Below are 57,671 nucleotides of genomic sequence, written 5' to 3' on the forward strand. Positions count from 1 at the left end.
GAGCTGCCGGAGGACGTGGGTCGGTTCCTGCTTAAACGCCTGGACAGGGAAATGCGCACGCTGTTTGACACGCTCGATCAGCTCGATCGCGCGTCTATTACCGCGCAGCGCAAGCTAACCATTCCGTTTGTGAAAGATATTCTCAAGCTCTAGTTTTGCCGGGTGGCGGCTGCGCCTTACCCGGCCTACGAAAACCCGTCACGCTTTGTAGGCCCGGTAAGCGCAGCGCCACCGGGCTTAACAATCTTCCATCAGATGCTCAACCAGCAGCGGAATCGGTCTTCCCGACGCCACGCTCCGTCCGTTTTCTCGCCACAGCGCCGTCCCGCTGATATCCAGATGCGCCCACGGAATGGTCGACGGGCAGAAGTGATGCAGCAGCCACGCCGCCGATGCGCTGATCGCCGCGTTATTGGTCGGCGTGTTGCACAGATCGGCAATCGCGCTATCGGTTTGCTTTCTCAGCCGCGCATCCAGCGGCAGGGACCACACCTCGTCGCCGCTTCGTTTGCCCGCGAGCGTCAGTGCCTGACGCAACGGCTCATCCTGGGTCATCAGCCCGCTCAGCTCATACCCCAGCGCTTTCACCACCGCTCCGGTTAAGGTCGCCATATCAATGATATAGTGCGCCTGCGGATGGCGCTGACTCGCCCAGGCGATAGCGTCTGCCAGTACCAGCCGGCCCTCGGCATCGGTATTGTTGATTTCAACGGTGGTGCCGTTGCAGGCCGTCGCCACCGTGCCGGGCTGCATGGCGTCGGGGCCGATGGCGTTTTCCGCCAGCGCCAGCACGCCCATGATGCGCACGGGTAATTTCAGCTCCGCAACGGTCAGCATCAGCCCGAGCACGTTAGCCGCGCCGCACATGTCATATTTCATGGTGTACATGCCCGCGCCTTCCTTCAGCCACAGGCCGCCGGTGTCAAAGGTAATGCCTTTTCCCACGTAGCAGCGCACCGGGCCATCAGACACGCCGTTATAGTGAATAGCCAGCAGGCTCGGTGGGCAGGTCGCCCCTTTGCCGACGGCGTGCAGCAACCCAAGCCCTTGCTCAACGATTTGCGTTTCATCCAGTACGTCACACCGCAGGGCAGGGCTGGCGGCACACAGTTTTTGCGCCTCATCCACCACAAACTGCGGCGTGCAGCGGTCGGACGGCATATCCGCCAGACGTCGCGCCGCAACCATGCCGAGCGCAATGGCCTGCTGCTGGCGGAAGGTCGTCTCCAGCTTCGCCTGCTGTTCCGGCAGGCAGAGGGCAGTGATGCAGGTAAGACGCAGCGCTACGTCCGTCTTCTTCAGCTTCAGGTCACTGAGCCTGTGCGCCTGATTAAAGAGAAAACGCAGTACCTGCGCCAGCACCACATCGTCAATATCCGTCACGTCCAGCACGAGTTCGGCGCTGGCGGGGGCGGCAAGCAGCGGTCGCAGGGCGGTGAGCAACCCTTCGGTCAGGGCGTCATGCCAGAGCGCATCCGGAAACAGGGTGATGCGGGCAAACGGCGCGCAGCCAAAGCGCGCGTCCGCGACGGTGCTCTGCTGGCGCATTTCAGCGATAAGAGCGCTATCCGGTAACAGGGAACTGTCAGCGCGCGCAATCAAATGGCTTTGCGGCTTCGCGTCTGAAAGCGCGTTGATAAACTGGTATGTGATCATCATGACTCCTCAATCGGTGCGCGGATCCGCGCGGCATAGGCCTGCATCCACTCCTCATCTACCGCGTGATAGTGCGTTTTCTCCCGCAGGCGTTCAGTACGGAAAACGGTGAGGGGCTGGCGAGCCGTCGCCACCACAAACGAGAAGGTTTTGATGTTGGTCGCGGCGCCAAATTCTCCTTTGCTGTTCATGCACACCACGGAGAGATCGCCCGCGCGACCGAAGCGCGACATCAGCTTGTCTTCCAGTTCGAACACCACCGAATCCGCCGCCTGCTGCGGCGTCATCCCTTGCGCCATCCGGCGAACGATTTCGTAGCTGGTACAGCCCTTCATCAGGTCTTCACCGACGCCCGTGGCGGTGGCCGCGCCGGTTTCGCTGTCGCAGTAAAAGCCGGAGCCGATGATGGGGGAGTCACCGAGGCGACCGCGTTTTTTCATAAACAGGCCGCTGGTGGAAGTGGCGACGCTCATCGAGCCCTGTTTATCGAGGCCGATGATGCCGACGGTGTCATGTCCGTCGTAGGGGCTTAACCCCTTATCCAGCGTTTCGCGGCAGCGCTTACGGTAGTGTTGCATGGCGCGATCCGTGAGCATGGTTTTGTCGGCAAAACCCTGGCTCAGCGCCCATTCGCGCGCGCCCTGGCCGACCAGCAGGCTGTTATAGCGCTGGCGGCTGAGCGCGTGCGCCACGCGCACCGGGTTGGCGATATCCACCAGATTGCCCACGGCGCCGAACGCCAGCGTGTCGCCGTCCATATAGGCAGCGTCCAGCTCTACCTCGCCGTTCTCCGTCGGCAGCCCGCCGTAGCCGACGGATTTATACAGCGGAAAGTCCTCGACGGCGGCGACGGCATCCACCACCGCCGGAGCGACAGGTTTGCCCGCAGCCAGCGCAGACGCAGACTCCGTGACCCCTTCGAGTGCCATTCGCCAGGTTGCGATAATTCCCCACATGCTTTACTCCTGTTTTGCAAGGGTGGTGTCGGGTTGCGTTGCGGTAGTCAGCTCCGCGGCGCGGTACTGTTTATCCACGATACGCATGAAAGGCAGGTACAGCATGGCGCCAATCAGCAGGTTGATCAGCTGCATCACGCTGCCGCTCAGGTGCCCGGTGACGATAAATCCGCTAATAACCGGCGGCAGCGTCCAGGGGATAAACACTCCGGTGGTGACGGCGACGGCACCAATTTTCATCGCCGCATACTGCACGGTGACCAGCACCAGCGGTACCAGATTGAACGGGATGAGCATGATTGGGTTCATGATCACCGGCAGGCCAAAGAGAATCGGTTCGTTGATGTTAAACACCGACGCGCCCGCACCGAGGCGCGCCACTTCGCGCATGTTTTTGCTGCGGGCGAAAATCAGCATCGCAATCACCAGCGACAGCGTGGCGCCCGCGCCGCCCATCCAGATCATGTCAAAAAACTGTTCGGTGATGATGTGCGGCGGCGTCGTTCCCGCCTGGATCGCGGCGATGTTGTCGGTCTGGTTTTCCATCCACAACGGACGAATAATGCCGTTGATCATCGAACCGGAGTTAATGCCCACTGACCACAAAATGGTGATGCTGAATACGGTCATCAGCGCCCCGAAATAAGAGGTGCCGTAGTGGCGCACTGGGGTGGCAACCACTTCATAAATAAACTGGTGGATGGTGTGGTAGTGGGTGTTTTCAAAGATGATGCGGATAAGCAGCACCAGAATCATCACCAGCAGGGCCGGGATCAGGGCCGCGAACGACTCCTGCACCGCCGGAGGCACGCCGTCCGGCATTTTGATGACCAGCTTTTTGCGCTTCAGCCAGCAGAACAGTTCCGTCCACAGCAGGGAACCGATCATCGCCACGAACAGCCCTTTGCTGCCAATCCACTCCACCGGCATCACGGTAATGCCGCCGTTTTCCGCCACTTTGATAAAGGGCGTCAGGATCAGAAACGCGACCAGCGCCAGAATGCCGCAGGAGATGCGGTCCTCGCCATAATGCTCAGCCAGGCGGTAGGCCACCAGGAAGCTGATAAACAGCGACATGGTTGAGAACACCGCGTTAAACGGGATCTCTATAATTGCACTCCAGCTCTCACCAAAGACCTGAGACATAAACTGCTGATAGGCCTGATTCGGGAAGGAGGAGATCACCAGCAGAATGGAGCCGACGATGATAAACGGCATGAATGAAACGTAGGCCCCACGAATGGCCCCAAGATGACGCTGCTGGGCCGTTTTCGCCGCCAGAGGCATCAGTTTTGCTTCAAGAAATCCCAGAACATTGTTCATTGTGAACTCCGTACAAGATTGAGGGGTGTTGTTTATGTTATGTCTGTGGATTATCAGTGAAGCGCGGCGAGCGAAAGGTGAAATCGGTCACAAAGCATTCGCTGCTCTGATATAAATCTCATAAGATTAGTTGCGGAGAGAGACGCGATGGAAATCAAACTGCATGCCAACGCCACCACCACGCCGCGTATCCGTCGCTATCTTCAGCAGTCAGATAAAAGCGACAGAGAGCTTGCCGTTGAGCTGGGGATCTCGGTCACCACCGTCAGGCGCTGGCGCAACCGCGACCAGGTTTCGGATAACCACACAACGCCAAAAGTGATACACAAAGCGCTGAGACAAGAGCAGGCGGCACTGATAAATGCCCTGCGGGATATCACAGGGGCACCGCTGGATGAACTGCTGCTGCTGGTGAATGACGGACTCGGGATCGCCGTTTCCCGCGCGACCCTGAACCGCTACCTCAAACCAGCCTCGCTAAAACAAAAGGGGGCGTCGTTGCAGGGCAAAAAGGCGCTGAAGGCCGGGATCATGCCGCAGAAGCTACTCCTGCATCATCAGCCGCTGTCGCTGCATATGGACGACGGTGGCGAGCAACACCTGCTCTGGGCGCGTGAACCCGTCAGCGGCTGGTGTTACGCCCGGCTTTATGCTGGCGTATCGCCGCAGTTGCTGACCCGCTGGACGAACGAGGTGCTGGCTGCCTGTCCGGCTGATATTCAATCTGTTGAGACTTTTGGGCTAGAAGTGAACTTGCCAGAGCATAACGTCACCGTAAAAGTGCATTTACAGTATTATCTCGCTCTTCAGGTCACCGTGCCGTTACGCGAAATCATTCCGCGGGTGAACAGTGAACCGATGGGAGAGCTGTTGATCCAACTGTGTGAGTTTTACAACCGGGGAAAAGCGCAGAAAAAGCTGGGAGAGCGTACGCCGCAGGCGTTTCTGGAAGCGCTGCGGCGTAACGATTAGACGATCTCGAGCACGTCTTCCGGCGGACGGCCGATACGCGCCTTGCCGTTCGCCACCACAATCGGGCGCTCAATCAGCTTTGGATTGTCGACCATCGCCTGAATCAGCCGTTCTTCAGTGAGACTGGTATCGTTCAGATTGAGCGACTTATACAGATCTTCTTTCTGACGCATCAGGTCGCGTGCGCTGCCCATGTTCAGCATCTTCAGAAGCTGGCGGATAGTCTGCGCGTCCGGCGGCGTCTCCAGATACAGCACCACTTCCGGTTCGATGCCGTTAGACTTCAGCAGGCTGAGGGTGTCTCGGCTCTTGGAGCAGCGAGGGTTATGGTAAATTTTTACCGCGTCTGTCATGACTTCTCCTTTATTACATCTTCTCGTACGGCTTAAAGCGTTGTTGCAGGCCGCGCAGCTGGTCGATTCGCGCATCGTAGCGGGCCTGTTGCAGGCTGCCAAGCTTCACCTGCGAGCTGGCGCTGCTCAGCAGGGAGATGGCCTGATCGAGACGACCCGCCAGCGCCAGACCTTCCGCACGCGCGGCCAGCTCCTGATCGCGGTTACCCAGTTGCCCCTGGGCCTGGGCGAGCAGCTCCCAGCCGTTCTGGTCGTCTTTATTGTTAAAGGTGTAGCGGTTCAGAATGGTCACCGCCTCGCCGGGCTGGCCGCCCTGTAGGTAGGCGTTCGCCAGGTTAAGCTGCAATACTGGATTATTACGAAGATCTTTCGCCCCTTTCAGGCGATTAATCGCATCGGTCGCTTTTTTCTGCCCCAGATCGATATCGGTGGCGAGGTCGAGATACCACGGATTGTCAGGCGCCGCCGCCAGCAGCGGCTGTAGCGCTTTTCGCGCTTCATCGTATTTGCTGGCCTCCATCGCCTGGAGCGCCTGACCATACTGCGCCGCGTTTTTCTCGCGCACGTTGCCTTTCGCCAGCGCGTCCAGCAGATCGCTGGTGAGCTGATTACGTCCGGAGTTGTACATGCCAAGCGTTCTCACTTTGGCCATGTAGAAATCCTGCGAAGACTGCACCACGACCGGACGCATCTGGTTGGCTCGGTTACGCGCATCCGAGAGGCGGCTTTCCGGCAGCGGGTGGGTCAACAGAATTTCAGGCGGGCGCGACGAGTAGCGTGCCTGGTCGAGCAGCTTTTCCAGGAAGCTCGGCATGGCCTGCGGGTCAAAGCCGGAACGCTGTAAAACCTGAATGCCGATGCGGTCTGCTTCCTGCTCATTCTGCTGGGTAAAGCTGATCATCCCCTGACGCGTCCCCGCCAGCGTCCCGGTAAGCGCCGCCATCCCGGCCTGCGGGCTGGCCATCGCCAGCAGAATAGAGCCCAGCGCGCCCACCCAGGTTAGCGGGGCGTTACGCTTCTGATCTTCCATCGCACGCGCCAGATGGCGCTGGGTGACGTGCGAAATTTCGTGCGCCATGACGGACGCCAGCTGGCTTTCGTTATCGGAATAACGGAACAACGCCGAATGCAGTACCACGTTCCCGCCAAAGAAGGCGAAGGCGTTGATTTCGTCGTTATTGATTAAATAGAAGTGGAAGGGCGTTTTTACCGAGTCGGCGTGCGCCACCAGACGCATCCCCAGGCCGTTAATGTATTGCACCAGCAAAGGGTCGTTAATCAGCGGAGCACTGCCGCGCAGCTGGCGTACGTAATAATCACCCATCTGCATCTCCTGCCCGATGGAGAGCGTGCTTCCTGCCGTGGTGCCCATGTCCGGCAATGAATCGGACGAGTCAGCGAAAGCGGGCAACACCTGACCCACCGTCACGGCGGCAATCAGTGTCGCAACCAGTGTTTTTCTCAACTGCCTGAACATAACCACTGTCCTGTATGTTGGATGTGCTAATTTGACCGATGAACCCGCATAACGTTCATCTCCGCTGCTCTGCGAGTGTAGCCGTGTTAAGAGATGAAGAAAATCCCATTCATCAGGGTTTTGCGAAACCTGACAGTGAAACAAAAAGGAAAGTCTTTTTTGTGACAGTTAGATACAATTCACCGTCTCACTCCCGCCATTCGATTCAGGGAAGGGTTGTATGCTCGAAATGTTAATGCAGTGGTATCGGCGTCGGTTTAGCGACCCGGAAGCCATTGCTTTGCTGGTCATTCTGGTTGCCGGATTCGGTATCCTGTTCTTCTTTAGTGGCCTGCTGGCACCGCTACTGGTGGCGATTGTGCTGGCGTATCTGCTGGAGTGGCCCACCGCGCGTCTGGAACATATCGGCTGTTCCCGCCGCTGGGCGACCAGCATTGTTCTGGTGCTGTTTGTCGGCATTCTGCTGCTGATGTCCTTCGTGGTGATGCCCATCGCCTGGCAACAGGGGATCTACCTGATCCGCGATATGCCCGGCATGCTGAATAAACTGTCTGATTTTGCCGCCACGCTGCCGCGCCGCTATCCTGCGCTGATGGACGCCGGGATCATCGATGCGATGGCCGAAAACATGCGCGCCCGCATCATGACCATGGGTGACTCGGTGGTGAAATACTCTCTGGCCTCGCTGGTAGGCCTGCTGACGCTGGCGGTTTACCTTGTTCTCGTGCCGCTAATGGTATTCTTCCTGGTCAAAGATAAAGAGCAGATGCTGAACGCGGTGCGCCGCGTGCTGCCGCGCAATCGCGGTCTCGCCGGTCAGGTCTGGCAGGAGATGAACCAGCAGATCACCAACTACATTCGCGGCAAAGTGCTGGAGATGATTGTGGTGGGCGTGGCGACCTGGATTGGCTTCGTGATCTTCGGACTGAACTACTCGCTGCTGCTGGCGGTGCTGGTCGGATTCTCGGTTCTGATCCCGTATATCGGCGCGTTTGTGGTGACCATTCCGGTAGTCGGTGTGGCGCTGTTCCAGTTTGGTCTGGGTACGGAGTTCTGGAGCTGTTTCGCCGTATACCTGATTATTCAGGGACTGGACGGGAACCTGCTGGTACCGGTGCTGTTCTCAGAAGCAGTTAACCTGCATCCGCTGGTCATTATCCTGTCAGTGGTGATTTTCGGCGGGCTGTGGGGATTCTGGGGGGTATTCTTCGCCATTCCGCTGGCGACGCTGATTAAAGCCGTGGTCCACGCGTGGCCGGATGTGCCAGCGGTGGAAGAGAAGTAGATTTAGTGCGGGCTGATGCCCTCATCCCAACCCTCTCCCGCGGGGAGAGGGGGCAAACACTAAAAACGGTAGCGCATGCTACCGTTTTGCATTTACCTTGTAGCCCGGGTAAGCGCAGCGCCACCCGGCACTAAAATGATCACGCGTTCTCTTTCAGCCACTTCAACACCACGTCGTGGTGGTTGCTGGTTTTGAAATCATCAAACACGTGCTCAACTTTACCGTCAGCGTCAATCAGAAAACTGATGCGGTGAATACCGTCGTACGTTTTGCCCATAAAGGACTTCTCACCCCAGACGCCAAACTGCTCGCAAACCTGGTGGTCTTCATCGGAAAGCAGCGTGAAGTTCAGCAGCTCTTTTTCCGCAAAGCGTGACAGCTTCTCTGGCTTATCGGTGCTGATGCCCAGCACTTCCACACCGACCTTCTTCAACTCATCCATGTTGTCGCGTAGACCGCAGGCCTGTACGGTACAGCCCGGGGTCATGGCTTTCGGGTAGAAATAGACCAGAACACGCTGTCCCTGGAAGTCGGTCAAATTTACTTGCTCGCCGTCTTGATCCGGTAAGCTAAATTTCGGTGCGATATCACCGGCTTTCAGTGGGTTCATTACTCAACTCCATCCTGTTCGTGCTGCGAATAATCGACGACGCTTATACTGCCTTGCGCATGTAATTCTGTACAGAGGGCTTTGAACGCTTGCTCGATATTTGACGCATCCTGCGAGGCAGGGCTGTGTGCGGTAATTTGAATAAACAGCGTCGGGATTGCGTTTTCATCGCCCGGCTGCGTGCGGGAAACCAGTTCGGCAATGTTCATCTGATGGCTGTCAAACAGCGCCGTGAAACGTTCAATCAGATGAGGCGAATCAGGCACTTCAACCTGTACCCAGACCGTGGCAGGCAGAGCCGGACGCGGGCGCGCGGTGGTGCGCTTCATCACAATCAGTAAATCCAGCTCTGCGCCTTTCAGCGGCAGGGTAGATTCAATGAGGGTAATGGCATTCCATGTTCCGGAAAGCAGCATGATGAACGTGAACTCTTCGCCAAGCATAGCCAGCCGGCTATCTTCGATGTTGCAGCCGCAGCTGCTCACGTGGCGAGTGATGGTATTCACGATACCCGGCCTGTCAGCACCCAGCGCAGTGATAACCAGGTAATGTTGTGATGAGGTTGTCAAACCTGTTCTTCCTTTGCGTGGTTAAGTCTTCCTAAGGAAAGCATAAAAAAAACATGCATACAACCGCCTGAGAGCCTCAGGTCGCTTGCTTTTATTACAGTTCCAAACGTAACATTGAGGCTCTTGTTCGCACAGAGGATGGCTCATGTTCACGGGAAGTATTGTCGCGCTTGTTACACCGATGGATGAAAAAGGTAATGTCTGCCGGTCAAGCATGAAGAAGCTCATTGATTACCATGTCGCCAATGGAACCTCGGCGATCGTTTCGGTAGGGACTACCGGTGAATCCGCTACGCTGAGCCACGAAGAGCACGGCGACGTTGTGATGCTGACCCTGGAACTGGCGGACGGGCGTATTCCGGTCATCGCGGGGACGGGCGCAAACGCAACGGCAGAAGCGATTAGCCTGACTCAGCGTTTTAACGACAGCGGCATTGTCGGCTGCCTGACGGTGACCCCTTATTACAACCGTCCTACTCAGGAAGGTTTGTTCCAGCATTTCAAAGCCATCGCTGAACATACTGACTTGCCACAAATTCTGTATAATGTGCCGTCCCGTACCGGTTGCGATATGCTGCCGGAAACCGTTGGCCGTCTCTCGAAAGTAAAAAATATTATCGGGATTAAAGAGGCGACAGGGAACTTAAGCCGCGTTCATCAGATCAAAGAGCTGGTTTCAGACGACTTTATCCTGTTGAGCGGTGATGATGCGACCGCGCTGGACTTTATGCAGCTCGGTGGTAATGGCGTGATTTCCGTTACGGCGAACGTGGCGGCGCGTGATATGGCTGACATGTGCAAACTGGCCGCAGCCGGTCACTTTGATGAAGCTCGCGTGATTAATCAGCGTCTGATGCCGTTGCACAATAAATTATTTGTCGAACCCAATCCGATCCCAGTGAAATGGGCATGTAAGGAGTTGGGGCTTGTAGCAACCGACACGCTGCGTCTGCCAATGACACCGATTACCGACCACGGTCGTGAAATTGTCGCTGGCGCGCTGAAGCATGCCGGTTTGCTGTAAAGTTTAGGGAGATTTGATGGCTTATTCAGTACAGAAGTCGCGCCTGGCGAAGGTTGCGGGTGTTTCGCTTGTTATGCTCCTCGCTGCCTGTAGTTCAGACTCGCGCTACAAGCGCCAGGTGAGCGGTGATGAATCCTATCTGGATGCGCCGCCGCTTGCTGAACTTCACGCGCCTGCCGGCATGATCCTGCCGATCCAGAACGGTGATTATAATATTCCGGTTACCAACGGCAGTGGCCTGGTGGGTAAAGCGCTTGATATTCGTCCGCCGGCTCAGCCTCTGGCGCTGGTGAGTGGCGCGCGCACGCAGTTTACCGGTGATACGGCCTCTCTGCTGGTGGAAAGCGCACGCGGTGCCACGCTGTGGCCGCAGGTTGTGAGCGTTATTCAGTCGAAAAACTATACGATTGATAAACGCGACGACGCCAGCCAGACCTTAACCACCGACTGGATTGAGTGGAACCGTCTCGATGAAGACCAGCAGTATCGTGGTCGTTATCAAGTCTCCGTTAAGCCGCAGGGTTATCAGCAGGCGGTTACCGTTAAGCTGTTGAATCTTGAGCAGGCAGGTAAACCGGTTGCCGATCCGGCCGCCATGCAGCGCTACAGCACTGAAATGCTGAACGTGATTGCCGCTGGTCTGGATAAGAACGCTACCGATGCCGCAAACGCCGCGCAGAACCGTAACGGTTCAACGTTTGATGTGCAGAGCGGTGCAGACGATACCGGCCTGCCAATGCTGGTGGTGCGTGCGCCGTTTAATCAGACCTGGCAGCGCCTGCCAGCAACGCTTGAAAAAGTGGGCATGAAGGTGACCGACAGCACCCGTTCAACGGGCAGCATCACAGCGACCTATAAGCCGCTGTCTGATAGCGCCTGGCAGGAGCTGGGGGCAAGCGATCCACAGCTGCCTTCCGGTGACTACAAAATCCAGGTTGGCGACCTCGATAACCGCAGCAGCCTGCAATTTATCGATCCGAAAGGACACACGCTGACCCAGGCGCAGAACGATGCGCTGGTCGCTGCCTTCCAGGCCGCATTCAGCAAATAATAGTGAGGGCTGGTTAATCCAGCCCTTTTTATTTTCGTGCTACGCAAACGTGTGCGTGGCATAATATGGCCAGTTTTGAATACAAATCATCACACCAGGAGTAATGAAGATGCAGAAGCAAGCTGAGTTGTATCGTGGCAAAGCGAAAACCGTATACAGCACGGAAAACCCGGATCTGTTGGTGCTCGAATTCCGCAATGATACGTCAGCAGGAGACGGCGCACGCATTGAGCAGTTCGATCGTAAGGGCATGGTGAACAACAAGTTCAACCACTTCATTATGACCAAACTGGCCGAAGCCGGTATCCCGACTCAGATGGAAGCGTTGCTGTCCGATACGGAATGTCTGGTAAAAAAACTGGATATGGTGCCGGTTGAGTGCGTGATCCGTAACCGTGCCGCAGGCTCCCTGGTGAAGCGTCTGGGCATTGAAGAGGGTATCGAACTGAATCCACCGCTGTTCGATCTGTTCCTGAAAAACGACGCCATGCACGACCCGATGGTCAACGAATCCTACTGCGAAACCTTCGGCTGGGTAAGCAAAGAGAACCTGGCGCGCATGCAGGAACTGACCTACAAAGCCAATGACGTGCTGAAAAAGCTGTTTGATGACGCGGGCCTGATCCTGGTCGACTTCAAGCTGGAGTTCGGTCTGTACAAGGGTGAAGTGGTGCTGGGCGACGAATTCTCGCCGGACGGCAGCCGCCTGTGGGACAAAGAGACGCTGGATAAAATGGACAAAGACCGTTTCCGCCAGAGTCTGGGTGGCGTGGTCGAAGCGTACGAAGCGGTTGCTCACCGTTTAGGCGTTAAGCTCGACTAAACTGCGCATTTGCCAAAGGATGTTGGCATCCTTTGGCGTCTTATCCTTGTTTACTATGGTAATCCTTTCATTAACCGCCTACGATCATAGCTATTATAAATGGAATAGTTCGAGGTGTTTATGCGCTGGCAAGGGCGTCGTGAAAGTGACAACGTAGAAGACAGACGCAGCAGTGGTGGCGGTGGTCCGTCTATGGGCGGGCCAGGTTTCCGGTTACCCAGCGGCAAGGGCGGCATTATTCTGCTGGTCGTCGTGCTGGTGGCGGGCTACTACGGCGTCGACCTGACCGGTTTGATGACCGGTGAAACCGGGCAACAGCAGCAGTATTCTCAGCGCTCCATCAGCCCGAATGAAGATGAAGCGGCGAAATTTACTTCCGTTATTCTCGCGACGACCGAAGATACCTGGGGTCAGCAGTTCGAGAAAATGGGGCGGACTTATCAGCCGCCAAAACTGGTGATGTACCGGGGCGCAACCCGCACCGGCTGCGGCACCGGGCAGTCCGTTATGGGGCCGTTCTACTGCCCGGCGGACAGCACCGTCTATATCGATCTCTCCTTCTATGACGACATGAAAAGCAAGCTGGGCGCCGACGGCGATTTTGCCCAGGGCTACGTGATCGCGCATGAAGTCGGCCACCACGTGCAGAAGCTCCTCGGCATTGAGCCTAAAGTGCGTCAGATGCAGCAGAATGCTTCTCAGGCGGAGGTGAATCGTCTGTCCGTACGCATGGAGCTTCAGGCCGACTGCTTCGCTGGCGTCTGGGGACACAGCATGCAGCAGCAGGGCGTGCTGGAAACAGGCGATCTGGAAGAGGCCCTGAATGCCGCACAGGCGATTGGTGACGATCGCTTGCAGCAGCAGAGCCAGGGGCGCGTTGTGCCGGACAGCTTTACCCATGGCACCTCAGAGCAGCGCTACAGTTGGTTTAAGCGTGGCTTCGACAGCGGCAACCCGTCGCAGTGTAATACCTTCGGCAAAGCTATGTGATGTTGGGGTTTGAACAGCTGGTCAACCAGCTTCAGCGTACCGGGCACCGCCGGCTGGTGGTGCTCAGCGGCGATGAAGCGTGGACGTTGAGCCAGGCGACCATCCTGCGCGATACGTTACCAGGAGACTGGCTGTGGCTGGAGGAAAACCCCTCTAAGGCCATCAGCGGCCTGCTGGGACGTGAATACCTTCACGCCGTTTTTGACGCGCGTCGCGGGTTTGACGTCTCGGCCTTCGCCGCCCTCAGCGGGACCCTGCGCGCCGGAAGCCTTCTGATGCTGCTGGTGCCGCCGTTCTCCGTCTGGGCTAACAGGCCCGACGCGGATTCTCTACGCTGGAGCGACAGCGCCGAGCCGATCGCCACCCCGCACTTTGTTCACCACTTTTGCCGGACGCTTGACGCCGATTCAGATGCCATCGTCTGGCATCAACATCGTCCTCTGTGCCTTCCCGTTGCGCCAGTTTTACCCGCCTGGCAGCCCGCCAGCGGTGAACCGCAGCGCGAGCAAGCTGAGATCCTCGACGCTCTTCTGACCATGCCTGCGGGCGTGGCCGCCGTGACGGCACCGCGCGGACGCGGAAAGTCCGCCCTGGCGGGCATGTTGCTCAACGGCATTCAGGGGAGTGCAGTAGTGACGGCACCGGCAAAAGGGGCGACGGATGTCATCGCGCGTTTCGCCGGGGAACATTTTCACTTTATGGCCCCGGATGCGCTGCTGGCCTCCACAACAGAAGCTGACTGGCTGATTGTCGATGAGGCGGCCGCCATCCCCGGCCCGCTGCTGGAGAAGCTGGCGTCGCGCTTTCCCCGCGTGTTGCTGACCACCACGGTGCAGGGTTATGAAGGCACGGGCAGGGGATTCCTGCTGAAGTTCTGCGCCCGGTTCAGCGGGCTGCGGCGTTATACCTTATCCACGCCTGTTCGCTGGGCTGCCGGATGTCCCCTTGAGCGGATAGTGGCGAACGCGCTGCTGTTCGACGATGCGCTTATCGATCGCAAACCGGAAGGCGAGGTACGTTTAACGTCGCTGGAGCCCGGGATGTGGGAGAGCGATCCGACGCGCGGGGCAGGCGTGTATGAACTGCTTTGCGCCGCGCACTACCGGACGTCACCCCTCGATTTACGCCGGATGATGGACGCCCCCGGCCAGCACTTTGCTGTTGCTCAGGCGGGCGCGGAGATCGCGGGCGCGCTCTGGCTGGTGGAGGAGGGGGGATTACCCCCTGAACTTAGCCGCGCAGTCTGGGCGGGCTTTCGTCGGCCGCGTGGAAATCTGGTGGCGCAGTCGCTGGCAGCGCACGGCGGCTCGCCGCTCGCGGCGACGCTGAAAGGCCGACGCGTCAGCCGCATTGCGGTTCATCCCCATCGCCAGCGGGAAGGCATCGGCCAGCGGCTGATCCGCAGTGCCAGCGGAGAAGATTATCTCTCGGTCAGCTTTGGCTATACCGACGAGCTGTGGCGTTTCTGGCGGCAGTGCGGGTTTGTGCTGGTGCGAATGGGCAGCCACCGGGAAGCCAGCAGCGGGTGCTATACGGCGATGGCGTTGCTGCCGCTGAGCGAGGCGGGGCATCAGCTCTGCGAACAGGCGCATCAGCGGTTATGTCGTGATATGCGCGTCCTGTCGGCCTGGAATGGCGAAAAGATCCCGGTGACGGATGCATGGGAAGCTACCCTTAATAGTGACGACTGGCTGGAGCTGGCGGGGTTTGCCTTTGCTCACCGGGCGTTTTCAACTTCGGTTGCGGCGCTGACGCGGTTGTTGTTAGCCGTGGACATGCCGCTCCCGGCACTGCGGGGGAAAATGGAAGGGAATACGCACGATTTCGGGCGCAAAGCGTTGCTGGCGAAGCTACGCGAGGAAACCGCTCACGCGCTTGAAAGGCTTGATTACTCCCGTAGCCAGCAGCTGAAAGCCGACATTTTGCAATGGCAATTTTTTCAATGAGTTCTTCAGTAAAGTGGCATGGTCATTACCCCGCAGAGGCGTAAAATCCTGCTTATCAATTAAGGAGATCGCCATGAAACATGACCATTTTGTTGTGCAAAGCCCGGATACCCCTGCTAAACAGCTCCTGCTTCTGTTTCATGGCGTGGGCGACAATGCCGTCAATATGGGACAGATTGGCAGCTGGTTTGCACCCGTTTTCCCACACGCGCTGATCGTCAGCATCGGCGGCGTGGAGCCGTGCGGTCCGGACGGGCGGCAGTGGTTTTCCGTCGAGGGCGTGACGGAGGAGAATCGTCAGGCGCGTATTGATGCCGTTATGCCAGCCTTTATCGATACCGTGCGTTACTGGCAGCAGCAGAGCGACGTAGGCGCCGACGCAACGGCGCTGATTGGCTTCTCTCAGGGCTCAATCATGTCGCTGGAAAGCGTAAAAGCGCAGCCCGGACTGGTGTCCCGCGTGATTGCCTTTAACGGGCGTTTTGCGACGTTACCGCAAAGCGCGACCACGCAGACCACGATCCATCTCATTCATGGGGGGGAAGACCGGGTAATTGAGCTTTCGCATGCGGTAGCTGCCCAGGAGACGCTGATGCGCGAGGGCGGAGATGTGACGCTGGATATCGTGGACGATCTGGGGCATGCCATTGACGATCGCAGCATGCAGTTCGCGCTCGATCATCTGCGTTATACCGTACCGAAGCACTACTTTGATGAAGCGCTCAGCGGCGGTAAGCCGAATGACGATGATATCGTCGAGTTTATGTGAGGTGTCCCCCTCTCTTTAGGGAGAGGGGAAACAGAGCGATTACTTCTTCTGGTCCTTCTTCGGCCAGTCGTCTTCATCGTCCCACTTGTCGTTAAAATCACGGTGCGGCGGAAGATCCGGTTTGTTGGCAAGGAACTTTTTATGGTCAACGCGCTTGAGATCTTTAATCACGTTAAGCAGCACGCCTACCAGAAATACCAACACCAGAATCCACCAGTACTTTGAAAGCCAGTCCATTCGCTAATCCTCTTTAAGCACCCGTCAGGCGACGAGCTGCTCCATAATACGTTGATACATGCGGGCCAGCAGTTGTAAATCGGCAGCGTTCACGCATTCATTGATTTTGTGAATCGTCGCGTTAACCGGACCCAGTTCGACAACCTGTGCGCCCATGCGGGCGATAAAGCGTCCGTCAGACGTGCCGCCCGTTGTCAGCAGCTGTGGCTTAATTTCATTATAGTGCGCAATGGCGTTCACCACCGCATCCACCAGTTTACCGCGCTGCGTCAGGAACGGCTGGCCAGACAGCCACCAGTCGAGGGTATAGCGCAGCTGATATTTCTCGAGCAGCGCAATCACGCGCGCTTTGATCATCTCGTCGGTCAGTTCGGTGCTGAAGCGGAAGTTAAACTGGACGAAGAGATCGCCGGGAATGACGTTGTTGCTGCCGGTGCCGGCCTTGATGTTGGCTATCTGCATGCTGGTAGGCGGGAAAAATTCATTGCCTTTATCCCATTCAATGCCTACCAGTTCGTTCAGCATCGGCGCGGCGCGGTGTACCGGGTTATCCGCCAGGTGCGGATAGGCAACGTGGCCCTGCACGCCATGAATAGTCAAATTACAGGTCAGGGAGCCACGGCGGCCATTTTTCACCACATCGCCCACCACTTCGGTGCTGGACGGTTCGCCCACCAGACAGTAGTCCAGACGTTCATTGCGCGCCATCAGGGCCTCAACGACCTTCACGGTGCCGTTGTGGGCGCTGGCTTCTTCATCGGAGGTAATCAAAAACGCAAGACGGTTTTTATGGTTCGGATGCTGGGCGACGAAACGCTCTGCCGCCACGACCATCGCAGCCAGAGAACCTTTCATGTCCGCAGCGCCGCGTCCGAAAAGCATGCCGTCGCGGATGGTCGGCTCAAAAGGCGGGTTGATCCAGCGGTCTGCGTCGCCTGCGGGAACTACGTCAGTATGTCCGGCAAATGCCAGCGTCTCTCCCTGACCACGCCATGCCCAGAAGTTCTGCGTATCGCCAAAATCCATGTGCTCCACGGTAAAACCGATGGCACGCAGGCGCTCAATCATTAATGCCTGACAACCTGCGTCGTCCGGGCTAAGGGAAGGACGGCGAATAAGCTGCTGAGTCAGCTCAATGACCGGGCATGACATAGACTACACCTCAACGAATAAATCTGAATAAAGGGTTTCACTGAAACCCAGCAGCATAGGCTGACCTGGCTTGCAGAGCAATGGGCGTTTGATGATTGCCGGCATTTCAAGCATCAGTTTGGCTGCGCTGTCGGCGTCGTTGATCGTGGCCCGGAGAGATTCATCCAGTTTTCGCCAGGTGGTCCCGCGTGTATTCAGTAGCGCTTCCCATCCCAGTTCGTTGATGGCGGAATGGAGAAACGCGGGGTCAAGCCCGTCGGCACGGTAATCGTGGAAGCGATAGTCGATGTTGTGTGCTTCCAGCCAGCGGCGGGCTTTTTTAATCGTGTCGCAATTCTTAATGCCGTACATCACAACCATAGTGAATCCTTTTGTTCTTTTGTGGATTAAATGTTCAATATTTTCGAAGATATATCCTTAAGTGGAATATAACACATTCGGAATTTTTCGGGATTTACAATTCTCCATAATTCAACGAACAGCTGTAAGCTGAATAGTCTTTCATCTTTTAAGCATAGTTGTCCACCCTGTTTAAATTGCCAATAAACTCAGGGGGAAATTAAAAATGCTGTCATTTTTCCGACTATTTCAAAATATTGCTGTAGGTCACATAAAATTTACCCGGCAACGCTCATAGTGATCCTAAACCTACCAGCACAGCGGGGCTCAATCACAGCAATCGGTTAAAGTGGCTTCACAATGATGATACGTTTTCGTAGAATGCGCATAATAATAAGAGAGGTTGTTATGATTGAACGTGAACTGGGGAACTGGAAAGATTTTATCGAAGGCATGCTTCGTAAATGAATTTCCGGTAAGAAATGCAAGAGCACTTAATTAACTAAAATAACCATAGTGTGAACGAATCACACAATAAAAAGGCGGCCTGTAAAGCCGCCTTTTTTATTTCAACGTGTTATTCCGGCTTATCCTTCAGCGGGAAACGACGGCGTACCAGCACAAAGAACAGCGGTACGAAATAGATAGCCAGAATCGTCGCCGAAATCATTCCCCCCATAACGCCCGTTCCCACCGCGTGCTGGCTGCTGGAGCCTGCGCCGGAGCTGGTGGCCATCGGCAGGACGCCAAACACAAACGCCAGAGAAGTCATCAGGATCGGGCGCAGGCGCTGACGACAGGCGTGCAGCGTGGCGGCCATCAGTTCGTGACCTTTGGCATTCATCTCATTGGCAAATTCGACGATCAGAATGGCGTTTTTCGCCGACAATCCGATTACGGTGAGGAGTCCGACCTGGAAATAGACATCATTTTCCAGGCCGCGCATCCAGGTTGCCAGCAGCGCTCCGATGACCCCGAGAGGCACCACCAGCATCACCGAGAACGGCACTGACCAGCTTTCATACAGCGCCGCCAGACAGAGGAACACTACCAGCAGCGAAAGGGCATACAGGGCAGGCGCCTGAGCGCCGGAAAGCCGTTCCTGGTAGGACATCGCTGTCCACTCCAGGCCAAAGCCGGTCGGTAACTGCTGAACCAGTTTTTCCATAATGTCCATTGCGGTACCGGTACTGACGCCCGGCGCGGCTTCACCAACAATCTCCAGCGCCGAATAGCCGTTGTAACGCTCCAGACGCGGTGAACCGGTCTCCCAGCGTGACGTCGCAAATGCCGAGAACGGCACCATGCCGCCGGTGTTATTGCGCACATACCAGCGGTTGATATCGTCCGGCAGCATGCGGTATTTGGCGGCAGACTGAACATAGACCTTCTTCACGCGGCCGCGATCCATAAAGTCATTCACGTAGCTTGAGCCCCATGCCGTTTGCAGGGTGTCGTTAATGTCGTCGATGGAGACGCCCAGCGCCTGCGATTTACGCTGGTCAATATCCACCTGTAGCTGAGGGCTGTCATCCAGACCGTTATGACGAACGCGGGTAAGCTGCGGATCTTTCCCGGCCAGCTCCAGCAGCTTGTCGCGAGCAGCCATCAACGCGTCATGCCCGGCACCCGCGTGATCCTGAAGCTCCATATCAAACCCGGCTGAGCTGCCCAGGCCGCTGATGGCGGGCGGGCTGCTGGCGAAAACGCGCGCTTCCTTGATTTTGTTGAACGCTTTGGTTGCACGCTCAATGATGGCAAAGGAGGAGCCGGTATCGCTGTCGCGCTGGTCCCAGTCTTTCAGGCGCACAAACATACGCGCCACGTTCTGCCCGTTACCGCCAGGGCCAGAGCCGACGGTGGAGAAGACGGAGACCACGTTATCTTTCTCCTGAGTATGGAAGTAGTTCTCAACCTTCTGCACCACTTTCAGGGTCTGCTGCTGGGTCGAGCCGCTGGGTAACTGTACGGAGGTGATAAACATGCCGCGATCTTCCAGCGGCAGGAACGAGGTTGGCAGCCGCAGGAACAGAAAGACCATGCCGCCGAGCAGCAGGACATAAACCACCATCCAGCGCACGCTGCGGTGCAGTACTTTACCCACGCCCGCTTCATAGCGCGCCGCATTGCGGTTAAACATGCGGTTAAACCAGCCGAAGAAGCCTTTTTGACCGTGGTGTTCGCCCTTATGCAGCGGTTTCAGCAGCGTCGCGCACAGGGCAGGGGTAAGGATCATCGCCACCAGTACGGAGAGCACCATTGCAGAGACGATGGTGATCGAGAACTGGCGATAAATCGCGCCCGTGGTGCCGCCAAAAAACGCCATCGGGATAAATACCGCCGACAGCACCATGGCGATACCGACCAGCGCGCCCTGAATCTGTCCCATCGATTTGCGCGTGGCCTCGCGGGGCGAAAGCCCTTCCTCGCTCATGATGCGCTCAACGTTTTCCACCACCACGATGGCATCATCCACCAGCAGACCGATGGCCAGCACCATGGCGAACATGGTCAGGGTGTTGATGCTGTAACCGAAGGCATACAGCACCGCAAAGGTACCCAGCAGCACCACCGGCACCGCAATAGTGGGGATCAGCGTAGCGCGGAAGTTTTGCAGGAACAGGTACATCACAAGGAACACCAGCGCGATAGCTTCGAGCAGGGTTTTCACCACATCTTCGATGGAGGCTTTTACGAACGAGGTGGTTTCGTAGGCGACTTTGTACTCCAGTCCGTGCGGGAAGAAATGCGACAGCTCATCCAGACGCTCTAGCACCCGCTGCGCGGTCGCCATTTCGTTGGCGCCGGAGGCCAGTTTCACCCCCAGCCCGGACGCGGCATTGCCGTTGAAGCGGCTCAGGTAGTCATATTTTTCCGCCCCCATCTCCACGGTGGCGACATCCCCCAGACGCACTTCCGAACCGTCCTGATTCACGCGTAGCGTGATATTGCGGAACTGTTCAGGTGTCTGGAGCAGCGACTGGGAGTTGATGGTGGCGTTAAGCGCCTGGTTGTCCACGGACGGCGTACCGCCGAGCTGCCCCACGGCAATCTGGGCGTTCTGCGATTCGATAGCGTCGGTGACATCTTTGGCGGTCATCTGCACGCTGTTCAGCTTGTTGGGATCCAGCCAGATACGCATGGAGTACTGCGAGCCGTAGGCGTCGATATCACCCACGCCGTTGATACGGCTGAGCGGGTCCTGAATATTACTGGCGACGTAGTCCGCTATGTCCTGCTTATCCATTGAGCCATCGGTTGAAACAAACGCGATGGTCAAAATATTGGTGTCACCGGTTTTACGCACGGTCACCCCCTGGTTCTGCACCGCCTGAGGCAGTTTACGCAGGGCCGATTGCAGCTGGTTTTGCACCTGCTGCACCGCTTCATCCGGATCCGTGCCCGCCGTAAAGCTCAGGGTTACCGTCGCCTGGCCCGTGGCGCTGCTCTGTGAGGACATGTACATCAGGTTATCGAGACCCGTCATGTTCTGCTCGATAACCTGGGTGACGGTATTTTCCAGCGTCTGTGCCGAGGCGCCAGGGTAGTTCGCCGTGATACGCACGTTGGGGGGCGCGAGGTCAGGGTATTGCTCAACAGGAAGGGACGTAATCGCCAGGACACCCGTCAGACACAACAGGATTGCAAGCACCCAGGCAAAAATGGGGCGATCGATGAAAAAATTCGCCATTAAAGTGTGACCTCGTTTTGCTGCACGTCATTATTGTTTATTGCCCGCCTAACTTTAGCGGTAAGGCCCAGGTCAAACGTGGAGAAATAAAGGAGATAATGTAAATTATCATGCGCTTTTTTCAGCGCGCCTTCTTTCTCGCTATTTTTCAGCCTGGGCCGCAGGCGTCTGGAACGTTACGCTGACCTGTGTCCCGCCCTGTGGCGGCTGAGAAAAGTGTAATGTCCCGCCGAGCCGTCCCGCGCGTTCGCGCATGATATTCAGCCCGTAATGCCCCGGCGGTTCGCTGGCGTCGCCGATACCAATGCCGTTGTCGCGGATCGTGACCGTGTGAGTGCCGTCCGCGGTGGTGACGCAGCTGACCACAATCTCGCTCGCGTCGGCATGTTTAATCGCATTCAGCACTGCCTCACGCACAATCTGTAAGAGGTGCACCTGTTTTTGTGCGTCCAGCGCCAGCGATGAGAGACGGCAGTCGAGCACCAGCTTCGCGCGGGTCTGGCTTTGCAACCCGTCGAGAGACTCCTGTAGCGCGGCAGGAAGATTGGCGTGATTGAGCGTCAGGCGGAAGGTGGTGAGCAGCTCACGTAGCTGATGCCAGGCGTTATTCAGCTCGCGGGAGAAGTCCGTAATGATGGTCTGCGCCGGGGCATTGTCGCCCGGCACGGCATGCTTCAGCAGCGTAAGCTGAATACGCAAATAGGAGAGCACCTGCGCCAGCGAATCATGCAGCTCGCGCGCGATGGTGGCGCGCTCCTCCATCAGCAGCAGCTGCTGATAATGTTTCTGCGCCTGATTGAAATAGAGCCCCCGGCCCAGCATCGTCGCCACGCTTTCCATGAGCGGCAGCGGAACATCCCCGGTCGCGCTTTGCCAGCGCAGTTCGCCGTACAGGGTGTCCTGCATTAACACCGGTAAATTGTGCATTTTCTCGCCCGGGGACTCCTGTCCTTCGTAAAGCTGCCAGTCGTCACTGGTGCGCAATTGCAGGTAATTCATCTGCGTATAGTCATGCACAATCTGCAAAATATGCCGGAAGCAGTGGCTGTCTATCTGCCCGGTATTCAACGCCTGTGAGCATTTGAACAGCATTTCGAGCTGCTGATGCGCTTCATTCAGGTGGCGGGTTTTTTCAGCAACGGAGCGCTCAAGTGAACGGTACAGGGTGTGTAATTCCGCCGACATATGGTTGAAGGCGCGGGAAAGCTGGCCCAGCTCGTTGGGAAGCGTAGTATCCGGCGCGGGAGTGTCGAATTGCCCCTGTTCGATACGCTCGCTCGCCGCCACCAGATTATTCAGCGGCAGCACAACCTGACGGCGGATGCGCCGCAGGGTCACCACCGCCAGCAGCAGGATGCCCAGGCCGCCCGTCAGCGACATGAAAATCACCAGCTGAATTTTATGTTCGGTGTAGTGCTGTAGCGCCAGCACAAAGGCATCTATCCGGCCCACGAAATCCTCTATGTGGTTCTGATACCATCCGGTATCGCCGCTGGCGATGCGCGTGTCCATCTCCTGCCAGCCAAGGTGCAACTGCTGGTAACGCTGTTTGACGTCCTCTGGCACATACCAGCGGTTTAGCTTCTGCAACGCAGGCGCGCTCAGCGTTTTTTGCCAGACCGCGCGGTGCTCTGCCAGCGATGGGCCGGCGCGCTGCATTTCGTAGCCCAGGCGGTAGCTCTGCATACGCAGCGAGCCGGCGATGTTAATCGCCTCGGCGTCGCGCTGGCTGCTGGCGAGTGTGACCAGCGCAATGGCGCTGATCAGAACGGACAAGACAATCATCGAAAAGAAAGCCCGAGCCAGGCTTCCCGATACGGGGCGTTTAACGGTCACTCATCAGCTTCCTGAATTAAATTGATCTGCCACAGGTTCACTGGAAATAGTTCGGCTTCCTGGGCATTTGAACATTGCGTCGCCATGCCGCTGTGGGTAAATACGATAACAATAGAAAGAATAAGGTTATTGAACCAAAAACAGGTGTTGTTATGAATCGTTTTATTATGGCCAATGCTCAGCAGTGTATCGGTTGTCGCGCCTGCGAAGTCGCCTGTGTGATGGCGCACAACGGGGAACAGCACGCGCTGAGCGAGCGCCATTTTCATCCCCGCATTACGGTCCTTACTACTGGCTTGCGAAAAAGTCCCGTCACCTGCCACCACTGTGAAAATGCGCCCTGCGCGCAAAGCTGCCCGAACGGAGCCATCACGCAACACAACGACAGCGTACAGGTCAATCAACAAAAATGCATTGGCTGTAAAGCCTGCGTGGTGGCCTGTCCGTTTGGCACGATGGACATGCTGATCGCCCCGCTGGAAAACGACAGCGTAAAGGCCTCGGCGCACAAATGCGACCTCTGCCTGGAAAGGCCGCAAGGCCCGGCCTGCGTGGAAAACTGCCCGGCGGCGGTGCTTACGCTCGCCACCCCAGCCGTACTGGATAAGCTGGTTAAGCAGCGCCGACAGCGCAGCGCAAGGCTGGACGCGCTGCCGTGGCACAGCGAGGCGGTTCAGTCAGCCCCTCCGCAAACCAAACGGCAACAGATGCAAAACACCCCGGCGCGCGGTGAGCCGGATAAGCTCAGCCCCGAAGCACGCGCATACCATTTTAACGAGATCTACCTGCCGTTTCGCCCGGAACAGGCGCAGCGTGAGGCATCCCGGTGCCTGAAATGTGGCGAGCATAGCATTTGCGAGTGGACCTGCCCGCTGCATAACCACATTCCCCAGTGGATTGAGCGGATCGGGGCGGGGGATATCGTCGGTGCGGCTGAGCTTTCTCACCAGACTAACTGTTTACCGGAAATTACCGGCCGCGTCTGCCCACAGGATCGATTATGTGAAGGCGCCTGCACCCTGCGGGATGCGTCAGGGGCAGTAACCATCGGTAATATCGAACGGTATATCTCGGATCGGGCGCTGGCGATGGGCTGGACGCCGGACGTCAGCCACGTTAAGCCGGTCGGTAAGCGCGTCGCCATCATCGGCGCCGGTCCGGCAGGGCTGGCCTGCGCCGACGTGCTGGTGCGCAGCGGCGTCGGCGTGACGGTCTACGACCGCCATCCGGAAATCGGCGGATTGCTGACCTTTGGTATTCCGGCCTTCAAGCTGGATAAATCCCTGTTAGCGCGGCGCAGAGAGATATTCAGCGCGATGGGCATCCGCTTCGAGCTGAACTGCGAGGTGGGAAAAGAAGTGTCGATGGCCCAACTGCAAAACGACTACGATGCCCTGTTCATCGGCGTAGGGACCTATCGTTCCATGAAAGCGGGTATCCCTCACGAAGACGCGCCGGGCGTGTACGACGCGCTGCCGTTTTTAGTGGCAAACACGCGGAACGTGATGGGCCTTGATCCTGCCGCAGACGAACCGTTTATCGACACACAGGGTTTAAACGTGGTGGTGCTCGGCGGGGGCGATACGGCGATGGACTGCGTGCGCACCGCGCTGCGGCATGGCGCGGCGAAAGTCACCTGCGCCTATCGGCGGGACGAGGCCAACATGCCGGGCTCAAAGAAAGAGGTTAAAAACGCGAAAGAAGAGGGCGCAGCGTTTGAATTTAATGTCCAGCCGGTTGAGCTCACGCTGGATACCGACGGGAAGGTTAACGGTATCCGGATGCTGCGCACCAGGCTGGGCGAGCCGGATGCGCAGGGGCGGCGTCGTCCAGTCCCGGTGGCGGGCAGTGAGTTTGTCATGCCAGCGGATGCGGTGATCATGGCGTTTGGTTTTAATCCGCACGCCATGCCGTGGCTTCAGGCGCAGGGCGTCGACACCGACGACTGGGGGCGCATCAGGGCCTCCGTGGAGAGCCGTTATCGCTACCAGACCTCGAATCCGCAGATTTTTGCTGGCGGTGATGCGGTACGCGGTGCGGATTTGGTGGTCACCGCGATGGCGGAAGGGCGCCATGCCGCGCAGGGGATCATGGACTGGCTTGGCGTGCCGCCGCGCAACATGCATTAATGCAGACGGGCGACAAAGCGGGCTTCACGGCGTAGTATAAACAGACTCATTTTGCCGTGGAGCCCGTATGTCCCTGAACATTACCGTTATTAAAGACAAAATCCTTTCTGAAAATTACTTTGTCCTGCGTAACATCACTTACGATCTCACCCGTAAGAACGGGGACGTCATTCGCCATAAACGCGAAGTCTACGACCGGGGCAATGGTGCAACCATCCTGCTGTATAACCGTGAAAAGCAAAGCGTGGTGCTGATCCGCCAGTTTCGCATCGCGACATGGGTCAATGGCAACGCGGACGGACGTCTGATTGAAACCTGTGCAGGTCTGCTTGATGACGATGAGCCGGAAGTGTGTATCCGCAAAGAAGCCATTGAGGAGACGGGTTTTGAAGTGGGTGCGGTGCAGAAAGTCTTTGAGCTGTTTATGTCCCCTGGCGGGGTTACCGAGCTGGTTCACTTCTTCATTGCGGAATATACCGATGCTCAGCGCACGCACCGGGGCGGTGGCGTGGACGATGAAGACATTGAAGTGCTGGAAATGCCTTTCGCTCAGGCTGTCGACATGGTGAAACGCGGCGAGATCCGCGACGGTAAAGCGGTGATCCTGTTGCAGTATCTGCAAACCAGCGGGCTGATGAATGCGGCGGCGGAAGCGCGATAAGTTGTATTTCAGATAAATCTATCCGATAAATCCGATTGAGCCAGCCCGCCCAGGGCACGAAGATACGCCCCAGATTGACCTATTCGTTTCCGGGGCTGTGCCGTTCATGCGCTACTGCGTTTATCTTCTCTTCTTCATTTGCGTGCTTCCCGCGCCTTTGGTGTGGGCTGCGCCTGCGCAGCAGTCTTTTTCAGACTGGCAGGTGACCTGCAATAACCAGAACTTCTGCGTAGCGCGCAATACCGGCGAGCATCGCGGTCTGGTCATGACGCTGAGCCGCAGTGCGGGGGCAAAAACGGACGCCAGCCTGCGCATCGATCTCGGCGGGCTTTCGGCGCCTCCGGTGAAAGAGCCTGACATCGCCCCGCGCCTGCTGCTCGACAATGTGTCGCTTAAACTCACGTCGCAACACTGGCAGTTAGCCCCCTGGCATCTTAAAACAGACGATACGGCCACCATCACCACGTTTCTGAAAACCATTCAGGAAGGGCAGGCGCTGACCCTGCGCGGGGGGAAGCAGACAATTTCTCTGGCCGGTCTGAAAGCGGCGCTGCTGTTTATCGATGCCCAGCAAAAACGCGTCGGAAGTGAAACGGCGTGGATTAAAAAAGGGGATAGTCCACCGCTAAGCGTGCCGCCTGCGCCGGCATTAAAAAAGGTGGCGGTGGTGAACCCCACGCCAACGCCGCTGACGCATAACGAACTCAACGATCTGCTGGATTACGGTACCTGGCGCATGAACCACAGCCAGTGCTCTCTCGATCCGAACCGGCGTGAAGTGCGCGTGACCGCGCTGACCGATGACAAAGCGCTGATGATCATCAGCTGTGAGGCGGGGGCGTACAACACCGTCGACCTGGCGTGGCTGGTGTCGCGTAAAAAACCATTTTCGGCCAGGAGCGTGAGATTGCGTCTGCCGTTTACCCCTTCCAGCCAGAGTAGTGACATGGAGCTGATGAATGCCAGCTTCGACGAAAAAACGCGCGAGCTGACCACGCTGGCGCTGGGACGCGGGATTGGCGACTGTGGGATCCAGACCCGCTGGCGTTTTAACGGCCAGCGCTTCCGCCTGGTACGCTACGCGGAAGAGCCAAGCTGTGATAACTGGAATGGGCCAGATGCCTGGCCCACGCTGTGGATCACAAGGTAGGGTTTTGCCGGGTGGCGCTGTCGCTTACCCGGCCTACTTTTTAGAACCGTAGACCCGGTAAGGCGTAGCCGCCACCGGGCACGAGGGCATCACCGATCGATCTTACGGAAAAAGTCGTTATACAGCATATACAAATGCGCCGCGCTCCAGGAGAAGTTAGGTGCGCCCTGCTGTGCTCCGGTCAGGGGGTTATAGTTCTCCTGAATCGGGCCGTCCGAGGTTAACCCTTTCGCATGCTTAAAGAAGGTTTCGGCGAGGGTTTGCGCCTGCTCACGATAGCCGTAACGTTCCATGCCTTTTAGTCCAAACCAGAACTGATCGACCCAGACCCGGCCGCGCCAGTATATGTCTGCGCCGAACGCCGGGTTTGTCAGCGCGGCGGTACCGAGTGGTACCCAGGTATTGAACTCCTTCGGATCCAGCATCACCTTGACCACGGCATCCGCATGTTCCTGCGTCGCGGCACCGTTAAACAGCGGAGACCAGCCTTCCGGCCCTTTACCACGCTCGACGATAGGTTTGCCCGCACAGCCGTTCGCCAGCGGCTTATCCTCGATACGAATGTCATAGTAAAACCCGCTTTTCGCATCGAACATGCAGGTGTTGATATAGGTTGCGAGCTTATCTGCCAGCTGGCGATAGTGGCTGGCCTCCTGCTCTTTACCCAGCAGGCTCGCCATCTGCGCCAGATAGTGATTGTCGCTGTACATATAGCTTGCCTGGTCAACGGACTCCTGTAATAAGGAATACCCTAACAGATCGCCTTTTTTACTCCTGTTTTCGGCAAATTTAACCGTCCAGTCGCTGCGTTTCCCGCCGTTTTCAACGTACTTATCCAGCTGCGCTTTATCGATAAATCCGAATACGGCGGCATCATCGCGCCCGGACTCCCACGAGGCGGCCACCTGCGCGGGGATCTCCAGGCTGTCGTACTGGCCGTTATCGATTATCCGTGCGTAATTATTCAGGCCGGAAAGCGACTCTTCTTTATCACCTTTTTTCACCGTGAACAGCATCTCGCCGGTAGCGGTGTTATGGGCCTTATCACGCGTCGCACCGTACTCCGGCACGCCGTTGCCGTTATGATCGCGGTTACGCAGCCACCAGTCGTGATAGGCAACCAGTTTTGGATACATCTCGGCAAGCCAGGCTTTATCCTGCGTGGTGTTATACACCTCCATCACCGACCATGCCGCCAGGCTCGGCTTGGTGTTACGCTCGTTCCAGTTACCGCCGTCGCCGCCTCGTTCCGGGCTCAGGTTCCAGGCGATTAAATCCGGCACAAATCCGGTATCCTGCGGGCGCACCGGATCGTCGGGTTTGATCTGCCAGGAGAAGACCGCGCGGATGTTCTCTTTGGCGATCTCCGGGTTGAAATGCGCCATGGCAAATGCCTGTTTCCAGGTGTCCCACGGCCAGGTCTGGTTGCCGGAGAACCAGCGTCCGGTTACGGAGGGCGTCACCGTGTTAAAACGCACCGCGCCGCCTGGCGAACGCCAGTTACCGTTCAACGTCTCGATGGCTTTCACCGCCACGCGCGTTTGTTCTGGAGTCGCGTGCGGGTTGGTTAACCCTTGTTGTAAATACCTCTCCCAGCGCGCTTGCGAGGCGGCCATAAAGTAGGCCGGACGCGCCAGAATGTCGCGGATCTGCGGCTGTTCACGCGCGACGTCATCGGCGTTCAGCAGATGGGAGTAGGTAGTGTACAGCGTGGTGCTGCCGGAAATCTGTGCCCGGCTGGTAAAGCGATGTCCGTCAACGGTGGTCTCGGCAGGAAGAGAGCGGTGTAACTGATATTCGGAACTGCCGGAGGTGAGCAGATCCCAGGTGGAGCGTACCTTGCCGAAGGTTACCTTCAGGCCGTCGCGCGTGGCTACAATTTTACGCTGATAATCAGGATATGCGCTGTCGATGGTTTTATCCGAACGCGGCTTGCCCTCTTTGGCCTCCAGTTTTTCCAGCAGCTCGCCGTCCCACACCAGCTCCAGCGGCGTTTTGCTGGTAATACGGGTTTCAAGCAGCGAAGTACGCGCAGAAGCAAAGCGCAGCGTCATCACGATCTGAACATCCCTGGCGCTCAGTTTCTGCACCAACGCGCCAGGGAGGCTGTAGGCTTCAAGGGTGAAATCCACTTTTTTACCGTTCTGGTAAACGGACAGGCGATCAAAATTCGTCGCCATAAAGTTGATATACTCTTCGGTGAGCAGCGCTACGCCGGGAAATCCGCCCTGGGTCTGCGGCCCGTCCGGCAGCAAATGCCCATGCCAGGCACCCATATCAAAAAAGGGATTAAACCGCTGGTGGTCGTCGTAGTCGAAATCCTGCATGAAGAGCGGCGCGCCGGTACGGTTGATGACGTTTTTGAAGTCAGTTGCGGTGGCGGCGTGAGCCGAAAAACTGAGCGCCAGCGCGCAGGCCAGCGGCGTGAGGACGTATTTCATGGTGGTAGATCCTTTTTACCAGTAGAAGTATTGCATCAGGAAGACCTGATCGCTCGGGTCGCCGGAGGCATTTTTCATATAGAAGCGGCTGTCGGCAGCGGTGGCAAAACGCCCGCCGCCGTACTCGTACCAGATCCCGAACTGCATAAACGAGGTAGTTTTTTCAGCCGCATCGTCCGGACGATGTTTCGCGTAGCTGTAAGCAGTGGAGAGATAAACGCCTTTCAGGGCTTCCACCATGGCGCTGACCATAAATCCGCTCTCCGTGCCGGAGACGTTCTGTCCATCTGCCCGTCCGGTATGATGCCACGCGCGTGCCGCCAGGTTGGGTGTCAAAACGCCTGTTAAAAAGAGCTGGCCTGTACCGTCGGTAATTTCAAGACCGTTCATCCAGGTGACATCTTTCATGATGTCGTACTGAATATAGCCATTCGCCATTGCCGGATAGGTATATTTGTCGTCATAACGATCGTATTTGCCGAAGTGCAGCCAGGCCTTGCTTTCGTCATGGTGACCCGCTGGCGTGGCGGTGACGCTATAGCGCAGGTTGCCGGAGAGGTTTTGCACCTTTAGTGCGTACAAGATGTCGCGGGTGTTGGGGATCACATAACCCAGATCCGGCGTAAAATCGCCCCACCATTGCAGGTCATCGAGAGACGAGTCCTGGCGCAGGCTGAGCATGATCTCGGTGCTGTTATCGGTTTTGTAACCGCCGTAGAAGCGGTTAATCCCACCTTCAAACCCGCCCCAGCTGTGATCGGGCACCCAGGCGTTGCCCTGATGATCCGCCTGTACGGTCCAGCCTTCGCCGTAAATCAGGCCGAACCAGTTCCCCTGTTTTATCTCCAGACCGCCCTCAATATAAGTGCCGTCGCTGTATTTATGTTTATCCTGACCTTCTAAATCCATATACCCACCGACGCCCATCTCGCCATAAAAACGAAATGATGGGGAGGTTATTGCCGGTGTTTTGGTATCGTCATGTTCAGCGGGCCGGGCATCTTCTGCGGCAATAGCAGGGCAGCAGAAAGAGAGGGCAGCGAGTGCCCAAAATGTTTTTTGTTTAATTTTCATAAACTCATCCCAATGAGATAAAATCCATGCCTTTTATTTCAGTTAATATTCGAGGCAGGTGATGCTTCAATTTTTTGTTGTTCTTTTGATAATCCGTTTACGTATTTGCTGTATTTCCACCAGGCAAATCCGAGGAATAAAACAATGCCACCGACGTTATAGAAAATAATCGTCAGAATATTGGCACCGGTAGGGAAAGTGGATGCCACAAAACCAATGGCGAAAATAACAATCAGCATCGACACTATGGTTATACCCGTGGTTCGTGAACCCATCCTGAAATCGCGCGGCAGGTGATCGAGCTTACGACGCAGGTTGAGGTAGGCCAGCATAATAAACAGCGGCGGTAACATGGAGGCCGCAGCGGTCATATTGATGACGGTGTTCATCAGCTCCTGCGCGGTACTGGAGCCCATGGTCGGGATAATCATCAGTGGGATCACAATCAAATACTGGATCCAGGCCGCGCGCGCCGGTACGCCGTTTTCGTTCAGCGCCACGGTTTTCGGACCAAAAATGCCGGTCGGGATCTCCGAGAAAAAGATTTTGACCGGCGTCGCCGTCCACATCAGCAGGGAACCGAACATGGCGGTAAAGGAAACCAGACCGACGAAACGGTTCATCAACACTTCCGGCAGGCCAAACCACACCGCCAGACCGTGGAACACCTGCACCGAACCCCCGGTAAACTTCAACGCTTTGCTGCTGATAAAGACGTTGATCAGTACCGAGGAGATGGAGTACAGCACGCCGATAAAGATCCCCGCCAGGATGATCACTTTAACGAAAGATTTCGAACCGCCTTTCACATCGTTTACGTACACCGCGACGGATTCCGCGCCCCCGGCAGCCATAAATATCCAGGTGGTAATGCCGAGGAATGCCCAGTTAAAATGCGGGATCATCGCGTCGACGGTAATCGGATCAGCGGGCTGCACCCCACCCATTAGCGCCGCGCCCGCCAGCAGAATGTAAGAGAGCGTCAGCAGCAGCATCAGCGTGGAGGTTACAGACGTAATTGGCCCCAGCATCTTCGCCCCGTTGGTGGAGACCCACGTTGAGAAGGCGAACAGCACCATACTTAGCACCGTTGTGGCAAATGGTGTGAGAATGTACTCATAGCCAAGAAAGGCATAAGAGGCATAGGCAATGACGCGCGGTAATAACGAGGTGAAGAAGAATAAATTCACGAACCAGTATGTATAAGCGGTAATAAATGCCCAGCGCCCGCCGAGTGAACTTTTTACCCAGGCATAAACTCCAGCTTCTGAGTTTTTATTCAACGAGACAAACTCAGCGATAATTAAGCAGAACGGGATAAAATAGAACAGGGTTGCTAAAAAGAACATCGGCGCGGAGGCAAGTCCGAGTTCGATATTATTATTGATCACGTTGTTAAAACTAAACACGGCGGCAAAGGTCAGCGACAGCAGGCCGAATTTGCCGATGGTATTGCGTTTGGTGGTTTCAGACATAACGTTTCTCCGGGTAAGAGGCTAGCGGTGCTTCATTGGCACCGCTCGTTTTTTTATTTGTTATGGAAATAACCGTCTTCGATGGTCACATTGAGAATGACTTTTTTGACCGGCTCCTCGCTGATAAAGCGATACGCCTCATGGTTCTCACAAATTACGATCTGCCCCTCGCGCACCTGTTCGGTGGTACCCATGCCTTTCAGGTATTCTCGATCGGTCTCATCGCGGTAACACTCCACTGTCTGAAGCGCATCTTTGGCGGCATATTCAATTTTCTGCGCGCCCTGAAGGTAGTAATGCACCTCGAAATAGCGGCGATGCCCGACAAACAGCGCGTCGGTGCTGGCATCATTGGTCACACGGTAGGCCAGCGAATCGCCAATCGAATGGGCTACGCCGGGCGAGATATTATCGATATTGTTAATGGCTTCTGAGCAGCGCTGCCATTTGCGACCCGTGCGGTAATGCTGTTGAAACTGTTCCAGGCTCTCAAGAACGATCATTTGTCTGCCTCGCTGTGCAAATCCATGGAGAAGAAACCGGTGCCGAATTGCTGGCGTGCCAGCGCCATCGAGGCGATGCGGCCGCCATTGAGCGGGAGCAATGTGAAGCCGTAGCGGAACGGACTGAACCAGACGCGCCAGCTCTCCAGTACCTCACTTCCCCAGGAATTGGAGCCTAAGCCCAGCACCTGGTGGTCAAGATTAAGCGTAATGTCATCGCAGCGGCGCAGTTCGTTGCAGTGCTGTGCGGCGTGAATGTTCTCAGCCGTGTAGTGCCAGGCGCTGAAGTGGAGAGGCTGTTGCGGTACGACCAGCACGCCGCTGCCATGACGATCCGCGAGGGAGGCCCAGCGCACCTGCTGACGGTTGCCGTTGTTTTGCGGGAACGGATAATTTTCAAACATCTCATCAACCGTGGTGTGCCACAGGTCGATGGTGCTGGCCTGCTGGCTGTCCGGATAGTTTTCACCCGGCCCTCGCCCGTAGTAGCTCACCTGATCGAAACCGCCGTTGATGCCAAGCGTAAAGCCGATGCACGGAATGATGTGTGGGTACTCGCCGTAGCGCTCACCGCATAGCTCAACGTTGATCTGCCCGTCGGCGGCGATGCGCCAGCGATAGGTACAGCGCATGCCAAAATCAAACACTGGCGGGGCAATCAGGGTACGGGTGGTGACGATGATCGCATCGTTATGCTGCTCAACCTCGAAACCGCGCAGATGCTCCTGCATGATCTGGAAATGATACGGCTGCCACAGCCCTTCATACTCCTGCTTATGGTTATCAATCATGGGCTTGAAGAAGTTAATCTTCGGCTCACGGGTAAGGTATTCCTCACCGTTCACCTGCCAGGCGCTGAGTTTTCCCGATACTTTAGAGAAGGTCGCGCGGAAGTTATGCCCGGTCACGGTGCAGCTCAGGCGATCTTCCTCCAGACGCAGCGGAGTGGCACTGGTGTTGATAAACGGTGTCGGGCGTGCCGTGCGGCCTTTTAACGGGAACTGATACACCGCGATCTCGTGCCCGACCTCGCTGTAGCGCGTGGGACTGTTTTTGATAATACGTACAGTCAGGAATGCTTCGCGCTCGTCCAGTTCCGGCACGTGCAGGCTGACGCTGCGGGAGCTGTTGGGGGCCAACCCGGTGATGTTCAGTGGCTCGCTGTGCAGCGTTTCACCTTCCGCACGCACCTCCGTGAGCAGGGTGTAATCATCCAGGCTGGTGAACCATAAGCGGTTATCAACGTGCAGCTCACCGTTTTGCCAGCGCAGTTTGACCGGGGCGATCACCTGCTTGTACTCACGCAAACCTTGCCCGGGCGTTTGATCGGAGTAGATCAGCCCGTCGAGGCAGAAGTTGTAATTATTGGGGTAATCACCGAAGTCGCCGCCATAGGCGTACCAGATATTGCCGCTGGCGTCTGTTTTCTGAATACCGTGGTCGCACCACTCCCAGACATAATGCCCCTGAATGCAGTCGTGCCGATCGAACACGTTCTGATACTCGGTCAACCCGCCGGGACCGTTGCCCATCGCATGGGCGTATTCGCAGATAATGCGCGGTTTGGCGTGCGGGTATTCGCCAAACAGATTCATCAGCGGTACGCGGGTATACATGGTGGAGATAATGTCCACCACCTCGGCGTCGCGATCTTCTTCGTAGTGAAGCAGGCGAGTATCATCCAGCGCTTTTGCCGCACGGGCCATCGCGCGGATGTTACAGCCGTAGCCGGACTCGTTTCCGAGCGACCAGATGATGATCGACGGATGATTTTTCTGCGCGTGAATATGGCGTTCGATGCGCTCAACGTAGACCGGCTCCCACACCGGATCGTCCGTAATGCGGCTCAGGTCGCCGACGTTGGCGAAGCCGTGAGACTCCACATCCGTTTCAGCCATTACAAACAGGCCGTACAGGTCGCAAAGCTCGTAAAAGCGCGGGTCGTTCGGGTAGTGGGCGGTACGTACCGAGTTGATATTGTGCTGCTTCATCAGGATCAGGTCGCGCTCCACGCGATCCATCCCCACCGCGCGGCCCCTCAGATGATCGTTGTCATGACGATTGACGCCGTGCAGCTTCAGATAACGGTTGTTAACGTAGAACAGGCCGTCTTTCACCTTGATATCCCGAAACCCGATGCGCTGCGGGATGATTTCCAGCGTCTGGCCATGGTTATCTTTTAAAGTCATGACCAGATGATAAAGATCCGGCGATTCAGCGGACCACTGGCGGGGTTGCCTCACCTCAATGCTGAAGGCGGTTTCCGCACGCTCGCTGACGGTCAGGTTGTCGGTTGTTCCCTTGTGCAGCACTGTCTCGCCGTCGTACAGGGTATAATCCAGTTGAACACAGCCAGGGCGTGCAGCAAGGTTTTCCAGCTCAAGCTGACAGAAGAGGGTGGCGTCCCGGTATGCCTCGTCGAAGGTGGTTTTAACCGTGAAATCGCGGACATGCGTGAGTGATTTTCCCAGCAGGTAGACGTCGCGGAATATCCCCGCCGTCCACCACATGTCCTGATCCTCAATGTAGGTGGAATCTGCCCACTGCATAACCCGCACGCACAAAAGGTTTTGCCCGCTGTGTACCGCATCGCTGATATCAAACTCGGCAGACAGTCGGCTGCCTTTGCTAAAGCCTATATAGCGGCCATTCACGTAGACTTCGAAATAGGTTTCGACGCCGTCAAACTTGATAAGGGTCTGTTTCTCTTGCCAGCTTTCAGAAAGCGTAAACCAGCGCTGGTATGCCCCGGTCGGGTTGTCTGACGGCACCCATGGTACGTCCACCGGGAAAGGAAAGCCTTCGTCGGTGTACTGCAACTGACCGTGACCTTCCATCTGCCACATGCCCGGCACGGTAATATCGCCCCAGTCGGCCATGTATTCTGAGGTAAAGTTTTCCGGGACAAGCAGCGGGTTCGTGAAGAAGCGAAAGTTCCACTTTCCGCTTAGCGACAGAAAGTGGCTGCTGGCTTCACGCGCAAACGTGCGCGCCCGGGAAACGGTGTCATAAGAGAAGAAGTACGCACGCGGCGGGAGCCGGTTTTCATGCGTGAGTTGAATATTTTCCCAGCGATTCATGTGATCTCCCTGTAGGGGTAAAACATCATTGCTGGAGATTTTAGTAAATATTTTACTAAATAAAATCAGTAAAACCGATTTGCTTTAACTCGATCACGAAATTAAAAAAGCCGGGCGTGCCCGGCGGGAGAGTTTACAGGTGGAAATCAGCGGGTGGTGCCGCGCAGCTTCAGTACGCTCGGGACGAAGACCTGAAGCGGTAGTGCGCGGCCATCGCGGGCCTTTTCCAGCAGCAGATTAACGCCCTGGCTGCCCATCATTTCAGAGTGAATGCGCACGGTGGAAAGAGGCGGGAAGGTAAAGCGGGCGGTTGGAATGTCGTTCACGCTGATCAGTGAAATATCTTCCGGGATCGCCAGCCCTTTTTCGTGGATGGCGCGTAACACCCCGATGGCGATGGAATCGGAGGCCACGAACAAGGCGGAAGGCCAGCACTGTTGTGCCAGCATGATTTTTGCCAGTTCATAACCGGACGAGCTGGAAAAACCGCCGCGCCAGATGTCCTGTTCCGATACCACCCCTTTCAGGAGCCCGTACTCCACGAAGGCGGCTTCCCGAATATCAGCCTTGCCTGGCTCATCTTCGCCGCCGATAAAGCCAATCCGCTTAACTCCCTGAGCAATAAAGAAATCCACGATCTGCTTGCTGATGCGCGAAAGGTCAATATCGACAGAATCGTACTCGCTGCCTGGCTCGTGAAAGTCGATAAAACAGACGTTGTCGGTCAACGACATTGCCGCACGTCGAAGCGCAGGGGAGGGTTTGCCTACAATCAACACCCCGGTGAGCTTTTTCAGCTCCGGCAGGGTGGCATTAGCGTAGCAGTTACTCAGTTCGACCCCCAGTTTTTCGCACTGCGTCTCAATGCCGTGGCGAATGGCAAGATAGTAAGGGTCGTTGATCTCCAGTTCCTGCTGGTAGCTGTAGAGCGCCAGAATATGTTGCTGACCGGCAGCGACAGACTGCATTTTACGGGAGGTCGTGCTTTTGTATTCCAGCTTCTCGGCAATCTCGAGAATGCGGTGTTTCGTTTCTTCTTTCACATTCAGCGTCGGGTCATCGTTTAAAACCCGGGATACCGTTGCCAGCGAGACGCCAGCTTCCGTCGCGATGTCTTTCAGCGTTGCCATGTTTGTCCTTATTCCCCACGAGATAGCTTATTGTAAAGGATGCGTTCGGACATGCATTAATTTTTAGTAAATAACATCCCTGTTGCCCTCGCCAGTTACCGTGCTAGTATTTAGTAAAATTTTACCAGGGAGGCAAAAGTGGAAACGGTAGCGTACGATGATTTTGCAAAGCTCGAGATCCGCGTGGGAAAGATTGTTGACGTTAAACGTCACGCCAATGCGGACAAGCTCTATATTGCGCAGATAGAGGTGGGAGGCAGAATGCTGCAAACCGTCACCAGCCTGGTGCCGTATTACCGGGAAGAGGAGCTGATGGGCAAAACGGTGGTGGTGTTGTGTAACCTGGCAAAGGCTAACATGCGCGGTGAAACGTCTGAATGCATGTTGCTCTGCGCGGAAACCGATGACGCCCGAGAAAGTGTGTTATTAACGCCGGAGCGGGTGATGGCGGCAGGGGTAAGAGTGGTGTGAAAAAGCCGGGTGGCGGCTACGCCTTACCCGGCCTACAAAGCCTCGAACCGCAGGCCGGGTAAACGACAGCGTCACCCGGCAAAAGCACTACAGCACGCTTAGCGCCTTCTCCACCACGTTCTCAACGGTAAAGCCGAAATATGGGAACAGCTTGTCGGCCGGGGCGGATTCACCGTAACCATGCATCCCGACAATTGCCCCTTTCAGGCCCACGTATTTGTACCAGTAGTCGGCAATGCCAGCTTCAACCGCCACGCGCGCCGCGACGTTTGAAGGCAGCACCGATTCGCGGTACGCCTCATCCTGAGCATCAAAGATATCCGTTGAAGGGAGTGAAACCACGCGCACCGCGTGACCCTCGGCGGTCAGTTTCTCCGCCGCTTTTACCGTGATTTCCACCTCGGAACCGGTGGCGATCAGGATCACGTCTGGCTTGCCGCCGCTGTCTTTCAGGATGTACCCGCCGCGGGCGATATTTTTCACCTGCTCCGGCGTGCGCTCGATCTGCGCCAGGTTCTGGCGCGACAGGATCAGCGCCGTGGGTCCGTTATGACGCTCTACGGCCAGCTTCCAGCCCACTGCCGCTTCCACCTGATCGCAAGGACGCCAGGTGCTGAAGTTTGGCGTTAAGCGCAGGCTCGCCAGCTGCTCTACCGCCTGGTGCGTCGGCCCATCTTCACCTAGCCCGATGGAATCGTGGGTGTACACCATGATTTGCCGCGCCTTCATCAGGGCCGCCATACGCGCCGCGTTACGGGCATATTCGACAAACATCAGGAAGGTGGCGGTGTACGGCACGAAGCCGCCATGGTGGGCGATGCCGTTGGCAATGGCGGTCATCCCGAACTCGCGCACGCCGTAGTGGATGTAGTTCCCGGCAATGTCCTCCTTCAGGGATTTAGAGCCGGACCAGATGGTAAGGTTACTTGGCGCCAGATCCGCCGAGCCGCCCAGCAGTTCGGGCAGGATTGGGCCAATCGCGTTCAGGGTGTTTTGTGATGCCTTACGGGTGGCAATTTTCGCCGGGTTGGATTGCAGGTTCTCAATCAGCGCATGAGTTTTCTCTTCCCAGTCTTCCGGCAGGCCGCCGCTCATGCGGCGGGTAAACTCAGCCGCCAGCTCCGGATACGCTTTTTTGTAAGCGGCAAACTTCTCGTTCCAGGCCTGCTGCGCTTTTTCACCTGTTTCGCGAGCATCCCAGGCCTTGTAGATCTCTTTTGGGATCTCAAAGGCCGGGTGTTTCCAGCCCAGTTTCTGGCGGGTCAGCGCCACTTCCTCTTCACCCAGCGCCGCGCCGTGCGCCTCCTCTTTGCCCGCTTTGTTCGGCGAGCCGAAGCCGATGGTGGTGCGGCAGATGATCAGGGACGGTTTGTCCTTCACGCTCTGCGCTTCCTGAATCGCTTTTTTCACCGCCTCAGGATTGTGACCGTCGATCTCGTGCACCACGTGCCAGTGATAGGCTTCAAAGCGTTTCGCCGTGTCGTCGGTAAACCAGCCCTCGGTTTCCCCGTCAATGGAGATGCCGTTGTGATCGTAGAAGCCAATCAGCTTGCCCAGCCCCAGGGTGCCCGCCAGAGAACAGACCTCGTGAGAGATCCCCTCCATCAGACAGCCGTCGCCCATAAAGACATAGGTATAGTGATCGACAATCTCGTGGTCGGGCTGGTTGAACTGCGCGGCCAGCGTACGTTCGGCAATCGCCAGGCCAACCGCATTCGCCAGCCCCTGGCCCAGCGGGCCGGTAGTGGTTTCAACGCCCGGCGTATAGCCGATCTCCGGGTGGCCCGGCGTTTTGGAGTGCAGCTGGCGGAAGTTTTTTAATTCCTCAAGCGGCAGATCGTAGCCGGAAAGGTGCAGCAGGCTGTAGAGCAGCATCGAGGCGTGCCCGTTGGAAAGAATAAAACGGTCGCGGTCGTACCAGGTCGGATCGGTAGGGTTGTGCTTCAGGAAGTCGTTCCACAGCACTTCGGCGATATCAGCCATACCCATGGGGGCGCCAGGGTGGCCGGAATTGGCTTTTTGTACGGCATCCATGCTGAGGGCGCGAATGGCGTTGGCGAGCTCTTTACGGGACATAGTTCACTCCGTGGCAAGGTTAAAGTTTGGCGGCGAGAAGATCTTCGAGTTTGCGCTGGTCGACGGCGAACTGACGGATGCCGTCCGCCAGTTTTTCCACGGCCATTGGGTCCTGATTGTGCTCCCAGCGGAATTCCGCTTCGGTCATGGGTTTTGGTTTTGGCAGAACGGTGGAGGTTGGCACCAGCTTGCGGATCACCGTCTCTTCACTCTCCTGAAGCTTTTTCAGCAGGTCAGGGGAGATGGTCAGCCGGTCGCAGCCCGCGAGCGCGAGGATCTGCTCGGTGCGGCGGAAGCTGGCCCCCATCACGATGGTCTCGTAGCGGTGCTGCTTGTAATAATCGTAGATATTACGCACCGATTTCACGCCGGGATCTTCGTCCACCACATACGGATCCATCGGCTGTTTCGCCTGATACCAGTCGTAGATACGTCCGACAAACGGTGAAATCAGGAACACGCCCGCTTCGGCGCAGGCACGAGCCTGGGCAAAGGAGAACAGCAGCGTCAGGTTACAGTTGATCCCCTCTTTCTCCAGCACTTCCGCCGCGCGGATGCCTTCCCAGGTGGAGGCAAGCTTGATCAGGATGCGTGATTTATCGATCCCCTGCTCCTGGTAGAGTTCCACCAGGCGGCGAGCCTTGCTAATGCTCTTTTCCTGGTCGAATGAGAGGCGGGCATCCACTTCGGTGGAGACGCGTCCCGGTATGCTTTTAAGAATTTCCGCACCGATATTGACCGCCAGCTTGTCACTGGCTTCGGCGACCTGCTGCTCCTGCGTTTTCCCGCGCTTTTTGCCGTAGGCAAGGGCGTCATCAATCAGATGACTAAAGTGCGCAAGACCGGCCGCCTTGAGCAGCAGCGAGGGGTTGGTGGTCGCGTCTTCCGGCTGGTAGTGACGAATTGATTCGATGTCGCCGCTGTCTGCAACCACGGTGGTAAATTGTTTAATGCCGTCTAGCTGGTTCATAATTACTCCTTGAAAATAAAAGAGTTAGTCGAGTGCGTCAGGTCACACTTCTGAGAAAATCATGATGGACTTAACAAAAAAGCATAGCAGACGGGGGAGGCATTGCTGTCTGAGACGGGTAACATGGCTGTTATAAATTGATAACAATTTTTATTCTGCAATGGTGAGAGTTTGGCAGCCTTCAAAGTTTAGGAGCCTGCCTGCGGCGATACTATGCGGCACACCAGGGTGTGCATAGGAACGTCAACATCACCCTTTTTGACCGAAACGTGAAAGGAATAACAAGATGGATGATCAGTTAAAACAAAGCGCTCTCGATTTTCACGAGTTTCCTGTTCCGGGTAAAATCCAGGTATCCCCGACCAAACCGCTGGCGACCCAGCGCGATCTGGCGCTGGCCTACTCGCCAGGCGTAGCTGCCCCGTGCCTTGAAATCGAAAAAGATCCGCTGGCATCGTACAAATACACCGCCCGTGGCAACCTGGTGGCCGTTATCTCTAACGGTACGGCGGTACTGGGGTTAGGGAACATTGGCGCGCTGGCCGGTAAGCCGGTGATGGAAGGGAAGGGCGTTCTGTTTAAAAAATTTGCCGGTATCGACGTCTTCGATATCGAAGTGGACGAACTGGACCCGGATAAATTCATCAACGTGGTGGCGGCGCTGGAGCCGACCTTCGGCGGCATCAACCTGGAAGACATCAAAGCGCCGGAATGTTTCTATATCGAGCAGAAGCTGCGCGAGCGTATGAACATTCCCGTGTTCCATGACGACCAGCACGGCACGGCGATTATCAGTACCGCCGCCATTCTGAACGGTCTGCGTGTGGTGGAGAAAAACCTCTCCGACGTGCGCATGGTGGTCTCCGGCGCTGGCGCCGCGGCCATCGCCTGTATGAACCTGCTGGTGGCGCTGGGCATGCAGAAACACAACATCGTGGTCTGCGACTCCAAAGGCGTGATTTACAAAGACCGCGAGCCAAACATGGCGGAAACCAAGGCGGCCTATGCGGTGGAAGACGACGGCAAGCGCACGCTAGAAGACGTCATTGAAGGTGCCGACATTTTCCTCGGCTGTTCAGGCCCGAAAGTACTGACCCAGGAGATGGTGCAGAAGATGGCGCGCGCGCCAATGATCCTGGCCCTGGCGAACCCGGAGCCGGAAATTCTGCCGCCGCTGGCGAAGGCAGTGCGTGAAGACGCGATCATCTGTACCGGACGTTCGGACTACCCGAACCAAGTGAACAACGTGCTCTGCTTCCCGTTCATCTTCCGCGGTGCGCTGGACGTTGGCGCTACGGCAATCAACGAAGAGATGAAGCTTGCCGCCGTTCATGCTATCGCAGAGCTGGCGCACGCCGAGCAGAGCGAAGTGGTGGCCTCCGCCTACGGCGATCAGGATCTGAGCTTCGGCCCGGACTACATTATCCCTAAACCATTTGACCCGCGTCTGATCGTGAAGATCGCGCCAGCGGTGGCCAAAGCGGCGATGGACTCTGGCGTGGCGACGCGGCCGATTGAAGATTTCGATGCCTACGTCGATAAACTCACCGAGTTCGTCTACAAAACCAACCTGTTTATGAAGCCGATCTTCTCCCAGGCGCGCGCTGACGCGAAGCGCGTGGTGCTGGCGGAAGGGGAAGAGGCGCGCGTGCTGCATGCCACTCAGGAGCTGATCACCTTAGGGCTGGCGAAACCGATCCTGATTGGTCGTCCGAGCGTGATCGAGATGCGTATTCAGAAGCTGGGCCTGCAAATTAAGCCGGGCGTCGACTTTGAGATCGTCAATAACGAATCCGATCCGCGCTTCAAAGAGTACTGGAACGAATACTATTCGATCATGAAGCGTCGGGGGATCACCCAGGAGCAGGCGCAGCGGGCGGTGATCAGCAACACCACGGTGATCGGCGCGATCATGGTTCACCGCGGTGAGGCGGATGCGCTGATCTGCGGCACCATCGGCGAGTACCATGAGCATTTCAGCGTGGTGCAGGAGATCTTCGGCTATCGCGAGGGTGTCCATACTGCCGGCGCAATGAACGCGCTGCTGCTGCCAAGCGGTAACACCTTTATCGCCGATACCTACGTCAACGACGATCCTTCCCCGGACGAACTGGCGGAAATAACCGTGATGGCGGCGGAAACCGTGCGCCGCTTTGGTATCGAGCCGAAAGTGGCGCTGCTGTCGCATTCTAACTTCGGGTCATCCAAATCCGCGGCGGCGTGCAAAATGCGCCAGACGCTGGACCTGGTGCGCGAGCGTGCGCCGGAACTGATGATCGACGGCGAGATGCACGGCGACGCCGCGCTGGTGGAGAGCATTCGTAATGAACGTATGCCGGACAGCCCGCTGAAAGGCTCCGCGAACGTGCTGATTATGCCGAACGTAGAAGCGGCGCGTATCAGCTATAACCTGCTGCGCGTGTCGAGTTCTGAAGGGGTGACCGTAGGGCCAGTGCTGATGGGGGTGTCAAAACCGGTACATGTATTAACGCCGATTGCCTCCGTGCGTCGTATCGTCAACATGGTGGCGCTAGCGGTGGTTGAGGCACAGACGCAGCCGCTGTAATTTTTACCCTCACCCTAACCCTCTCAAAGGGAGAGGGAATTTATACTCCCTCTCCCTTTGGGAGAGGGCAGGGGTGAGGGGGTTACACCCAGTCCCGAACCCGAATAAAATCACGCAAGGCAGCCTCCGGGCTGCCTTCTTTGGGTTCAAAGCTGTATTCCCAGCGCACCAGCGGCGGCATCGACATCAGAATGGACTCCGTGCGCCCACCGGTTTGCAGGCCAAACAGCGTCCCGCGATCCCATACCAGGTTAAACTCCACGTAACGCCCGCGGCGGTACAGCTGGAACTCACGCTCGCGAACGCCGTAGTCGGTGTTTTTGCGGCGTTCGACAATCGGCAGATAGGCATCGGTAAAGCCTTCACCCACTGCGCGCATAAAGCTGAACGCGGTATCAAAATCCGGCGTGTTGAGATCGTCAAAGAACAGCCCGCCGATGCCGCGTTGCTCGTCGCGATGCTTCAGATAGAAATAATCATCGCACCACTTTTTGTATTTCGGGTAAACGTCTTCGCCAAACGGCAGGCAGAGGTCGCGCGCGGTGGTGTGCCAGTGCACGGCGTCCTCTTCGAAGCCATAGTAAGGCGTTAAGTCGAAACCGCCGCCAAACCACCAGACCGGATCGGCCCCCGGTTTTTCCGCGATGAAAAAGCGCACGTTGGCGTGGCTGGTTGGCACAAACGGGTTATGCGGATGCACCACCAGCGAGACGCCCATCGCCTCGAAGCTGCGGCCCGCCAGTTCAGGCCGATGCGCCGTGGCGGACGCCGGCATTGCATCACCGTGGACGTGGGAGAAGTTGACCCCGGCCTGTTCAAAAATGCCACCGTTACGCAGCACGCGGCTGCGCCCGCCGCCGCCCGCTTCGCGCTGCCAGGCATCTTCCTGGAATTCACCGCCGTCTGCGGCGGCCAGTTTCTGGCAAATCGCGTCCTGTAACTGCATCAGGAAAGTTTTGACCAGCTGTGCATTCGGTTTCATCAACGTTTCCTGGAGTGCGCTTTTTGATTATCGAACCAGTTGAAATAACTGATGACCCCGGAGGCGATAGCGTTCGCGATCTTCTGACGAAACGCCGTGGTGCCGAGTAAACGCTCCTCTTCCGGGTTGGTAATGAACGAGGTTTCCACCAGCACGGACGGAATGGACGGGGACTTCAGCACCACAAACGCGGCCTGCTCGGTGCTTTTACTGTGCAGACGGTGCACGGGCTTAATCCGTTTAAGGATATGCGAGCCGAGCGTCAGGCTGTTTTTGATGGTATCGGTCTGCACGAGATCAAACAGAACCTGCTGCAACAGATGGTCTTTGTCGGTGGCTTTTTTCCCGGCCACTTCATCCGCCCGGTTTTCGCGATCGGAGAGGTATTTCGCCATGGCGCTACTGGCGCCACGGTTGGAGAGGGCGAACACCGATGCGCCTGCGGCGGAAGGGTTTGTGAAGCCATCCGCGTGAATGGACATAAACAGGTCGGCGCCGTGCTTATGGGCAATTTCCACGCGATCGTACAGCGGGATAAACGTGTCGCCCGTGCGCGTCAGGCGGGCGTCAATGCCGTTGCTGCGTAAAATTGCGCGCACATTTTTTGCAATTGCCAGCACGACGTGTTTTTCTTTCGACCCGTTTCGGCCAATGGCGCCGGTGTCGATCCCGCCGTGGCCCGGATCGAGCATGACCAGACGCTTTGCCCCGGCTTTTTTGGTTTTCGGCTTGCTGTGTCCGTTACTGGTTTTAAGCGAGCTCTCTTCTTTTGCCTGAGCCTGCTTTGCGATGCCTGTTAACGTTAAGGCCGCCAGCCCCGCTTTGAGAACCTGACGACGCGATGTGAGTGCTTTTAATGGTTTGAATGTGCTCATGCGGCCTGAATTGTAAAAATTGGGGTCCTGGTGTTATATCGTATCGCGTTTTGCGTGACGACATTCCTTATTGAGAATTGTTTTACTTTTCATTTCAATACGTGACAAAGTGACATTATGCCAAATTTTGGCGAGTTTTTCCCCGGTTATTGGCTAAATGCCCTGTTCACGCCATAATCACTGTTTTTAAACCCGAAAAGGCGGTTAATACCATGGAGATACGCGTTTTTCGCCAGGAAGATTTCGAAGAGGTGATCACCCTTTGGGAGCGCTGCGATCTGCTGCGTCCGTGGAACGATCCGGAAATGGACATCGAACGGAAGGTGAATCACGACGTCAGTCTGTTTCTGGTCGCTGAGGTCAACGGCGAGGTGGTCGGGACGGTAATGGGCGGGTACGACGGCCACCGCGGGTCGGCCTACTATCTGGGCGTGCACCCGGAATATCGCGCGCGCGGCATCGCCAACGCGCTGCTTAACCGTCTGGAAAAGAAACTGATCGCCCGTGGCTGCCCGAAAATCCAGATTATGGTGCGGGAAGATAACGACGTGGTGCTGGGCATGTATGAACGTCTGGGCTACGAGCACGCGGATGTACTGACGCTGGGTAAGCGCCTGATCGAAGATGAAGAGTACTGAGTTCCACCCTGGCGACTATGATGTTCACGGTCGTCTGCGTCTGCCTTTTTTATTCTGGTGCGTTCTGCTGTTGCAGGCCCGCACCTGGGTGCTGTTCGTGATGGCTGGCGCGTCACGCGGGCAGGGCGATACGCTACTGAATCTCTTTTATCCCGATCACGATGCGTTCTGGCTGGGGTTACTGCCCGGTGTACCGGCGGTGCTGGCGTTCCTGTGCAGCGGTCGGCGGCAGTTCCTCCCGCGCTTCTGGCGCGCGCTTCGCTGGCTGTTGATTCTGGCGCAGGTTGTGCTCCTGATCTGGCAGCCCGTGCTCTGGCTGTACGGCGAGCCGCTTTCCGGTATCGGGATTGCGCTGGTGGTGGCGGATATTGTCGCGCTGCTGTGGCTGGTCACGAACCCCCGTTTACGCGCCTGTTTTACGCAAGAGTCAGATTAAAACGGCACTTTTTGCCGATACTGCACTCCAACAAGCGTTGATTTATTACGTAAGGACGTCTCAATGAAATCGCTGCGTTTACTTTTATGCGCTCTCCCGCTGGCGTTAACCGGCTGTTCCACGCTCTCATCCATCAACTGGTCTGCGGCCTATCCGTGGAACTGGTTTGGCTCCTCAACGGAAGTGACCGAGCAGGGCGTGGGCAAAATCACCGCCTCGACGGCGCTGGATCAGGATGCCATTCAGGAGGCCATCGGCAGTGATTATCGCCTGCGCAGCGGCATGAAAACCGAGAACGGCAACATCGTGCGCTATTTCGAAGCGTTGAAAGACGACAAGGTGGCGATGGTCATCAACGGCGATAAAGGTACGGTCAACCGCATTGCGGTGATGGATGAAGAGATCCCGACCTCAGGTGGCGTGAAGGTAGGTACGCCGTTTGGCGAGCTCTACCAGAAAGCGTTTGGCCACTGCGCCAGCGTGCCGTCGGATGATAGCGTGGCGGTCGAGTGTAAGGCCGACGGCAGCCAGCACATTAGCTATGTATTCAGCGGCACCTGGAACGGTCCGGAAGGGTTAATGCCCTCTGACGACACCCTGAAAAAGTGGAAAGTGAGCAAAATTATCTGGAAGCAGTAATTTGCGCCTGAGCAAGCCGCCTCGCTGAAATCCAGGTATAATAGCCGCCATCAATGCCACGCTGTCGTGGCATCTTTTTTTCAGGAGGAGCGATGTCTCAGGTTCAGAGTGGCATTTTGCCAGAACATTGCCGCGCGGCGATTTGGATTGAAGCCAACGTCAAAGGGGACGTGGATGCCCTGCGCGCGGCCAGCAAAATTTTCGTTGATAAACTGGCCACCTTTCAGGCCAAATTCCCCGAAGCCCATCTGGGCGCGGTGGTTGCCTTTGGCAACACCGTCTGGCGTCAGCTGAGCGGCGGCGAAGGCGCAGAAGAGCTGAAAGACTTTATTCCTTATGGCAAAGGTCTTGCGCCCGCCACCCAGTATGACGTCCTGATCCATATCCTCTCCCTGCGCCATGACGTGAATTTCTCCGTCGCTCAGGCAGCGATTGAGGCCTTTGGTGACAGCATCGACGTGCAGGAAGAGATCCACGGTTTCCGCTGGGTGGAAGAGCGCGATTTGAGCGGCTTCGTCGACGGCACCGAAAACCCGGCCGGGGAAGAGACGCGTCGCGAGGTGGCTGTAATCAAGGATGGCGTGGACGCAGGCGGCAGCTACGTGTTCGTCCAGCGCTGGGAGCATAACCTCAGGCAGCTTAACCGCATGAGCGTGCATGACCAGGAGATGATGATTGGCCGCACCAAAGACGCCAATGAAGAGATTGACGGCGATGCGCGTCCGGTCACGTCCCACCTGACCCGCGTTGACCTTAAAGAAGACGGTAAGGGGCTGAAGATTATTCGCCAGAGCTTGCCGTACGGCACCGCGAGCGGTACGCACGGCCTGTACTTCTGCGCTTACTGTGCACGCCTCTACAACATCGAACAGCAGCTGCTGAGCATGTTTGGCGATACCGACGGCAAGCGTGACGCCATGCTGCGCTTCACCCGTCCCGTGACCGGCGGCTACTACTTTGCGCCGTCCGTTGAGCGCCTGCTGGCGCTGTAAATCGCTCTCCATTCGTAGGCCGGGTAAGCGTTAGCGCCACCCGGCAATTTCTCCCGCACCCCTTATTCCCTTTTCTGCTTCTAAATCACCAAACGGTATATAAAACCGTTACTCCTTTAGACTCCGTTATAAATATTATGACTATAAGATAGTCATCACATTTATAAGGGTGCGCAATGGCCGTTACTGTACTGAAAAAAGGATCGCTGGCACTGGCAGGTTTACTGCTGGTGGCGCAGGCGCAGGCAACCGAGTTGCTGAACAGTTCTTATGATGTTTCACGCGAGCTGTTTGCCGCCCTTAATCCCGCATTTGAACAGCAGTGGGCGAAAGATAACAACGGCGACAAGCTGACCATCAAACAGTCGCACGCTGGTTCATCCAAGCAGGCGTTGGCCATTTTGCAGGGGCTGAAAGCGGATGTGGTGACCTACAACCAGGTCACGGACGTGCAGATCCTGCACGACAAAGGCAAGCTGATCCCGGCGGACTGGCAAAGCCGCCTGCCGAACAACAGTTCGCCGTTCTATTCCACCATGGGCTTCCTGGTGCGCAAGGGCAACCCGAAAAACATTCACGACTGGAACGACCTGGTGCGTTCTGACGTCAAGCTGATTTTCCCGAATCCGAAAACCTCCGGCAACGCGCGTTATACCTATCTGGCGGCGTGGGGCGCGGCGGACAAAGCTGACGGTAACGATAAAGCGAAAACCGAACAGTTTATGACCCAGTTCCTGAAAAACGTCGAAGTGTTTGACACCGGCGGCCGGGGCGCAACCACCACTTTCGCCGAGCGCGGGCTGGGCGATGTGCTGATCAGCTTTGAATCCGAAGTGAACAATATTCGTAAACAGTACGAAGCGCAGGGCTTCGAAGTGGTTATCCCGAAAACTAACGTTCTGGCCGAGTTCCCGGTGGCGTGGGTGGATAAAAACGTCAAAGCCAACGGCACTGAGAAAGCGGCAAAAGCCTATCTCAACTATCTGTACAGCCCGCAGGCGCAGACGGTGATTACTGACTATTACTACCGCGTTAATAATCCGGACGTGATGAACAAGCTGAAAGACAAATTCCCGCAGACCGAGCTGTTCCGCGTGGAAGATCATTTCGGCGCCTGGCCTGAGGTGATGAAAACGCATTTTGCCAGCGGCGGTGAGTTAGACAAATTGCTGGCGGCGGGGCGTAAGTAATGTTTGCAGGATCAACAAGACGTGTGCTGCCGGGTTTTACCTTAAGCCTCGGGACCAGCCTGCTGTTCGTCTGTCTGATTTTATTGTTACCGCTCAGCGCTCTGGTGATGCAGCTCGCTGAGATGAGCTGGTCCCAGTACTGGGAAGTGGTCACCAACCCGCAGGTGGTGGCGGCCTACAAGGTCACGCTGCTGTCTGCGTTCGTGGCCTCGATTTTTAACGGCGTGTTTGGCCTGCTGATGGCATGGATCTTAACCCGCTATCGCTTCCCGGGCCGCACGCTGCTCGACGCCCTGATGGATCTGCCGTTTGCCCTGCCGACGGCGGTGGCCGGTCTGACGCTGGCGTCGCTGTTCTCCGTGAACGGCTTTTACGGCGAATGGCTGGCGAAGTTTGATATTAAAGTGACCTATACCTGGATCGGTATCGCGGTGGCGATGGCCTTCACCAGCATCCCGTTTGTGGTACGTACCGTGCAGCCGGTGCTGGAAGAGTTAGGCCCCGAATACGAAGAGGCCGCGGAAACCCTGGGCGCCACGCGCTGGCAGAGTTTCCGTAAGGTTGTGCTGCCGGAACTTTCTCCGGCCTTGCTGGCGGGGGTGGCGCTTTCCTTTACCCGCAGCCTCGGTGAATTTGGCGCGGTCATTTTTATCGCCGGGAACATCGCGTGGAAAACCGAAGTGACCTCGCTGATGATTTTTGTCCGTTTGCAGGAGTTTGATTATCCGGCCGCGAGCGCGATTGCCTCGGTGATCCTTGCCGCGTCGCTGCTGCTGCTGTTCTCGATTAACACTCTGCAAAGTCGCTTTGGTCGACGTGTGGTAGGTCACTGATGGCGGAAGTTACGCAATTGAAGCGCTATGACGCGCCCCGCATCAACTGGGGCAAATGGTTTCTGATTGGTACCGGCGTGCTGGTCTCCGCATTCATTCTCGTCGTGCCGATGGTGTACATCTTCGTGCAGGCCTTCAGCAAAGGGATTATGCCCGCGCTGCAAAACCTGGCCGATCCGGACATGCTCCACGCCATCTGGCTGACGGTGATGATTGCCCTGATCACCGTCCCGGTGAATCTGGTGTTTGGCGTATTGCTGGCCTGGCTGGTAACGCGCTTTAACTTCCCGGGGCGTCAGCTGCTGCTGACCCTGCTGGATATCCCGTTTGCGGTGTCTCCGGTGGTGGCGGGTCTGGTTTATCTGCTCTTCTACGGCTCCAATGGCCCGCTGGGCGGCTGGCTGGATGAACACGACCTGCAAATCATGTTCGCCTGGCCGGGGATGGTGCTGGTGACCGTCTTTGTCACCTGTCCGTTCGTGGTGCGCGAGCTGGTGCCGGTGATGCTCAGCCAGGGCAGCCATGAAGATGAAGCCGCGGTGCTGCTCGGCGCTTCCGGCTGGCAGATGTTCCGCCGCGTCACGCTGCCGAATATCCGCTGGGCACTGCTTTACGGCGTGGTGCTGACCAACGCCCGTGCGATCGGTGAGTTTGGCGCGGTGTCGGTGGTATCCGGCTCGATTCGCGGCGAAACCCTGTCGCTGCCGTTACAGATTGAATTACTGGAACAGGACTACAACACCGTCGGTTCCTTTACTGCCGCAGCGTTGCTGACGCTGATGGCGATTTTGACCCTGTTTTTGAAGAGTGTGGTGCAGTGGCGTTTAGAGAATCAGGAAAAACGTCAGCATCAGGAGGGAAATCATGAGCATTGAGATTGCCAATATTAAGAAGTCTTTTGGTCGCACCCAGGTGCTGAATGATATCTCGCTGGATATCCCTTCCGGACAAATGGTGGCGCTGCTGGGGCCGTCTGGCTCCGGTAAAACCACGCTGCTGCGTATTATCGCCGGGCTTGAACACCAGACCAGCGGACATATTCGCTTCCACGGTACGGACGTTAGCCGCCTGCACGCCCGCGACCGTAAAGTGGGCTTTGTATTTCAGCATTATGCGCTGTTCCGCCACATGACGGTATTCGACAACATCGCGTTTGGCCTGACCGTGCTGCCGCGTCGTGAACGTCCAGATGCCGCCGCCATCAAAGCGAAAGTGACCAAACTGCTGGAGATGGTGCAGCTTGCGCATCTGGCGGACCGCTTCCCGGCTCAACTTTCCGGCGGGCAGAAGCAGCGCGTGGCGCTGGCGCGTGCGTTAGCCGTTGAACCGCAAATCCTGCTGCTGGACGAACCGTTTGGCGCGCTGGATGCGCAGGTGCGAAAAGAGCTGCGCCGCTGGCTGCGTCAGCTGCATGAGGAACTCCAGTTCACCAGCGTTTTCGTGACCCACGATCAGGAAGAGGCGATGGAAGTGGCCGATCGCGTGGTGGTAATGAGTCAGGGCAACATTGAGCAGGTTGACGAGCCAGAGCAGCTCTGGCGTGAACCGGCGACCCGCTTTGTGCTGGAGTTTATGGGGGAAGTCAACCGCCTTAAGGGCACCATTCGCGGCGGTCAGTTCCACGTTGGCGCGCACCGCTGGCCGCTGGGGTATACTTCCGCGCATCAGGGGCCGGTGGATCTGTTCCTGCGTCCGTGGGAAGTGGACGTCAGCCGCCGTACCAGCCTGGATTCACCGCTTCCGGTGCAGGTGCTGGAAGCTAGCCCTAAAGGGCACTACACCCAATTGGTGGTACAGCCCCTGGGCTGGTACACCGAGCCGTTGACCGTGGTTATGCGTGACGACGAGCCGCCGCACCGGGGGGAGCGTCTTTTTGTGGGGCTGCAACACGCGCGCATTTATCATGGCAACGAGCGCATTGAAACGCGCGAGGATATTGCTCTGGCGGAGTCAGCCTGATAGGTTATTAGTATGTTTATCGCCCGGTGGCGCTGCGCTGACCGGGCCTACAGTTATCACTGCGTCTTGTAGGCCGGGTAAGCTAAGCGCCACCCGGCTTTTTTATTGAGTAAAAATCGTGAATACACTCGAACACACCATCGGCAACACCCCTCTGGTCAAACTTCAGCGCATGGGGCCTGATAACGGCAGCGAAATCTGGGTCAAACTCGAAGGCAATAACCCGGCGGGGTCGGTGAAAGACCGGGCGGCACTGTCGATGATTGTCCAGGCCGAGAAGCGCGGTGAAATTAAGCCAGGCGACGTGCTCATTGAGGCCACCAGCGGAAATACCGGTATCGCGCTGGCAATGATTGCCGCCCTGAAAGGCTACCGCATGAAGCTGCTGATGCCGGATAACATGAGCCAGGAGCGCCGGGCCGCCATGCGCGCCTATGGAGCCGAGCTGATTCTGGTGAGCAAAGAGCAGGGGATGGAAGGGGCGCGAGATTTAGCGTTAGCGATGGCGGAGCGCGGGGAAGGCAAGCTTCTCGACCAGTTCAACAACCCGGACAACCCGTACGCGCACTACACCACCACCGGCCCGGAAATCTGGCAGCAAACCGACGGGTGCATCACCCACTTTGTCTCCAGCATGGGGACCACGGGCACGATCACCGGTGTGTCACGCTTTCTGCGCGAACAGGAGAAGCCGGTGACGATTGTCGGCCTGCAACCGGAAGAGGGGAGCAGCATTCCGGGCATCCGCCGCTGGCCGGCGGAGTATATGCCGGGCATCTTTAATGCGCAGCTTGTGGACCAGGTGCTGGATATTCATCAGCGCGAGGCGGAAAATACCATGCGTGAGCTGGCCGTGCGTGAAGGTATCTTCTGCGGCGTCAGCTCTGGCGGTGCCGTAGCGGGCGCGATCCGGGTGGCCGAGTCCACGCCGGGAGCGGTGGTCGTGGCGATTATTTGCGATCGCGGCGACCGTTATCTGTCTACCGGCGTCTTTGGTGAAGAGAGTTATTCGCAGGGGGCGGGGATTTAAGCGTCATGGAGATGATTTTATTCCGGGATAACACCCGGGCGCAGCAAACCGATATTGTCGCCGTACAGTCGCAGGTGGTGTACGGCAGCGTGGGAAACAGCATCGCGGTGCCTAATATTCGCACCCACCGGCTGAACGTTACCGCCGTGCCAACGGTGCTGTTCAGCAATACGCCGCACTACGACACCTTCTACGGCGGGGTGATCCCGGACGAGTGGTTCAGCGGCTACCTTAAGGCGCTGGAAGAGCGCGAGATCCTGCGCGAGCTTAAAGCGGTCACCACCGGCTATATGGGCAGCGCCAGCCAGATCGTGCTGCTGGCGCAGTGGCTGAAGGCAATCAAAGTGCAACATCCCGATCTGCTGGTGCTGGTTGACCCGGTGATCGGGGATATCGATAGCGGGATGTACGTGAAGCCGGATATTCCTGAAGCCTACCGTGAGCATCTGCTCCCGATGGCCCAGGGCATTACGCCCAACGTGTATGAACTGGAAGTGCTGAGCGGCAAACCGTGCCGTACGCCGGAGAGCGCCATTGCCGCCGCGCAGGGGCTGCTGTCCGACACGCTGAAATGGGTGGCGATCACCAGCGCGCCAGTGGCTGACGATCCGCAGAATATCCACGTCGTGCTGGTGAGCGAAGAAGGTGTTACCGTAAGCGCGCACCCGCGCGTAGAGACGGATCTGAAAGGAACGGGCGATCTGTTCTGTTCAGAGCTGGTCAGCGGCATTGTGGGAGGTAAGACCGTTGCCGATGCCATTCGCATGGCGGGCGATCGGGTGACTGACGTTATGATCTACACGCAGTCGAAAGGCTATGACGAGCTTATCCTGCCGGCATAAACAAAAATGGCGCCCGAAGGCGCCATTTTTCTGTGCGGCAAGAATTACTTCTTGATGCGGATAACCGGGGTTTCACCCACGGTGACGCTGCCAGACAGTTTGATCAGTTCTTTGATTTCGTCCATGTTGGAGATAACAACCGGAGTCAGGGTAGACTTCGCTTTTTCTTCCAGCAGCGGCAGATCGAATTCAATTACCGGGTCGCCAACTTTAACACGCTGGCCTTCTTCCGCGATACGTTTGAAGCCTTCGCCTTTCAGTTCAACGGTGTCGATACCGAAGTGAACGAACAGTTCGATACCGCTATCGGATTCGATAGAGAACGCATGGTTGGTTTCAAAAATTTTACCGATGGTGCCGTCAACTGGAGCAACCATTTTGTTGCCAGTTGGTTTGATAGCAATGCCATCACCAACGATTTTCTCAGCAAACACTACATCCGGCACGTCTTCGATGTTGACGATCTCGCCGGAGAGCGGAGCAACAATCTCAATAGTTCCGGAGTCTTTCTTGTCATCAGAAACCAGAGATTTCAGTTTATCGAACAAACCCATGATCTTCTCCTAAGCAGTAAATTGGGCCGCATCTCGTGGATTAGCAGATTGTTTTTTCTTCAATGAACTTGTTAACCAGCGTCATTAACTCGTCCGTTGTCGGTTGAGCAAGAGCCTGCTCTGCTAACACCTTCGCATCTTCGAAGTTCGTGTTACGGATAATCTTCTTAATGCGCGGGATGGAAATGGCGCTCATAGAGAATTCGTCCAGACCCATACCCAGCAACAGAAGTGTAGCACGTTCGTCGCCTGCAAGCTCACCACACATGCCAGTCCATTTACCTTCTGCATGAGAAGCATCAATAACTTGCTTGATCAAATTCAGTACGGACGGTGACATTGGCTGGTAGAGATGTGAAATCATATCATTACCACGGTCAACTGCCAGGGTGTACTGCGTTAAATCATTGGTACCGATACTAAAGAAATCAACTTCTTTGGCTAAATGACGCGCAATGGTCGCGGCTGCCGGTGTTTCCACCATCACGCCGATCTCAATGGATTCGTCAAATGCTTTACCTTCGTCGCGCAGTTCCTGTTTGTAGATTTCGATCTCTTTCTTCAGTGCACGCACTTCTTCAACAGAGATGATCATCGGGAACATGATGCGCAGTTTACCGAAAGCGGAGGCACGCAGAATAGCGCGAACCTGGTCACGCAGGATCTCTTTGCGATCCATGGCGATACGCACGGCACGCCAGCCCAGGAACGGGTTCTCTTCTTTCGGGAAGTTCATGTACGGCAGCTCTTTGTCGCCACCGATGTCCATGGTACGGACGATTACAGCCTGCGAGCCGCACGCTTCCGCAACCGCTTTGTACGCTGCAAACTGCTCTTCTTCCGTTGGCAGAGCGTCGCGATCCATGAACAGGAATTCAGTACGATACAGACCTACACCTTCCGCGCCGTTGCGCTCAGCGCCGTCAACGTCACGTACGGTACCGATGTTAGCGCACACTTCAACCTGATGGCCGTCCAGCGTGATAGCTGGCAGATCTTTCAGTTTAGCGAGTTCCGCTTTCTCGGTAGCAACCTGCTCCTGAACGGAACGCAGCTGCTCGATCACATCGTTAGTTGGGTTGACGTAAACCACATTGTTTACGGCATCCAGAATCAGATAGTCGTCGTTTTTAACCTGGGAGGTAACGCTACCGGTACCCACAATGGCTGGCAGCTCCAGAGAACGCGCCATGATTGAGGTGTGGGAGGTACGTCCACCTGCATCAGTAATGAAACCCAGCACCTTGTTCAGGTTCAGCTGTGCGGTTTCAGACGGGGTCAGGTCAGCGGCAACCAGGATGACTTCGTCCTGAATCGCGCTCAGATCGATGATGGCCAGACCCAGGATGTTGCGCAGCAGGCGCTTACCGATGTCACGTACGTCAGCCGCACGTTCTTTCAGGTATTCATCGTCCAGCTCTTCCAGGGCAGATGCCTGACCTTCGATAACTTCATGCGCAGCCGCGTCGGCCGTCATGCCTTTATCTTTAATCAGGGCTATGATTTCCTGCTCCAGCTCCTCATCTTCGAGCAGCATAATGTGCCCTTCGAAGATGGCTTCTTTTTCTTCACCGAAAGTTTCGCCAGCTTTAGTTTTAATCGCTTCCAGTTGCGCAGATGCCTTGGCACGACCGCTCAGAAAACGTTCAACTTCCTGATCAACCTTGTCGGCAGAAATTTTTTTCCGGTCAATGACGATTTCGTCTTCTTTCAGCAGCAATGCTTTGCCGAAAGCGATACCCGGGGATGCTAAAATGCCTGAAATCATAACCCTACCTTACTTGTGACTGATATTGAAAAGAACCCGGTAAACTTACTCGAGTTCAGCCATCAGCTTAACCAGATGCTCAACTGCTTTCTGCTCGTCTTCACCTTCAGCGGAGATGGTAACAACCGTACCCTGAGTCAGGCCCAGAGTTTGCAGCTTGAACAGGCTTTTTGCGCTAGCGCTTTTGCCGTTGGAAGTCACAGTGATTTCAGAAGTGAAGCCTTTCGCTTCTTTAACAAACTGAGCAGCAGGGCGGGTGTGCAGACCGTTCGGAGCGGTAATGGTAACTTCTTGCTGGAACATTGTATTTCCCCAACTTATAGGTTTAGTGTTGTGGAACTAAAGTCTAGCCTGGCGACTTAACTTTAGCCTGTATAGTTAGCGCTGACGTTTCAATCGTCATTAAACATTATGCAGTGAAAGCAAGACTTGAACCAAATCATAAAATCGATTCAGCAGCGCTATTTCGTTCACCGATTAATTTCGCGCATCAAAATAATTGCTGGTTTAAATACCAGACCCAACGGGGTGAAGCAATGCCAGGAGGGGTAAAACTTTGAAGCAGGCCACAAAAAAGCACCTGAAAAGGTGCTTTTTTACGCGTTTTTAACATGCTGGCATCACTGTTGCAGTTCTTTCTCTGTGAAGAGATCGGCAAACAGTGCTGTGCTTAAGTAACGCTCACCCGAAGACGGTAGGATAACCACAATGTTCTTATTGGTAAAGGTTTCATCTTCCAGCAGTTTGAGGGCTGCCGCAACCGCCGCACCGGAAGAGATACCCGCCAGAATGCCTTCCTCGTCCATCAGGCGACGCGCCGTGGAGATGGCTTCTTCATTGGTAATGGCGACGACTTTATCGATCAGCTTCAGATCCAGGTTGCCTGGAATAAAGCCAGCGCCGATACCCTGGATTTTGTGAGGGCCAGGTTTGATCTCTTCGCCTGCCAGCGCCTGAGCGATAACCGGTGAGTCGGTTGGCTCAACGGCAACGGTAATCAGATCTTTTTTACCTTTCGTGCCTTTAATATAGCGAGACACACCGGTCAGCGTACCGCCGGTGCCTACGCCGGAGATAAACACATCAACCTGACCGTCGGTATCTTCCCAGATTTCCGGGCCGGTGGTTTTCTCATGAATTTCCGGGTTGGCCGGGTTGCTGAACTGCTGGAGCAGCAGATATTTTGCCGGATCGCTGGCAACAATTTCTTCGGCCTTCTGAATCGCGCCCTTCATGCCTTTTGCGCCTTCGGTCAGGACCAGGTTCGCACCCAGCGCTTTCAGCAGCTTACGACGCTCAATGCTCATGGTTTCAGGCATAGTCAGCGTCAGCTTATAGCCACGCGCCGCCGCAACATAGGCCAGAGCGATACCGGTATTGCCGCTGGTGGGTTCAACCAGCTCAACGCCAGGTTTCAGCACGCCACGCTTTTCAGCATCCCAAATCATATTCGCACCGATACGGCATTTAACGCTGAAGCTTGGGTTACGAGATTCGACCTTCGCCAGAATGCGTCCATTACCGATACGGTTCAGTCGAACCAGGGGCGTATGACCGATAGTCAGCGAGTTGTCTTCATAAATCTTACTCATGGCCTGTCCTTAACTGTATGAAATTGGGATACCGACCCAGCATACCTGTTGAACAGGTATGGGGAAGTAAGGAAATCGCATATCTATATGCTGCAAGGAAATAATGGGGATCAGTATGGAATAAGGGGCGGCATAAGCCACCCCTCTTTTACACATTTTTGCATTACTTCCATAACGCGTGCTTAGCACGGTAGCAGTCCACCCACATCGCCGTCGCGCCGCAAACGGCGACGGGCATGATGAACAAATTCAGGAAAGGGATCATGGTGAACAGGCTGGTCAGCGCGCCAAACTGCATGTTGGCAACCTTCTGAGTGCGCAGGGCAGTGCGCATCTCTTTAAACGGCACTTTGTGGTTATCGAACGGATAATCACAGTACTGGATAGCGAGCATCCAGGCGCTGAACAGGAACCACAGCACGGGCGCGAACGTCTGGCCAATCCCGGGTACAAAATAAAGAATAAGCAGCACAATCGCCCGCGGCAGGTACCAGGCGAACTTCTGCCATTCACGCTTCATGATGCGGGGGAGATCTTTCACGATCCCCAGTACGCC

52 protein-coding genes (2 of these 52 only partly in view) are annotated in these 57,671 nt (G+C 56.4%); 25 read left to right on the forward strand and 27 right to left on the reverse strand.

The annotated features are described in order from the left end of the window. Window positions 1–153: the end of a DnaA inactivator Hda gene (locus SK62_RS05465; protein WP_166792068.1), read on the forward strand. Its footprint begins 549 nt before the window's first position; only the last 153 of its 702 coding nucleotides appear in the window; its start codon lies beyond the left edge, outside the window; the stop codon is at window positions 151–153. A gap of 84 nt (window positions 154–237) precedes the next feature. Here the strand turns inward: SK62_RS05465 and SK62_RS05470 are convergent, their stop codons facing one another. From SK62_RS05470 to celB, 3 genes are read right to left on the reverse strand one after another with little or no spacing between them, the layout of a single operon-like run. Further along, window positions 238–1,656 carry a leucyl aminopeptidase family protein gene (locus SK62_RS05470; protein WP_048249339.1) on the reverse strand — a complete coding sequence of 473 codons (1,419 nt, stop codon included), beginning with the start codon at window positions 1,654–1,656 and terminating at the stop codon, window positions 238–240. Further along, on the reverse strand, window positions 1,656–2,612 hold the full coding sequence (locus SK62_RS05475; protein ID WP_047719314.1) for a N(4)-(beta-N-acetylglucosaminyl)-L-asparaginase: 957 nt from the start codon (window positions 2,610–2,612) through the stop codon (window positions 1,656–1,658). Before SK62_RS05475 ends, SK62_RS05470 begins: the two co-directional genes overlap by 1 nt. Window positions 2,613–2,615: 3 nt before the next feature. Next, window positions 2,616–3,935 carry a PTS cellobiose transporter subunit IIC gene (gene celB / locus SK62_RS05480; protein ID WP_048249342.1) on the reverse strand — a complete coding sequence of 440 codons (1,320 nt, stop codon included), beginning with the start codon at window positions 3,933–3,935 and terminating at the stop codon, window positions 2,616–2,618. 147 nt (window positions 3,936–4,082) lie between these two features. Here celB and SK62_RS05485 point away from each other — a divergent pair, with 147 nt between their 5' ends. Then, the gene (locus SK62_RS05485) at window positions 4,083–4,907 is read left to right on the forward strand and encodes a homeodomain-like domain protein (protein ID WP_047719312.1); all 825 of its coding nucleotides are present in this window, start codon (window positions 4,083–4,085) and stop codon (window positions 4,905–4,907) included. Here SK62_RS05485 and arsC read toward each other — a convergent pair. Both arsC and bepA read right to left on the reverse strand, forming a co-directional pair. After that, window positions 4,904–5,260: an arsenate reductase (glutaredoxin) gene (arsC, locus tag SK62_RS05490; protein ID WP_023304195.1), complete on the reverse strand. Its 357-nt coding sequence runs from the start codon at window positions 5,258–5,260 to the stop codon at window positions 4,904–4,906. The two genes, SK62_RS05485 and arsC, sit on opposite strands and share 4 nt — an antisense overlap. 13 nt (window positions 5,261–5,273) lie before the next feature. After that, window positions 5,274–6,737 carry a beta-barrel assembly-enhancing protease gene (gene bepA / locus SK62_RS05495; RefSeq protein ID WP_015572197.1) on the reverse strand — a complete coding sequence of 488 codons (1,464 nt, stop codon included), beginning with the start codon at window positions 6,735–6,737 and terminating at the stop codon, window positions 5,274–5,276. Window positions 6,738–6,957: 220 nt separating this feature from the next. Between bepA and SK62_RS05500 the strand changes: the two genes are divergently transcribed. After that, window positions 6,958–8,022, forward strand: a complete 1,065-nt coding sequence (locus tag SK62_RS05500; RefSeq protein ID WP_003860546.1) for an AI-2E family transporter — start codon at window positions 6,958–6,960, stop codon at window positions 8,020–8,022. Window positions 8,023–8,161: 139 nt separating this feature from the next. Here the strand turns inward: SK62_RS05500 and bcp are convergent, their stop codons facing one another. Together bcp and SK62_RS05510 are read right to left on the reverse strand one after the other, a co-directional pair. Beyond that, window positions 8,162–8,632: a thioredoxin-dependent thiol peroxidase gene (bcp, locus tag SK62_RS05505; protein ID WP_015572198.1), complete on the reverse strand. Its 471-nt coding sequence runs from the start codon at window positions 8,630–8,632 to the stop codon at window positions 8,162–8,164. Continuing rightward, window positions 8,632–9,201 carry a glycine cleavage system transcriptional repressor gene (locus SK62_RS05510; protein ID WP_000213743.1) on the reverse strand — a complete coding sequence of 190 codons (570 nt, stop codon included), beginning with the start codon at window positions 9,199–9,201 and terminating at the stop codon, window positions 8,632–8,634. Before SK62_RS05510 ends, bcp begins: the two co-directional genes overlap by 1 nt. Before the next feature lie 145 nt (window positions 9,202–9,346). Between SK62_RS05510 and dapA the strand changes: the two genes are divergently transcribed. From dapA to ypfH, 6 genes are all read left to right on the forward strand, one after another. Then, a complete protein-coding gene (dapA, locus tag SK62_RS05515; RefSeq protein ID WP_003860542.1) occupies window positions 9,347–10,225 on the forward strand; it encodes a 4-hydroxy-tetrahydrodipicolinate synthase in 879 nt (292 codons plus the stop codon). 16 nt (window positions 10,226–10,241) lie between these two features. Next, the gene (gene bamC / locus SK62_RS05520; protein ID WP_017383500.1) at window positions 10,242–11,276 is read left to right on the forward strand and encodes an outer membrane protein assembly factor BamC; all 1,035 of its coding nucleotides are present in this window, start codon (window positions 10,242–10,244) and stop codon (window positions 11,274–11,276) included. Between the two features lie 109 nt (window positions 11,277–11,385). Next, entirely contained in the window at window positions 11,386–12,099 is a 714-nt protein-coding gene (gene purC, locus SK62_RS05525; RefSeq protein WP_001171626.1) for a phosphoribosylaminoimidazolesuccinocarboxamide synthase, read from the forward strand. A 120-nt stretch (window positions 12,100–12,219) separates the two neighbouring features. After that, window positions 12,220–13,089, forward strand: a complete 870-nt coding sequence (locus tag SK62_RS05530) for a KPN_02809 family neutral zinc metallopeptidase (protein WP_001303362.1) — start codon at window positions 12,220–12,222, stop codon at window positions 13,087–13,089. Continuing rightward, window positions 13,089–15,035, forward strand: coding sequence for a tRNA(Met) cytidine acetyltransferase TmcA (locus SK62_RS05535; protein ID WP_023304192.1), 1,947 nt, complete (start codon window positions 13,089–13,091; stop codon window positions 15,033–15,035). Before SK62_RS05530 ends, SK62_RS05535 begins: the two co-directional genes overlap by 1 nt. 73 nt (window positions 15,036–15,108) lie before the next feature. Further along, complete coding sequence (gene ypfH / locus SK62_RS05540; RefSeq protein ID WP_047719311.1) at window positions 15,109–15,804, forward strand: esterase; 696 nt, start codon at window positions 15,109–15,111, stop codon at window positions 15,802–15,804. A 39-nt stretch (window positions 15,805–15,843) separates the two neighbouring features. On the opposite strand, the gene SK62_RS05545 is transcribed toward ypfH, so the two are convergent. Genes SK62_RS05545 through SK62_RS05555 form a run of 3 tightly spaced genes read right to left on the reverse strand, consistent with a single transcriptional unit; the run spans window position 15,844 to window position 17,553 of the window. After that, window positions 15,844–16,041 carry a YpfN family protein gene (locus SK62_RS05545; RefSeq protein WP_000383991.1) on the reverse strand — a complete coding sequence of 66 codons (198 nt, stop codon included), beginning with the start codon at window positions 16,039–16,041 and terminating at the stop codon, window positions 15,844–15,846. A 24-nt stretch (window positions 16,042–16,065) separates the two neighbouring features. Further along, the gene (dapE, locus tag SK62_RS05550) at window positions 16,066–17,193 is read right to left on the reverse strand and encodes a succinyl-diaminopimelate desuccinylase (RefSeq protein ID WP_017383496.1); all 1,128 of its coding nucleotides are present in this window, start codon (window positions 17,191–17,193) and stop codon (window positions 16,066–16,068) included. A 3-nt stretch (window positions 17,194–17,196) separates the two neighbouring features. Next, window positions 17,197–17,553, reverse strand: a complete 357-nt coding sequence (locus tag SK62_RS05555) for an ArsC family reductase (protein WP_015572203.1) — start codon at window positions 17,551–17,553, stop codon at window positions 17,197–17,199. A gap of 387 nt (window positions 17,554–17,940) precedes the next feature. Here SK62_RS05555 and ypfM point away from each other — a divergent pair, with 387 nt between their 5' ends. Continuing rightward, window positions 17,941–18,000, forward strand: coding sequence for a protein YpfM (ypfM, locus tag SK62_RS22805; RefSeq protein ID WP_015572204.1), 60 nt, complete (start codon window positions 17,941–17,943; stop codon window positions 17,998–18,000). 109 nt (window positions 18,001–18,109) lie between these two features. Here ypfM and acrD read toward each other — a convergent pair whose 3' ends face one another. Both acrD and narQ read right to left on the reverse strand, forming a co-directional pair. Beyond that, on the reverse strand, window positions 18,110–21,223 hold the full coding sequence (gene acrD / locus SK62_RS05560; RefSeq protein ID WP_048249344.1) for a multidrug efflux RND transporter permease AcrD: 3,114 nt from the start codon (window positions 21,221–21,223) through the stop codon (window positions 18,110–18,112). A gap of 141 nt (window positions 21,224–21,364) precedes the next feature. Then, window positions 21,365–23,059: a nitrate/nitrite two-component system sensor histidine kinase NarQ gene (gene narQ, locus SK62_RS05565; RefSeq protein ID WP_045347582.1), complete on the reverse strand. Its 1,695-nt coding sequence runs from the start codon at window positions 23,057–23,059 to the stop codon at window positions 21,365–21,367. A gap of 152 nt (window positions 23,060–23,211) precedes the next feature. Between narQ and aegA the strand changes: the two genes are divergently transcribed. The 3 genes from aegA (at window position 23,212) to SK62_RS05585 (ending at window position 26,999) form a co-directional block, all read left to right on the forward strand. Continuing rightward, entirely contained in the window at window positions 23,212–25,188 is a 1,977-nt protein-coding gene (gene aegA / locus SK62_RS05575) for a formate-dependent uric acid utilization protein AegA (protein WP_072059182.1), read from the forward strand. A gap of 67 nt (window positions 25,189–25,255) precedes the next feature. Continuing rightward, on the forward strand, window positions 25,256–25,849 hold the full coding sequence (gene nudK / locus SK62_RS05580; protein ID WP_017692952.1) for a GDP-mannose pyrophosphatase NudK: 594 nt from the start codon (window positions 25,256–25,258) through the stop codon (window positions 25,847–25,849). Window positions 25,850–25,955: 106 nt separating this feature from the next. Next, the gene (locus SK62_RS05585) at window positions 25,956–26,999 is read left to right on the forward strand and encodes a DUF1176 domain-containing protein (protein WP_047717132.1); all 1,044 of its coding nucleotides are present in this window, start codon (window positions 25,956–25,958) and stop codon (window positions 26,997–26,999) included. Window positions 27,000–27,088: 89 nt separating this feature from the next. On the opposite strand, the gene ygjK is transcribed toward SK62_RS05585, so the two are convergent. The 6 genes from ygjK to ebgR all read right to left on the reverse strand — a co-directional run bounded on the left by ygjK (window position 27,089) and on the right by ebgR (window position 36,702). Continuing rightward, window positions 27,089–29,440, reverse strand: a complete 2,352-nt coding sequence (gene ygjK, locus SK62_RS05590) for an alpha-glucosidase (RefSeq protein WP_047719309.1) — start codon at window positions 29,438–29,440, stop codon at window positions 27,089–27,091. Window positions 29,441–29,455: 15 nt separating this feature from the next. Next, a complete protein-coding gene (ygjJ, locus tag SK62_RS05595) occupies window positions 29,456–30,514 on the reverse strand; it encodes a protein YgjJ (RefSeq protein ID WP_017692955.1) in 1,059 nt (352 codons plus the stop codon). A 38-nt stretch (window positions 30,515–30,552) separates the two neighbouring features. After that, window positions 30,553–31,989 carry an amino acid permease gene (locus SK62_RS05600; RefSeq protein WP_015572212.1) on the reverse strand — a complete coding sequence of 479 codons (1,437 nt, stop codon included), beginning with the start codon at window positions 31,987–31,989 and terminating at the stop codon, window positions 30,553–30,555. Between the two features lie 53 nt (window positions 31,990–32,042). Beyond that, a complete protein-coding gene (locus SK62_RS05605) occupies window positions 32,043–32,492 on the reverse strand; it encodes a beta-galactosidase subunit beta (protein WP_017692956.1) in 450 nt (149 codons plus the stop codon). Then, entirely contained in the window at window positions 32,489–35,572 is a 3,084-nt protein-coding gene (gene ebgA / locus SK62_RS05610) for a beta-galactosidase subunit alpha (RefSeq protein ID WP_023304183.1), read from the reverse strand. The genes SK62_RS05605 and ebgA overlap by 4 nt, the downstream gene beginning before the upstream one ends. A 146-nt stretch (window positions 35,573–35,718) precedes the next feature. After that, complete coding sequence (gene ebgR / locus SK62_RS05615; RefSeq protein WP_015572215.1) at window positions 35,719–36,702, reverse strand: transcriptional regulator EbgR; 984 nt, start codon at window positions 36,700–36,702, stop codon at window positions 35,719–35,721. Window positions 36,703–36,840: 138 nt separating this feature from the next. Here ebgR and SK62_RS05620 point away from each other — a divergent pair, with 138 nt between their 5' ends. Beyond that, complete coding sequence (locus SK62_RS05620; RefSeq protein WP_045333810.1) at window positions 36,841–37,173, forward strand: tRNA-binding protein; 333 nt, start codon at window positions 36,841–36,843, stop codon at window positions 37,171–37,173. A gap of 87 nt (window positions 37,174–37,260) precedes the next feature. Here the strand turns inward: SK62_RS05620 and tkt are convergent, their stop codons facing one another. Then, complete coding sequence (gene tkt, locus SK62_RS05625; RefSeq protein ID WP_047719308.1) at window positions 37,261–39,249, reverse strand: transketolase; 1,989 nt, start codon at window positions 39,247–39,249, stop codon at window positions 37,261–37,263. A gap of 19 nt (window positions 39,250–39,268) precedes the next feature. Next, window positions 39,269–40,219, reverse strand: coding sequence for a transaldolase (gene tal / locus SK62_RS05630; protein ID WP_047719307.1), 951 nt, complete (start codon window positions 40,217–40,219; stop codon window positions 39,269–39,271). A gap of 286 nt (window positions 40,220–40,505) precedes the next feature. Between tal and maeB the strand changes: the two genes are divergently transcribed. Next, window positions 40,506–42,785, forward strand: a complete 2,280-nt coding sequence (maeB, locus tag SK62_RS05635; RefSeq protein WP_047719306.1) for an NADP-dependent oxaloacetate-decarboxylating malate dehydrogenase — start codon at window positions 40,506–40,508, stop codon at window positions 42,783–42,785. Between the two features lie 82 nt (window positions 42,786–42,867). Here the strand turns inward: maeB and hemF are convergent, their stop codons facing one another. Continuing rightward, complete coding sequence (hemF, locus tag SK62_RS05640) at window positions 42,868–43,767, reverse strand: oxygen-dependent coproporphyrinogen oxidase (RefSeq protein ID WP_023295114.1); 900 nt, start codon at window positions 43,765–43,767, stop codon at window positions 42,868–42,870. Continuing rightward, window positions 43,767–44,642 carry an N-acetylmuramoyl-L-alanine amidase AmiA gene (gene amiA, locus SK62_RS05645; protein WP_015572219.1) on the reverse strand — a complete coding sequence of 292 codons (876 nt, stop codon included), beginning with the start codon at window positions 44,640–44,642 and terminating at the stop codon, window positions 43,767–43,769. Before amiA ends, hemF begins: the two co-directional genes overlap by 1 nt. 212 nt (window positions 44,643–44,854) lie before the next feature. On the opposite strand from amiA, the gene SK62_RS05650 reads away from it, so the two are divergent. The 10 genes from SK62_RS05650 (at window position 44,855) to pdxK (ending at window position 53,201) form a co-directional block, all read left to right on the forward strand. Next, the gene (locus SK62_RS05650) at window positions 44,855–45,280 is read left to right on the forward strand and encodes a GNAT family acetyltransferase (protein ID WP_003861292.1); all 426 of its coding nucleotides are present in this window, start codon (window positions 44,855–44,857) and stop codon (window positions 45,278–45,280) included. After that, window positions 45,267–45,716 (forward strand): DUF2919 domain-containing protein, encoded by a 450-nt coding sequence (locus tag SK62_RS05655; RefSeq protein ID WP_023304181.1) that lies wholly within the window; start codon window positions 45,267–45,269, stop codon window positions 45,714–45,716. Before SK62_RS05650 ends, SK62_RS05655 begins: the two co-directional genes overlap by 14 nt. 63 nt (window positions 45,717–45,779) lie before the next feature. Further along, window positions 45,780–46,355: an RpoE-regulated lipoprotein gene (locus SK62_RS05660; RefSeq protein WP_015572220.1), complete on the forward strand. Its 576-nt coding sequence runs from the start codon at window positions 45,780–45,782 to the stop codon at window positions 46,353–46,355. Window positions 46,356–46,447: 92 nt separating this feature from the next. Beyond that, window positions 46,448–47,347 carry a Dyp-type peroxidase gene (locus SK62_RS05665; protein WP_015572221.1) on the forward strand — a complete coding sequence of 300 codons (900 nt, stop codon included), beginning with the start codon at window positions 46,448–46,450 and terminating at the stop codon, window positions 47,345–47,347. A gap of 176 nt (window positions 47,348–47,523) precedes the next feature. Further along, window positions 47,524–48,537: a sulfate ABC transporter substrate-binding protein gene (locus SK62_RS05670; RefSeq protein WP_017383479.1), complete on the forward strand. Its 1,014-nt coding sequence runs from the start codon at window positions 47,524–47,526 to the stop codon at window positions 48,535–48,537. Continuing rightward, on the forward strand, window positions 48,537–49,370 hold the full coding sequence (cysT, locus tag SK62_RS05675) for a sulfate/thiosulfate ABC transporter permease CysT (protein ID WP_017383478.1): 834 nt from the start codon (window positions 48,537–48,539) through the stop codon (window positions 49,368–49,370). The genes SK62_RS05670 and cysT overlap by 1 nt, the downstream gene beginning before the upstream one ends. Then, window positions 49,370–50,245, forward strand: coding sequence for a sulfate/thiosulfate ABC transporter permease CysW (cysW, locus tag SK62_RS05680; protein ID WP_003861305.1), 876 nt, complete (start codon window positions 49,370–49,372; stop codon window positions 50,243–50,245). Before cysT ends, cysW begins: the two co-directional genes overlap by 1 nt. Further along, window positions 50,235–51,329 carry a sulfate/thiosulfate ABC transporter ATP-binding protein CysA gene (gene cysA, locus SK62_RS05685; protein WP_047719305.1) on the forward strand — a complete coding sequence of 365 codons (1,095 nt, stop codon included), beginning with the start codon at window positions 50,235–50,237 and terminating at the stop codon, window positions 51,327–51,329. The genes cysW and cysA overlap by 11 nt, the downstream gene beginning before the upstream one ends. A gap of 118 nt (window positions 51,330–51,447) precedes the next feature. Beyond that, complete coding sequence (cysM, locus tag SK62_RS05690; protein ID WP_047719304.1) at window positions 51,448–52,359, forward strand: cysteine synthase CysM; 912 nt, start codon at window positions 51,448–51,450, stop codon at window positions 52,357–52,359. 5 nt (window positions 52,360–52,364) lie between these two features. Beyond that, window positions 52,365–53,201: a pyridoxine/pyridoxal/pyridoxamine kinase gene (gene pdxK, locus SK62_RS05695; RefSeq protein ID WP_047746437.1), complete on the forward strand. Its 837-nt coding sequence runs from the start codon at window positions 52,365–52,367 to the stop codon at window positions 53,199–53,201. A 44-nt stretch (window positions 53,202–53,245) separates the two neighbouring features. Here the strand turns inward: pdxK and crr are convergent, their stop codons facing one another. From crr to cysZ, 5 genes are all read right to left on the reverse strand, one after another. Continuing rightward, window positions 53,246–53,755 (reverse strand): PTS glucose transporter subunit IIA, encoded by a 510-nt coding sequence (gene crr, locus SK62_RS05700; protein ID WP_003861316.1) that lies wholly within the window; start codon window positions 53,753–53,755, stop codon window positions 53,246–53,248. Between the two features lie 40 nt (window positions 53,756–53,795). Beyond that, window positions 53,796–55,523 (reverse strand): phosphoenolpyruvate-protein phosphotransferase PtsI, encoded by a 1,728-nt coding sequence (gene ptsI, locus SK62_RS05705; RefSeq protein ID WP_006811455.1) that lies wholly within the window; start codon window positions 55,521–55,523, stop codon window positions 53,796–53,798. Window positions 55,524–55,568: 45 nt separating this feature from the next. Then, on the reverse strand, window positions 55,569–55,826 hold the full coding sequence (gene ptsH, locus SK62_RS05710; RefSeq protein ID WP_000487600.1) for a phosphocarrier protein Hpr: 258 nt from the start codon (window positions 55,824–55,826) through the stop codon (window positions 55,569–55,571). A 317-nt stretch (window positions 55,827–56,143) separates the two neighbouring features. Next, window positions 56,144–57,115 (reverse strand): cysteine synthase A, encoded by a 972-nt coding sequence (gene cysK, locus SK62_RS05715; RefSeq protein ID WP_006811453.1) that lies wholly within the window; start codon window positions 57,113–57,115, stop codon window positions 56,144–56,146. Between the two features lie 163 nt (window positions 57,116–57,278). Further along, window positions 57,279–57,671 carry the 3' portion of a sulfate transporter CysZ gene (gene cysZ / locus SK62_RS05720; protein ID WP_047719302.1) on the reverse strand. It continues 369 nt past the right edge of the window, so the window shows 393 of its 762 coding nt (coding positions 370–762); its start codon lies off the right edge, out of view; it ends in the stop codon at window positions 57,279–57,281.

It is taken from the genome of Enterobacter sp. BIDMC109, assembly GCF_001037885.1.
Classification (GTDB): Bacteria; Pseudomonadota; Gammaproteobacteria; order Enterobacterales; family Enterobacteriaceae; genus Enterobacter; species Enterobacter hormaechei_C.

Bases quoted from the DNA above. Each gene is read 5' to 3' on its own strand.
- SK62_RS05600 (WP_015572212.1), bottom strand. From the start codon at position 31,989: ATGTCTGAAACCACCAAACGCAATACCATCGGCAAATTCGGCCTGCTG.
- cysW (WP_003861305.1), top strand. From the start codon at position 49,370: ATGGCGGAAGTTACGCAATTGAAGCGCTATGACGCGCCCCGCATCAAC.
- ygjJ (WP_017692955.1), bottom strand. From the start codon at position 30,514: ATGAAAATTAAACAAAAAACATTTTGGGCACTCGCTGCCCTCTCTTTC.
- tkt (WP_047719308.1), bottom strand. From the start codon at position 39,249: ATGTCCCGTAAAGAGCTCGCCAACGCCATTCGCGCCCTCAGCATGGAT.
- SK62_RS05670 (WP_017383479.1), top strand. From the start codon at position 47,524: ATGGCCGTTACTGTACTGAAAAAAGGATCGCTGGCACTGGCAGGTTTA.
- ypfH (WP_047719311.1), top strand. From the start codon at position 15,109: ATGAAACATGACCATTTTGTTGTGCAAAGCCCGGATACCCCTGCTAAA.
- aegA (WP_072059182.1), top strand. From the start codon at position 23,212: ATGAATCGTTTTATTATGGCCAATGCTCAGCAGTGTATCGGTTGTCGC.
- SK62_RS05530 (WP_001303362.1), top strand. From the start codon at position 12,220: ATGCGCTGGCAAGGGCGTCGTGAAAGTGACAACGTAGAAGACAGACGC.
- dapA (WP_003860542.1), top strand. From the start codon at position 9,347: ATGTTCACGGGAAGTATTGTCGCGCTTGTTACACCGATGGATGAAAAA.
- SK62_RS05470 (WP_048249339.1), bottom strand. From the start codon at position 1,656: ATGATCACATACCAGTTTATCAACGCGCTTTCAGACGCGAAGCCGCAA.
- SK62_RS05485 (WP_047719312.1), top strand. From the start codon at position 4,083: ATGGAAATCAAACTGCATGCCAACGCCACCACCACGCCGCGTATCCGT.
- tal (WP_047719307.1), bottom strand. From the start codon at position 40,219: ATGAACCAGCTAGACGGCATTAAACAATTTACCACCGTGGTTGCAGAC.
- pdxK (WP_047746437.1), top strand. From the start codon at position 52,365: ATGGAGATGATTTTATTCCGGGATAACACCCGGGCGCAGCAAACCGAT.
- SK62_RS05555 (WP_015572203.1), bottom strand. From the start codon at position 17,553: ATGGTTGTGATGTACGGCATTAAGAATTGCGACACGATTAAAAAAGCC.
- SK62_RS05545 (WP_000383991.1), bottom strand. From the start codon at position 16,041: ATGGACTGGCTTTCAAAGTACTGGTGGATTCTGGTGTTGGTATTTCTG.
- SK62_RS05500 (WP_003860546.1), top strand. From the start codon at position 6,958: ATGCTCGAAATGTTAATGCAGTGGTATCGGCGTCGGTTTAGCGACCCG.
- purC (WP_001171626.1), top strand. From the start codon at position 11,386: ATGCAGAAGCAAGCTGAGTTGTATCGTGGCAAAGCGAAAACCGTATAC.
- SK62_RS05650 (WP_003861292.1), top strand. From the start codon at position 44,855: ATGGAGATACGCGTTTTTCGCCAGGAAGATTTCGAAGAGGTGATCACC.
- SK62_RS05585 (WP_047717132.1), top strand. From the start codon at position 25,956: ATGCGCTACTGCGTTTATCTTCTCTTCTTCATTTGCGTGCTTCCCGCG.
- acrD (WP_048249344.1), bottom strand. From the start codon at position 21,223: ATGGCGAATTTTTTCATCGATCGCCCCATTTTTGCCTGGGTGCTTGCA.
- bepA (WP_015572197.1), bottom strand. From the start codon at position 6,737: ATGTTCAGGCAGTTGAGAAAAACACTGGTTGCGACACTGATTGCCGCC.
- cysA (WP_047719305.1), top strand. From the start codon at position 50,235: ATGAGCATTGAGATTGCCAATATTAAGAAGTCTTTTGGTCGCACCCAG.
- bcp (WP_015572198.1), bottom strand. From the start codon at position 8,632: ATGAACCCACTGAAAGCCGGTGATATCGCACCGAAATTTAGCTTACCG.
- nudK (WP_017692952.1), top strand. From the start codon at position 25,256: ATGTCCCTGAACATTACCGTTATTAAAGACAAAATCCTTTCTGAAAAT.
- SK62_RS05605 (WP_017692956.1), bottom strand. From the start codon at position 32,492: ATGATCGTTCTTGAGAGCCTGGAACAGTTTCAACAGCATTACCGCACG.
- amiA (WP_015572219.1), bottom strand. From the start codon at position 44,642: ATGAGCACATTCAAACCATTAAAAGCACTCACATCGCGTCGTCAGGTT.
- celB (WP_048249342.1), bottom strand. From the start codon at position 3,935: ATGAACAATGTTCTGGGATTTCTTGAAGCAAAACTGATGCCTCTGGCG.
- cysT (WP_017383478.1), top strand. From the start codon at position 48,537: ATGTTTGCAGGATCAACAAGACGTGTGCTGCCGGGTTTTACCTTAAGC.
- ptsH (WP_000487600.1), bottom strand. From the start codon at position 55,826: ATGTTCCAGCAAGAAGTTACCATTACCGCTCCGAACGGTCTGCACACC.
- ptsI (WP_006811455.1), bottom strand. From the start codon at position 55,523: ATGATTTCAGGCATTTTAGCATCCCCGGGTATCGCTTTCGGCAAAGCA.
- hemF (WP_023295114.1), bottom strand. From the start codon at position 43,767: ATGAAACCGAATGCACAGCTGGTCAAAACTTTCCTGATGCAGTTACAG.
- arsC (WP_023304195.1), bottom strand. From the start codon at position 5,260: ATGACAGACGCGGTAAAAATTTACCATAACCCTCGCTGCTCCAAGAGC.
- ygjK (WP_047719309.1), bottom strand. From the start codon at position 29,440: ATGAAATACGTCCTCACGCCGCTGGCCTGCGCGCTGGCGCTCAGTTTT.
- SK62_RS05475 (WP_047719314.1), bottom strand. From the start codon at position 2,612: ATGTGGGGAATTATCGCAACCTGGCGAATGGCACTCGAAGGGGTCACG.
- SK62_RS05665 (WP_015572221.1), top strand. From the start codon at position 46,448: ATGTCTCAGGTTCAGAGTGGCATTTTGCCAGAACATTGCCGCGCGGCG.
- SK62_RS05660 (WP_015572220.1), top strand. From the start codon at position 45,780: ATGAAATCGCTGCGTTTACTTTTATGCGCTCTCCCGCTGGCGTTAACC.
- ebgR (WP_015572215.1), bottom strand. From the start codon at position 36,702: ATGGCAACGCTGAAAGACATCGCGACGGAAGCTGGCGTCTCGCTGGCA.
- ebgA (WP_023304183.1), bottom strand. From the start codon at position 35,572: ATGAATCGCTGGGAAAATATTCAACTCACGCATGAAAACCGGCTCCCG.
- dapE (WP_017383496.1), bottom strand. From the start codon at position 17,193: ATGTCATGCCCGGTCATTGAGCTGACTCAGCAGCTTATTCGCCGTCCT.
- crr (WP_003861316.1), bottom strand. From the start codon at position 53,755: ATGGGTTTGTTCGATAAACTGAAATCTCTGGTTTCTGATGACAAGAAA.
- SK62_RS05535 (WP_023304192.1), top strand. From the start codon at position 13,089: ATGTTGGGGTTTGAACAGCTGGTCAACCAGCTTCAGCGTACCGGGCAC.
- maeB (WP_047719306.1), top strand. From the start codon at position 40,506: ATGGATGATCAGTTAAAACAAAGCGCTCTCGATTTTCACGAGTTTCCT.
- cysK (WP_006811453.1), bottom strand. From the start codon at position 57,115: ATGAGTAAGATTTATGAAGACAACTCGCTGACTATCGGTCATACGCCC.
- SK62_RS05655 (WP_023304181.1), top strand. From the start codon at position 45,267: ATGAAGAGTACTGAGTTCCACCCTGGCGACTATGATGTTCACGGTCGT.
- bamC (WP_017383500.1), top strand. From the start codon at position 10,242: ATGGCTTATTCAGTACAGAAGTCGCGCCTGGCGAAGGTTGCGGGTGTT.